This is a genomic window from Pseudoflavonifractor sp. MCC625 (assembly GCF_018784545.1).
GTDB classification, from domain to species: domain Bacteria; phylum Bacillota; class Clostridia; order Oscillospirales; family Oscillospiraceae; genus Pseudoflavonifractor_A; species Pseudoflavonifractor_A gallinarum.
Genome location: NZ_WQOJ01000008.1, coordinates 1 through 45,186, shown reverse-complemented (window position 1 = coordinate 45,186; position 45,186 = coordinate 1). Strand labels below are relative to the sequence as shown.

General features: G+C 57.9%; 49 protein-coding genes, 1 tRNA gene, 1 rRNA gene and 1 other annotated feature. Of the genes, 31 read left to right on the top strand and 20 right to left on the bottom strand.

Annotated features, from left to right (window positions below; genetic code table 11):
* Positions 1-120 precede the first annotated feature (120 nt).
* From rrf to GPK94_RS02220, 8 genes are all read left to right on the top strand, one after another.
* A 5S ribosomal RNA gene (gene rrf, locus GPK94_RS02255) occupies positions 121-236 on the top strand.
* Between the two features lie 69 nt (positions 237-305).
* Positions 306-998 (top strand): DNA/RNA nuclease SfsA, encoded by a 693-nt coding sequence (gene sfsA, locus GPK94_RS02250; RefSeq protein ID WP_215654255.1) that lies wholly within the window; start codon positions 306-308, stop codon positions 996-998.
* A gap of 17 nt (positions 999-1,015) precedes the next feature.
* Positions 1,016-1,747, top strand: a complete 732-nt coding sequence (locus GPK94_RS02245; protein WP_215654253.1) for a M15 family metallopeptidase — start codon at positions 1,016-1,018, stop codon at positions 1,745-1,747.
* Positions 1,748-1,856: 109 nt separating this feature from the next.
* A complete protein-coding gene (locus GPK94_RS02240) occupies positions 1,857-2,180 on the top strand; it encodes a helix-turn-helix transcriptional regulator (protein WP_215654251.1) in 324 nt (107 codons plus the stop codon).
* 59 nt (positions 2,181-2,239) lie between these two features.
* Complete coding sequence (locus tag GPK94_RS02235; protein ID WP_215654249.1) at positions 2,240-3,430, top strand: DUF2812 domain-containing protein; 1,191 nt, start codon at positions 2,240-2,242, stop codon at positions 3,428-3,430.
* A gap of 4 nt (positions 3,431-3,434) precedes the next feature.
* Positions 3,435-4,607: a DUF2812 domain-containing protein gene (locus GPK94_RS02230; protein WP_215654247.1), complete on the top strand. Its 1,173-nt coding sequence runs from the start codon at positions 3,435-3,437 to the stop codon at positions 4,605-4,607.
* A gap of 5 nt (positions 4,608-4,612) precedes the next feature.
* Entirely contained in the window at positions 4,613-5,218 is a 606-nt protein-coding gene (locus GPK94_RS02225) for an NAD(P)H-dependent oxidoreductase (RefSeq protein WP_215654245.1), read from the top strand.
* Positions 5,215-6,222, top strand: a complete 1,008-nt coding sequence (locus tag GPK94_RS02220; protein WP_186964365.1) for an asparaginase — start codon at positions 5,215-5,217, stop codon at positions 6,220-6,222. Before GPK94_RS02225 ends, GPK94_RS02220 begins: the two co-directional genes overlap by 4 nt.
* A gap of 102 nt (positions 6,223-6,324) precedes the next feature.
* Here GPK94_RS02220 and recR read toward each other — a convergent pair whose 3' ends face one another.
* The 3 genes from recR to ilvA form a co-directional block, all read right to left on the bottom strand.
* Positions 6,325-6,927, bottom strand: coding sequence for a recombination mediator RecR (gene recR / locus GPK94_RS02215; RefSeq protein ID WP_101691571.1), 603 nt, complete (start codon positions 6,925-6,927; stop codon positions 6,325-6,327).
* A gap of 27 nt (positions 6,928-6,954) precedes the next feature.
* A complete protein-coding gene (gene rpe / locus GPK94_RS02210) occupies positions 6,955-7,599 on the bottom strand; it encodes a ribulose-phosphate 3-epimerase (RefSeq protein ID WP_101691570.1) in 645 nt (214 codons plus the stop codon).
* Between the two features lie 246 nt (positions 7,600-7,845).
* Positions 7,846-9,057 (bottom strand): threonine ammonia-lyase, encoded by a 1,212-nt coding sequence (gene ilvA, locus GPK94_RS02205; protein ID WP_101691569.1) that lies wholly within the window; start codon positions 9,055-9,057, stop codon positions 7,846-7,848.
* A 282-nt stretch (positions 9,058-9,339) separates the two neighbouring features.
* Here ilvA and GPK94_RS02200 point away from each other — a divergent pair, with 282 nt between their 5' ends.
* The 6 genes from GPK94_RS02200 (at position 9,340) to GPK94_RS02175 (ending at position 15,791) form a co-directional block, all read left to right on the top strand.
* Positions 9,340-10,029 (top strand): 5-bromo-4-chloroindolyl phosphate hydrolysis family protein, encoded by a 690-nt coding sequence (locus GPK94_RS02200; RefSeq protein WP_215654243.1) that lies wholly within the window; start codon positions 9,340-9,342, stop codon positions 10,027-10,029.
* 44 nt (positions 10,030-10,073) lie between these two features.
* On the top strand, positions 10,074-11,270 hold the full coding sequence (locus tag GPK94_RS02195; RefSeq protein WP_101691567.1) for a toxic anion resistance protein: 1,197 nt from the start codon (positions 10,074-10,076) through the stop codon (positions 11,268-11,270).
* Positions 11,271-11,273: 3 nt separating this feature from the next.
* Positions 11,274-12,479 carry a TPM domain-containing protein gene (locus GPK94_RS02190; RefSeq protein ID WP_215654241.1) on the top strand — a complete coding sequence of 402 codons (1,206 nt, stop codon included), beginning with the start codon at positions 11,274-11,276 and terminating at the stop codon, positions 12,477-12,479.
* A 117-nt stretch (positions 12,480-12,596) separates the two neighbouring features.
* Positions 12,597-13,268: a response regulator transcription factor gene (locus tag GPK94_RS02185; protein WP_215654239.1), complete on the top strand. Its 672-nt coding sequence runs from the start codon at positions 12,597-12,599 to the stop codon at positions 13,266-13,268.
* Between the two features lie 2 nt (positions 13,269-13,270).
* Positions 13,271-14,899 carry a HAMP domain-containing sensor histidine kinase gene (locus GPK94_RS02180; RefSeq protein WP_215654237.1) on the top strand — a complete coding sequence of 543 codons (1,629 nt, stop codon included), beginning with the start codon at positions 13,271-13,273 and terminating at the stop codon, positions 14,897-14,899.
* A 55-nt stretch (positions 14,900-14,954) separates the two neighbouring features.
* Positions 14,955-15,791: a DUF975 family protein gene (locus GPK94_RS02175; RefSeq protein ID WP_193538171.1), complete on the top strand. Its 837-nt coding sequence runs from the start codon at positions 14,955-14,957 to the stop codon at positions 15,789-15,791.
* 46 nt (positions 15,792-15,837) lie between these two features.
* Here GPK94_RS02175 and GPK94_RS02170 read toward each other — a convergent pair whose 3' ends face one another.
* From GPK94_RS02170 to ilvD, 3 genes are all read right to left on the bottom strand, one after another.
* Positions 15,838-16,215, bottom strand: coding sequence for a DUF2752 domain-containing protein (locus GPK94_RS02170; RefSeq protein WP_215654235.1), 378 nt, complete (start codon positions 16,213-16,215; stop codon positions 15,838-15,840).
* On the bottom strand, positions 16,215-16,556 hold the full coding sequence (locus tag GPK94_RS02165; protein WP_101691561.1) for a DUF4234 domain-containing protein: 342 nt from the start codon (positions 16,554-16,556) through the stop codon (positions 16,215-16,217). The genes GPK94_RS02170 and GPK94_RS02165 overlap by 1 nt, the downstream gene beginning before the upstream one ends.
* A 98-nt stretch (positions 16,557-16,654) precedes the next feature.
* A complete protein-coding gene (gene ilvD / locus GPK94_RS02160) occupies positions 16,655-18,316 on the bottom strand; it encodes a dihydroxy-acid dehydratase (RefSeq protein ID WP_215654229.1) in 1,662 nt (553 codons plus the stop codon).
* Positions 18,317-18,429: 113 nt separating this feature from the next.
* Here ilvD and GPK94_RS02155 point away from each other — a divergent pair, with 113 nt between their 5' ends.
* The gene (locus GPK94_RS02155; protein WP_101691559.1) at positions 18,430-19,110 is read left to right on the top strand and encodes an FCD domain-containing protein; all 681 of its coding nucleotides are present in this window, start codon (positions 18,430-18,432) and stop codon (positions 19,108-19,110) included.
* Positions 19,111-19,153: 43 nt separating this feature from the next.
* On the opposite strand, the gene GPK94_RS02150 is transcribed toward GPK94_RS02155, so the two are convergent.
* Positions 19,154-20,416, bottom strand: coding sequence for a GGDEF domain-containing protein (locus GPK94_RS02150; RefSeq protein WP_215654227.1), 1,263 nt, complete (start codon positions 20,414-20,416; stop codon positions 19,154-19,156).
* 306 nt (positions 20,417-20,722) lie between these two features.
* On the opposite strand from GPK94_RS02150, the gene GPK94_RS02145 reads away from it, so the two are divergent.
* Together GPK94_RS02145 and GPK94_RS02140 are read left to right on the top strand one after the other, a co-directional pair.
* Positions 20,723-21,010: a helix-turn-helix transcriptional regulator gene (locus GPK94_RS02145; RefSeq protein ID WP_346727974.1), complete on the top strand. Its 288-nt coding sequence runs from the start codon at positions 20,723-20,725 to the stop codon at positions 21,008-21,010.
* Positions 21,011-21,103: 93 nt separating this feature from the next.
* Positions 21,104-21,868, top strand: a complete 765-nt coding sequence (locus tag GPK94_RS02140; RefSeq protein WP_215654225.1) for a helix-turn-helix transcriptional regulator — start codon at positions 21,104-21,106, stop codon at positions 21,866-21,868.
* Positions 21,869-22,362: 494 nt separating this feature from the next.
* Here GPK94_RS02140 and ilvC read toward each other — a convergent pair whose 3' ends face one another.
* The 3 genes from ilvC to ilvB form a co-directional block, all read right to left on the bottom strand.
* On the bottom strand, positions 22,363-23,382 hold the full coding sequence (gene ilvC, locus GPK94_RS02135; RefSeq protein ID WP_186963913.1) for a ketol-acid reductoisomerase: 1,020 nt from the start codon (positions 23,380-23,382) through the stop codon (positions 22,363-22,365).
* A gap of 112 nt (positions 23,383-23,494) precedes the next feature.
* Positions 23,495-24,058, bottom strand: a complete 564-nt coding sequence (gene ilvN, locus GPK94_RS02130; protein ID WP_101691554.1) for an acetolactate synthase small subunit — start codon at positions 24,056-24,058, stop codon at positions 23,495-23,497.
* A 15-nt stretch (positions 24,059-24,073) separates the two neighbouring features.
* The gene (gene ilvB, locus GPK94_RS02125; protein ID WP_195279458.1) at positions 24,074-25,783 is read right to left on the bottom strand and encodes a biosynthetic-type acetolactate synthase large subunit; all 1,710 of its coding nucleotides are present in this window, start codon (positions 25,781-25,783) and stop codon (positions 24,074-24,076) included.
* Between the two features lie 51 nt (positions 25,784-25,834).
* Positions 25,835-26,074, bottom strand: a binding site (T-box leader).
* A 414-nt stretch (positions 26,075-26,488) separates the two neighbouring features.
* On the opposite strand from ilvB, the gene rsxC reads away from it, so the two are divergent.
* The 7 genes from rsxC to GPK94_RS02090 all read left to right on the top strand — a co-directional run bounded on the left by rsxC (position 26,489) and on the right by GPK94_RS02090 (position 32,746).
* On the top strand, positions 26,489-27,835 hold the full coding sequence (rsxC, locus tag GPK94_RS02120) for an electron transport complex subunit RsxC (RefSeq protein WP_101691552.1): 1,347 nt from the start codon (positions 26,489-26,491) through the stop codon (positions 27,833-27,835).
* Positions 27,832-28,881 carry an RnfABCDGE type electron transport complex subunit D gene (locus GPK94_RS02115; RefSeq protein WP_101691551.1) on the top strand — a complete coding sequence of 350 codons (1,050 nt, stop codon included), beginning with the start codon at positions 27,832-27,834 and terminating at the stop codon, positions 28,879-28,881. Before rsxC ends, GPK94_RS02115 begins: the two co-directional genes overlap by 4 nt.
* A complete protein-coding gene (locus tag GPK94_RS02110) occupies positions 28,878-29,438 on the top strand; it encodes an FMN-binding protein (RefSeq protein WP_186963916.1) in 561 nt (186 codons plus the stop codon). The genes GPK94_RS02115 and GPK94_RS02110 overlap by 4 nt, the downstream gene beginning before the upstream one ends.
* 14 nt (positions 29,439-29,452) lie before the next feature.
* Positions 29,453-30,100 (top strand): electron transport complex subunit E, encoded by a 648-nt coding sequence (locus GPK94_RS02105; protein WP_195279459.1) that lies wholly within the window; start codon positions 29,453-29,455, stop codon positions 30,098-30,100.
* Entirely contained in the window at positions 30,100-30,690 is a 591-nt protein-coding gene (gene rsxA, locus GPK94_RS02100) for an electron transport complex subunit RsxA (protein ID WP_207730633.1), read from the top strand. The genes GPK94_RS02105 and rsxA overlap by 1 nt, the downstream gene beginning before the upstream one ends.
* A gap of 15 nt (positions 30,691-30,705) precedes the next feature.
* A complete protein-coding gene (locus tag GPK94_RS02095; protein ID WP_215654222.1) occupies positions 30,706-31,572 on the top strand; it encodes an RnfABCDGE type electron transport complex subunit B in 867 nt (288 codons plus the stop codon).
* 193 nt (positions 31,573-31,765) lie between these two features.
* A complete protein-coding gene (locus GPK94_RS02090) occupies positions 31,766-32,746 on the top strand; it encodes a pyrimidine reductase (protein ID WP_215654220.1) in 981 nt (326 codons plus the stop codon).
* Positions 32,747-32,826: 80 nt separating this feature from the next.
* Here the strand turns inward: GPK94_RS02090 and GPK94_RS02085 are convergent, their stop codons facing one another.
* The 3 genes from GPK94_RS02085 to GPK94_RS02075 all read right to left on the bottom strand — a co-directional run bounded on the left by GPK94_RS02085 (position 32,827) and on the right by GPK94_RS02075 (position 34,406).
* Positions 32,827-33,000, bottom strand: coding sequence for a DUF1540 domain-containing protein (locus GPK94_RS02085; RefSeq protein ID WP_101691546.1), 174 nt, complete (start codon positions 32,998-33,000; stop codon positions 32,827-32,829).
* Between the two features lie 69 nt (positions 33,001-33,069).
* A complete protein-coding gene (locus tag GPK94_RS02080; RefSeq protein ID WP_215654218.1) occupies positions 33,070-33,894 on the bottom strand; it encodes a hypothetical protein in 825 nt (274 codons plus the stop codon).
* Positions 33,891-34,406 (bottom strand): gamma carbonic anhydrase family protein, encoded by a 516-nt coding sequence (locus GPK94_RS02075; RefSeq protein ID WP_215654216.1) that lies wholly within the window; start codon positions 34,404-34,406, stop codon positions 33,891-33,893. Before GPK94_RS02075 ends, GPK94_RS02080 begins: the two co-directional genes overlap by 4 nt.
* Before the next feature lie 204 nt (positions 34,407-34,610).
* Between GPK94_RS02075 and GPK94_RS02070 the strand changes: the two genes are divergently transcribed.
* Complete coding sequence (locus GPK94_RS02070) at positions 34,611-34,823, top strand: hypothetical protein (RefSeq protein ID WP_193538193.1); 213 nt, start codon at positions 34,611-34,613, stop codon at positions 34,821-34,823.
* 51 nt (positions 34,824-34,874) lie between these two features.
* Here the strand turns inward: GPK94_RS02070 and GPK94_RS02065 are convergent, their stop codons facing one another.
* Positions 34,875-35,423: a putative ABC transporter permease gene (locus GPK94_RS02065; RefSeq protein WP_193538195.1), complete on the bottom strand. Its 549-nt coding sequence runs from the start codon at positions 35,421-35,423 to the stop codon at positions 34,875-34,877.
* 172 nt (positions 35,424-35,595) lie between these two features.
* Between GPK94_RS02065 and pyrB the strand changes: the two genes are divergently transcribed.
* Positions 35,596-36,654: an aspartate carbamoyltransferase gene (gene pyrB / locus GPK94_RS02060; RefSeq protein WP_101691541.1), complete on the top strand. Its 1,059-nt coding sequence runs from the start codon at positions 35,596-35,598 to the stop codon at positions 36,652-36,654.
* Between the two features lie 45 nt (positions 36,655-36,699).
* Here pyrB and GPK94_RS02055 read toward each other — a convergent pair whose 3' ends face one another.
* A complete protein-coding gene (locus GPK94_RS02055) occupies positions 36,700-37,059 on the bottom strand; it encodes an arsenate reductase family protein (protein WP_193538197.1) in 360 nt (119 codons plus the stop codon).
* 139 nt (positions 37,060-37,198) lie between these two features.
* Here GPK94_RS02055 and GPK94_RS02050 point away from each other — a divergent pair.
* Positions 37,199-37,275, top strand: a tRNA-Arg gene (locus tag GPK94_RS02050).
* Between the two features lie 236 nt (positions 37,276-37,511).
* Here the strand turns inward: GPK94_RS02050 and GPK94_RS02045 are convergent.
* The 5 genes from GPK94_RS02045 to GPK94_RS02030 form a co-directional block, all read right to left on the bottom strand.
* Positions 37,512-39,254, bottom strand: a complete 1,743-nt coding sequence (locus tag GPK94_RS02045) for a recombinase family protein (protein WP_215654214.1) — start codon at positions 39,252-39,254, stop codon at positions 37,512-37,514.
* A 121-nt stretch (positions 39,255-39,375) separates the two neighbouring features.
* Positions 39,376-39,498, bottom strand: coding sequence for a hypothetical protein (locus tag GPK94_RS16250; protein ID WP_256447269.1), 123 nt, complete (start codon positions 39,496-39,498; stop codon positions 39,376-39,378).
* Positions 39,491-39,862 (bottom strand): hypothetical protein, encoded by a 372-nt coding sequence (locus GPK94_RS02040; RefSeq protein ID WP_215654212.1) that lies wholly within the window; start codon positions 39,860-39,862, stop codon positions 39,491-39,493. The genes GPK94_RS16250 and GPK94_RS02040 overlap by 8 nt, the downstream gene beginning before the upstream one ends.
* Positions 39,859-40,086: a hypothetical protein gene (locus GPK94_RS02035; protein WP_215654210.1), complete on the bottom strand. Its 228-nt coding sequence runs from the start codon at positions 40,084-40,086 to the stop codon at positions 39,859-39,861. Before GPK94_RS02035 ends, GPK94_RS02040 begins: the two co-directional genes overlap by 4 nt.
* 188 nt (positions 40,087-40,274) lie before the next feature.
* Positions 40,275-40,784 (bottom strand): helix-turn-helix domain-containing protein, encoded by a 510-nt coding sequence (locus GPK94_RS02030; protein ID WP_215654208.1) that lies wholly within the window; start codon positions 40,782-40,784, stop codon positions 40,275-40,277.
* A 444-nt stretch (positions 40,785-41,228) separates the two neighbouring features.
* Between GPK94_RS02030 and GPK94_RS02025 the strand changes: the two genes are divergently transcribed.
* From GPK94_RS02025 to GPK94_RS02010, 4 genes are all read left to right on the top strand, one after another.
* Positions 41,229-42,410, top strand: a complete 1,182-nt coding sequence (locus GPK94_RS02025) for an ABC-three component system protein (protein WP_215654207.1) — start codon at positions 41,229-41,231, stop codon at positions 42,408-42,410.
* 200 nt (positions 42,411-42,610) lie between these two features.
* On the top strand, positions 42,611-44,263 hold the full coding sequence (locus tag GPK94_RS02020) for a DUF2326 domain-containing protein (RefSeq protein WP_215654206.1): 1,653 nt from the start codon (positions 42,611-42,613) through the stop codon (positions 44,261-44,263).
* A 28-nt stretch (positions 44,264-44,291) separates the two neighbouring features.
* Entirely contained in the window at positions 44,292-44,510 is a 219-nt protein-coding gene (locus GPK94_RS02015; protein ID WP_119972290.1) for a helix-turn-helix transcriptional regulator, read from the top strand.
* 408 nt (positions 44,511-44,918) lie between these two features.
* A complete protein-coding gene (locus GPK94_RS02010) occupies positions 44,919-45,152 on the top strand; it encodes a UvrD-helicase domain-containing protein (RefSeq protein ID WP_215654205.1) in 234 nt (77 codons plus the stop codon).
* Positions 45,153-45,186 lie beyond the last annotated feature (34 nt).

Below are 45,186 nucleotides of genomic sequence, written 5' to 3'. Positions count from 1 at the left end.
CCGAACACGGAAGTTAAGCTCACCTGCGCCGAAAATACTTGTCTGGAGACGGACCGGGAAGATAGGTAATGCCGACACAGAACTGGACAGTCGTAAGATTGTCCAGTTCTTTTCACCAGAGTTGGTGTTGATTGCGATGAGGGTCCACCCGTTCCCATTCCGAACACGGAAGTTAAGCTCATCTGCGCCGAAGATACTTGTCTGGAGACGGACCGGGAAAATAGGTAATGCCAACACATCAGGAGCGGACAGTCCATGCGACTGTCCGTTTTTTGTTTATCCTCATTTCGATAGGGGGCATCCACATGCGCTACAAACAGGTGAAGAGAGGGATCTTTCTGGCCCGCCCGAACCGCTTCATAGCCCACGTGGAAGTGGACGGCAGCATGGAGGTCGTCCATGTAAAGAACACCGGCCGCTGCCGGGAACTGCTGGTGCCCGGGGCGGTGGTCTACCTGGAGAAGGCGGACCAGCCCAAGCGTAAGACACAGTTTGATCTCATTGCGGTGGAAAAAGGTTCCCTCTTGATCAATATGGATGCCCAGGCGCCAAACCAGGTTTTCGGGGAGTGGGCCAAGGCAGGAGAATGGGTTCCGGGCTTGACGCTCCTGAAACCGGAGACAAAATTTGGCCATTCTCGCTTTGATTTTTACTGGGAGGTAGAGGACTTTTCCACCAAACGGCGCGGCTTTGTGGAAGTAAAGGGAGTTACGCTGGAAGAAAACGGCGTGGTACTCTTTCCGGATGCCCCCACGGAACGCGGTGTCAAGCATATTGAGGAGTTGATTGCCTGCCATGCGGCGGGATACGAGGCAGCTCTTTGCTTTGTGGTACAGATGGAGGGAATGAGTTGTTTCCGCCCCAATGACCGGACCCACCCGGCCTTTGGGGAAGCACTGCGGCGTGCCCGGGAAGCGGGGGTACAGATTTTTGCCCGGGAATGCCGGGTTTCTCCGGATAGTTTGACGTTGATAGGAAATATCCCGGTAGAGCTCTGAACGAGGGGGGGAGAGAGATGGAACTGGACATGGAACGGGTATGGAGGGACCAGCAGAGGCCCATTCCCTGGGAAGAGGACCCGGACCTGAGCAGTGTACCCGCCCCACAGGACTGCGGGGAAGCCCTTCTGGATGTGACAGACCTCCATCCCCGAATTCGATTTGACCGCGCTTACCAGAAGCGGGGACTTCGCGGGGCCATGGACCGGTGTCTTATGCGGGAGGGGGTCTGGAAGAGGCTGTGTCAGGTGGTGGAGGGGCTTCCAGCGTGCTATTCGCTGCTGATCTATGACTGTCTGCGGCCTTTGACCCTCCAGAAGGCCATCTATGAGGAGTTTGAGGATATTGTGCGGGCGCGTACCCCGGGCCTCCAGCCGGAAGAGGTGGAGCGGATCCTGAGTGATTTTGTGGCCAAGCCGGTCAAACGGCTCCATGCGCCCGCCCCCCATACCACGGGCGGTGCGGTGGATCTCACCCTGTGCAGAGACGGCGTCCCGCTGGACATGGGGACCGGCTTTGATGATCTGACCCCGGCAGCCCACACGCACTGGGTGGAGGAGCATCCGGAAAACCAAGCGGCTTTGGAGAACCGGCGCCTGCTCTTTCACCGGATGGCCGGGGCAGGATTTATCAACTACTGCACCGAGTGGTGGCACTTTGCCTATGGAGAGCGGATGTGGGCCCACGCCCACGGGACGGCCCCGAAATATGGATTTTGTCCGGAATGTGATTTTCCGGACGAGAGATAAAAAATCGGACTGCAAATTTGCAGTCCGATTTTTTCATGGATTGACACCTACGCTATCCTATCGTATGATAACTATAACGATATTCGATATAGTCAGGGGAGGGAAAATCGTGGCGCGAAAAAAGCTGGATACGTTGACCGAGCCCATGTACTATGTCCTGCTGTCCCTGCGGCAGGAGCGCCACGGCTACGGCATTATGCAGAACATCTCCGCGCTGACCGGAGGGCGGGTGAATGTGGGGGCAGGCACCCTATACGCTCTCTTGGAGCGCTTTGAGAAGGATGCCCTGATCTACCGTACCCGGGTGGAGGAAAACCGGAAATACTACCGCCTGACGGAAGAGGGAGATCGTGTGCTCCGGGTGGAGTATGAGCGCATCCGCCGTCAGGCTGCTGATATGGAACGCGTTCTGCGAGAGGAAGAGCAGAAGTGAAGCGGGAGCGGTACCTGGACCGGATGGAAGTCATTCTGGACAGCTGAGGAGGCGTGTGAATGAGACGAAAATTGGGCCTTTTTTTCTATGAGGAGATGGACTATAAGGCGGCTGAGGACTGGCTCAACCGCCGGGCGGCGGCGGGCTGGGAGCTGGACCGGATCTGGCTCAATGTGCTGGCCTGGTTCCGGCCCAGCGGGCGGACCGATCTGCGCTACTGTGTGGACCTGCACCGAAAGCCGGATGAATACGCCCTGGATATGGAGGACTACTACCAGCTCTGCGCCGACGCCGGATGGGAGTATGTGGCCCAGAGCGGCGGCATGGCCATCTTTGCCTCCAGCCCTGTGGCCCGGCCGGTGCCCCTTCAGACCGACCGGAAGATGGAGGAGCGTACCTACTGGAAGCGTGCCATCCGTCCGGCCATCCTGGGACACCTGCTGTTGCTGGGCCTTCTGGCGGCTCTGGCGGCCCTGTGGGGCTGGCTCCAGTGGCGCGGCGTGGGAAGAGCGGTGAAGCCCAGTGAGATCCTGTGTAGCACCGCCTGCCTTTTGGGGGCGCTTGGTGTTCTCTGCTGTGTGATCGGACTGCTCTGGAGTATTCCGGCCGGACTGCTCCACTGGAGGCGCTGGAAACGGGCGGTGGAGCGGGAGGAGCCGGTGGCCAGCTCCCCCTTCTGGTCCCGCTTCCGGGGCGGCGTGGGGTGGCTGGGCTGGCTGCTCATGGAGCTGTGCGTGATCTTTCAGCTGGTGGAGCTGTTCATCCCCTTCCTGGGATACAGCGGCTACGATGTGGCCGCCCACCGCCCGGAGCTGCGGGAGCGCCCTCTGGCTATGGCCGAGGAGATGGGGGTGGACCCCAATGAGGTGACGTACATCCGGGAGGAGCCGGTCTGGTCCCTGCTGGTACAGGGGATCCGGTATCACGAGGACGCCCGGGAGGAAGAGGGATACCAGTTCCTCTCCTGCGACCGCTATACCTGTGTGAGCGATGGATACGCCTCCCTTCTGGTGCGGGCCATCCGATGGGAGAGTGGGCGCAGCGGGTACGAGACATACGGACTTCTGGACTTTGTACCGGTGGAGCTGGGCCTGGATGAGAGCTGGAGTGCCCGGGACGGTTCCTTCCTCCTGCTGCGGGAGGGCCGCACGGTTGCCCTGGTGGGGGCGCATATTCTGGACGGAGGAGCGCCCGACCTGACCGGGGAGCATATGTGGAATGCCGTCTTGGAGCGGCTGGATCTGGAGTGAAACGATGAAAAAACGGTATGCATTTTATGGCTTTCGGGATGAGGATTACCGGGCGGCCGAGACCTGGCTGGAGGGCTGGAAAGCCCGTGGCTGGGAGCTGGAGCGGGTGCTGGCCGGCTGCATCGCCGTCTTTGTGCCCTTGAGCTGCCCGGAGGTGCGCTACACAGTGGACCTGGTTCCCGCGCGCAGGCGGGAGGAGTCGCAGGAGGGCTGGGTGGAGCGACAGGCGGAATACCGTCAGCTCTGCGCCGATGCAGGCTGGGAGCAGGTGGGGGAGAGCGGGGCACAGCGGATCTACAAATCCATCCGCGGACAGAACCCTGTCCCTCTTCAGACCGACCCGGAACTGGAGCAGGCGCGCTTCCAGCGGCAGGTGGTGCGCCCGGCGGTGGAGTCCACGGCCAGTGTCCTCGTTACGGTGGTGCTCTCCACGGTACTCTTTTTTTACGCGGAGCGGAGGGCGGTCTACTGGTTTGAGCTCCTGCTCCATCCGGGGGAGCTTCTGGCCCTGGGAATGATCGGGCTGGGGCTCCTGTGGCAGCTCTACAAGCTGTTCCATGTGTGCCGGTATGGCTGGAAGCTGCGGCGGGCCCAGGGGGAGGTCCTTCCGAGGCCCTCTCTCCGGGGAGCTCGGGTGCGGGCCTGGGGAGATGCCCTCTGGCTGCCTGTTCTGGTAGCGGCGCTGCTGAGTACCCTCTGGACGGGCAACCTGCGCACCGAGATGCCGCTGGATCCCGCACAGCTGGTAGAAGAGGGCCGGCCGGTGGTCACAGCGGCCGATCTGGGTGGAATCACCCGAACCGACGACATCATGTGGCAGGAGGGGAGCGGGCTGCTCTCCACAGTGAGTTTTGTCCAGAGCAGGGGGCTGGGAGGCATCCTCTACGTGGAGCGCTATGACGCGGCCACTTCCGCTCTGGCCGGGCGGGTGTTCCGGGAGCTAGAGCAAAAAGCGGACCAGGATGAGACCAAGGTCATACTCTGCGGCCGGGGCGAGGGGACAGCCATCCCGGTGGAGACCTCTGGTACGGAGGAGAGCGTTCTGTATCAATATGAGCGGGGCGAATATCTCATCCTCCGCAGCGGGCGGACGGTGGTCCGTCTTATGGCAGATTTGGACTTTACGGACCCGGCCCTTCTTGCTACAATAGTATCACAAACGAAATTAGGAGCGTGATACCGATGGCAAAGGTACTTTTCGTCAACGCCTGTGTCCGGGAGGAGAAGTCCCGCACTCTGAAGCTGGCCCGCGCCTTTCTGGCGGAGTACGCAGCCCTCCATCCGGAGGACGAGATCACCGAGCGCAACCTGATGCAGGAGCGCCTGGAGCCCCTCTATCCCGACACGCTGGAGCTTCAGGAGTCTCTGCTGGCGGCCAAGCAGACCAATCATCCCATGTTTGAGGTCTCCCACCAGTTTACCTCGGCCGACCGCATCGTCATCGCGGCCCCCTTCTGGGAGCAGTCCTTTCCCGCCCTGCTGCGGATCTATCTGGAGCGGATCTCCGGGGTTAATCTGACCTTCTACTATGATGAGGACGGGGTGGAGCACGGCCTCTGCAAGGCGAAAAAGCTCCTCTTCATCACCACCCGGGGCGGAGATTTTTCCGCGCCGGAGGTCCAGTGGCTGGAACTGGGAGCCAGTCAGCTCAAGGTGATCTGCCATATGTTTGGCATTCCCGAGTTCCGCTGTATCGCGGCGGACGGATTGGATATCATTACAAATGACGCAGAGCAGATCATGGCTCAGGCTCTGGAGCGCTGCGTGGAAGAGGCGAAAACATTTTGAACAAACCCAAGCTCCTGCTGCTGGCTACCGGCGGCACCATTGCGTCCCAGCCCACGGAGGAGGGACTGGCCCCCGGATTGGACGGAGAGGCCTTGACCGATATGCTGCCCTCTGCGGTGCTGAAGCGGTATGAGATTACGGTGCGGGATATCCTGCGCATGGACAGCTCCAACATCCAGCCGGAGGAGTGGCAGATCATTGGACGGCATGTCTTTGCCTCCAGCCGGGAGTATGACGGTATCGTCATTACCCACGGGACCGACACCATGGCCTATACGGCCTCCATTTTGTCCTTCATGCTCCAGGGGATCTCCATCCCGGTGGTGCTCACCGGGTCCCAGCTGCCCATTGAGCATCCCCTCTCGGACGGACAGGAGAACCTGCGCCTGGCGCTGGCCATGGCGGAGAGCGGGATCGGCGGCGTATTTGTGGCCTTTAACCGTAAGATCATCCTGGGCACCCGGGCGGTCAAGACCCGCACCACCGGATTTGACGCTTTTGAGAGCGTGAACTGGCCCTATGTGGCCCAGGCCTCCGGAGGCGGACTGGACTGTACTCCGGCCGCCCTTCCCCCGCTGCGGGATGAGGGATGTGTGCTTCGGGACGCCCTCTCCCCCCGGGTATTTTTGATGAAGCTCACCCCGGGAGTGGAGCCTGAGATCTTTGACATGCTCCTCCAGATGCACTACCGGGGCATCGTGATCGAGGCCTTCGGAGCGGGCGGCCTGCACTTTGTGCGGCGGGATCTGGTGGCCAAGCTCCAGGCGGCCGCGGCCGCGGGCGTGTCGGTGGTGGTGTGCAGCCAGTGCCTCTATGAGCCCAGTAATTTTGCAGTCTATGAGGTGGGACGCCGGGCGCTGGAGCAGGGCGTCATCCAGGGGCGGGACATGACCACCGAGGCGGCGGTCACCAAGCTCATGTGGGCCCTGGGGCAGACGCAGGACCCGGAGCAGGTCCGCCGTTACTTTGAGACCAGCCTGGCCGGCGAGGTGACCCTGGAGTAATTCGCCGGGACCATGTGATTCCAAAATGGAATACAGAGGAAAAATAAAACAGCCTGTGGAGGATTCCACAGGCTGTTTTGCAGTTGTATGGGAGAGTGTCTCTCAGATCTCCCGCCGTCCCTCCAGGGCGCGCATGAGGGTGGCGTCGTCGGTATACTCCAGGTGGCTGCCCACCGGGATGCCGTAGGCCAGACGGGTCACCTTCACCTGGAAGGGCTTGAGGAGCCGGGAGAGGTACATGGCTGTGGCCTCTCCCTCGGTGTCGGGGTTGGTGGCCATAATGACCTCCCGCACGCCACCGGCGGCCACCCGCTCCACCAGCTCCTTGATGTGCAGGTCGTCGGGGCCCACGTGGTTCATGGGGGAGATGACCCCGTGGAGCACATGGTAGAGTCCATCGTACTCCCGAGCACGCTCGATGGCCACCACATCCTTGGGACTGGCCACCACACAGATGACACCCCGATCCCGCTTATCACTGGAACAAAGGGCACAGGGGCCCTCGCCCTCGGTCAGGTTTTGGCAGACCGGGCACAGGGAGATGGAGTGCTTGGCGCCTAAGAGGGCGTCTGCAAAGGCCTGCACGTCCTCGGCACTCTGGGAGAGGACGAAAAAGGCCAGGCGCTGGGCGCTCTTATGGCCGATGCCCGGCAGACGGGCGAACTGCTCCGTAAGGGTTTCCAGAGCAGGGGGAAAATACTGCATGGATGGACCTCCGATGATGGTTGAGAGTTAGCCCCGCAGAGCCGCGATGGCCATGGCGGGATCAGCCGCGCCGTAGACGGCGGAACCGGCCACCAGGGTGTCGGCCCCGGCGGCGATGACCCGGCGGGCGGTCTCGGGATTGATGCCGCCGTCCACCTGCAGGCGGCAGGCGGGATTATACTGGCGGATCAGGGAGCGGACCTGGCTGATGGTGTCCAGCTGGTCGGCCATGAAGGACTGGCCCCCGAAGCCGGGTTCCACCGTCATGACCAGCACCATGTCCAGGTTTTCCAGGTAGGGCAGGATGGCCTTGGGAGAGGTGATGGGGCGCAGGGCCACCGCCTTCTTCACCCCGCAGTCCTCCATGACCCGCAGGGCCTGGGCAATGCCGGTGGGGCCGTCGGCCTCCAGATGGACCGAGAGGAGATCGGCGCCGGCCTTGGCAAAGTCCTCGATGTAACGCACCGGCTTATCGATCATCAGGTGCACATCCAGGAACATGTCGGTGCATTTGCGAATGGATTTGACCACCGGGATACCAATGGTCAGATTGGGCACAAAGTGGCCGTCCATGACGTCCACGTGGAGCCAGTCGGCGGTGGAGACCCGCTTGATGTCCCGCTCCAGGTTTACAAAGTCCGCGGAGAGAATAGAAGGGGCAATTTTAATCATACTTTCATCCTCCGTTCATACCATGGAAAAGCTGTGGGGTATATACTCGTGGGAGGGCGGGCGCACCGCCCGTTCCCATTGCGCATAGGATAGTGCACGCGGCAGGGACGGCACGGCCGTCTGCACACAGAGACCGGCCGGAAGCTCTCCCCGGCCCCACGGGCCCGGAACCGGCAGGGAGCACTGTGTGCGCCGCTGGGTATAGTTGGCCGCCGGTGGGCTTCGCCGGCGGCCAACAAAGAGCGTTTACAGGACGGTATTGACCACACGGGCGTCGTAGCCCGCGGCCTTGAAGGCGTCCAGGATGGCATTTTTGTGCGCGTGGCCGAAGGCCTCGGTGGTGACCCGGAGCTCCACGCCCGCCTGACGATTGATGTTGACGAACTGGTTGTGCTCCAGCTTGATGATATTGCCGTTCTCCTGGGCGACGATGTTGGCCACCCGCACCAGCTCGCCGGGGCGGTCGGGCAGCTGCACCGAGAAGGTAAAGACCCGGCCGCGGTTGATGAGGCCGTGCTGGACCAGGGAGGAGATGGTGATCACGTCCATGTTGCCGCCGGAGAGGACAGGCACCACATTTTTCCCCTTGCAGTTGAGGTGATGGAGGGCGGCGATGGTGAGCAGGCCGGCGTTTTCCACCACCATCTTGTGGCGCTCCATCATATCCAGGAAGGCATCCACCAGCTCACTGTCGTGGATGGTGATGATGTCGTCCAGATTCTTCTGGATGTAGGGGAAGATCTGGTCGCCGGGAGTCTTGACGGCCACGCCGTCGGCAATGGTGTCGATGGTGGGGAGGGTGACGATGTGTCCGGCCTCCAGGCTGGCCTTCATGCTGGCGGCACCCACAGGCTCCACGCCGATGACGGTGACATTGGGATTGAGGAGCTTGGCCAGGGTGGACACGCCGGTGGCCAGTCCGCCGCCGCCGATAGGCACCAGGATGATGTCCACATCGGGCAGGTCCTGGAAGATCTCATAGGAGATGGTACCCTGGCCGGTGGCGATGGCGGGGTCGTTGAAGGGGTGTACATAGGTGAGGCCCCGCTCCTCCGCCAGCTGGGCGCACAGGGCGGCGGCATCGTCAAAGGTCTCGCCGTGCAGGATGACCTCCGCGCCGTAGTCCTTGGTGTTATTGACCTTGACCAGCGGCGTGGTGGTGGGCATGACGATGGTGGCCTTGACACCGGCGGCCTGGGCGGCATAGGCCACGCCCTGGGCGTGGTTGCCTGCGGAGGCAGTGATGAGGCCCCGGGCCTTCTCCTCCTCCGAGAGGGTGCTGATCTTATAGTATGCGCCGCGGATCTTGTAGGCGCCGGTGACCTGCATGTTCTCCGGCTTGATATAGACATGGTTGCCCGTGCTCTTGGAAAGGGCGGGGCTGTAAATCAGGTTGGTGTTCAGGATGACGCCGGACAATACATTGCGGGCGGCCTTGAACTCGTTGAGCGTAAGCATGAGAGACGTCCCCTTTCATTGACACAGCGGATGGGAGCCGCCTCACACAAAGGAGCGACCATGACCGTTGCGTGTATCTCCGGACCCGGAAGGCCCTGGAGCCCCAAAATAGAAGTACCGCCGCTGGGGCGGATGCACTGCATATATCATAATAATTTTTCACGCTAAAGTCAACGAGAGAAAGTGCCATTCCCGCTGGAAGCGGATGTTTCTTGACACCCCAACTGCGGAAAGGTACAATAAAACCAGCTCAAATAAGCCCCTGTTTTGGAGGATATGCAAATGGCGAAAGAAAGACGACCTTCTGTGGCCCCCATCTATGCCGTGGGCGTCACCTGGCTGATCTGGTCCCTGGTATTGCCCCTCTATCAGCCCCTGCACTGGTTTGGGGCGGCGGCGGCCTCCCTGGCGGTCTATGTGCTGGGGCGCTGCCTGATCTGGAAAGACCGGGTCCTGATCGTGCCCGACGAGCCGGAGCAGAAGAAACCGGAGGAAAAGGCAGAGACCAAGGAGGAGACGAGCGAAGATCCGGAGATCGCAGCCCTCAAGAAGGAACGGGAGCGGGCGCTGAGCGAGATGCGCCGCCTCAACGACAACATTGAGGATGCCACCATCTCGGCCCAGATCGACCACCTGGAAGAGGTGACCGGAAAGATCCTGGACTATGTGGCGCAGCACCCGGAGAAGCGCTCTCAGATCCGAAAGTTCCTCAACTACTATCTGCCCACCACCCTCAAGCTGCTCAACGCCTATGACCGGATGGGAAGTGCTGGTGTGTCGGGCACCAACATTGACGGGACCATGGGCAAGATCGAGACCATGATGGAGACCATTGTCGCCGCCTTTGACCGGCAGCTGGACGCCCTCTTTGGAGATGAGGCACTGGACATTGCCACCGACATCACCGTACTGGAGCAGATGCTGGCGGGAGAGGGTCTGAGCGGATCGGATTTTGAAACCAAACCGGAATAAAGGAAAGAAATATTACGAATTGAAATAGGAAAGGACGAATCACTATGTCGGATAAATTGGATACGATGCCGGAACTGACTCTGACGCCCACCCTGGACACCGCTGCGGCCGCCGCGCCCCAGGCTCCTGAGCTGACGCTGACGCCCCAGACGGAGGAGCAGAGCGCGGCCATGACCCAGGCCGAGCGGGACGCCAACGCGGTCAAGTTGGATGAGAGCCGTCTCACCGAGGCCGAGCGGAAGATGGTGGACGAGTTTGCCCAGAAGATCGACATCACCGACGCCAACATGGTCCTCCAGTACGGCGCGGCGGCCCAGAAGAATATCGCCGGTTTCTCGGAGAATGCCCTCAACTCGGTGCGGACCAAGGACCTGGGCGAGGTGGGCCAGGCCCTCTCCTCCCTGGTAGTGGAGCTCAAGCATGTGGGCACCCCGGAGGAGAAGAAGGGGGGCATCTTTGGCTTTTTCCAGAAAAAGAAGGATGAGCTGGAGGAGATGAAGATCGCCTACTCCAAGGCGGAGACCAATGTGGACAAGATCGTCTCCATTCTGGAGCAGCACCAGGTCACCCTGATGAAGGATGTGGCCATGCTGGACCAGATGTATGAGCTCAATATGAAATACTATAAGGAGCTCACCATGTATATCCTGGCCGGGAAAAAGCGCCTCCAGCAGGTCCGGGCGGAGGACCTGGAGGCCCTCAAGCGCAAGGCCGGGGAGACCGGCGCCCAGGAGGACGCCCAGGCCTACAACGATCTGGCCAATATGTGCAGCCGCTTTGAGAAGAAGCTCCACGATCTGGAGCTGACCCGTATGATCTCGGTGCAGATGGGTCCCCAGACCCGGCTGATCCAGAACAACGACGCCCTGATGCTGGAGAAGATCCAGTCCTCGCTGGTCAACACCATCCCCCTGTGGAAGAGCCAGATGGTCCTGGCTTTGGGGCTGGAGCACTCCCGCCAGGCCACCGCGGCCCAGAGCGCCGTCACCAATATGACCAATGAACTCCTGCGGCAGAATGCGGACATGCTCAAGATGGGCACCATCGAGACCGCACGGGAGGCCGAGCGGAGTGTGGTGGATATCCAGACCCTCCAGCACACGAATCAGCAGCTGATCTCCACCCTGGACGAGGTGATGAAGATCCAGCAGGACGGCGCTCAGAAGCGCCGGGAGGCCGAAGTGGAACTGGGACGGATCGAGGGCGAGCTCAAGCAGAAACTGCTGGAGCTGCGGGGTTAAGCCTTGGGCGCCCTGAAAAAGCGCGGCACGGCGCTGCTGCTGGCAGCGCTGATGATCCTGGCCGCCATCGGGATCGGACAGCTGCGCAAGGAACAGTATCTGCTGCCCCAGGACACCGGAGTGCCGCTGGATAACTCCTTGGACACCGGCGCGGTGAGCCGCTTTCTGGACGACCAGGCCGGGCTCCTCTCCGAAGGGGCGGAGCAGACGGTGCGGCTCTATAATGCCAACTGGGATGCCCGTTACCACAGTGTGGTGGCGCTGGTGACGGTGGAGCATACGACCTCTGGTTCTCTGGAGGAGGCGGCACAGGCGGCCGGTCTGGACATGGGACTGGGCGAGGGGGATGCGATCCTCTATATCGACGCGTCCCAGGGGAGTTATTACCTCTTCCCCGGAACCGAGTTCTCCACCCTGCTCACCACCCAGGCGATGGAGGATCTGGACAGCCGGGTCCTCTCGGGCAGCGCCTGGGAGGATGGCGTCCTCAGCTTCTATCAGGGGATGGATGAGCTCTACCAGAACGCCTTCGGTACCGGGGATATGGGCACCGCGGGCTATACCACGTCGTCCAAAGTGTCGGTGGACTGGGTCTCCATGACCGTCGTTGCGGTGGTGTTGATCTTTGTTTTGGCCAGTGTGGCCGATGAGTACCGGTATAATGAGTACCGCCGTCGCTATTATGGCGTGCCCAATCCCCCGGTGCTCTTCCGGCCCATTCTCTTCTGGCACGGACCCCGGTACGGCTGGTACCGGCGGCGGTGGAATGCCCCGCCCCCACCCCCGCCGGGCGGACGTGGCCCCGGTGGATTTGGAGGTGCGGGGAACCACGGACCCAGAGGAGGCGGAACCTTCGGCGGACGGCCCTCGGGCGGCAGCCATGGTGGCTTCGGCGGCTCCCGGAACGAACGAGGCAGCAGCTTCGGCGGAGGCAGCGGTTTCGGCGGCTCCCGGGGTGGACGAGACAACAAGTCTGACAACTCGAAAAGAACAGGTGGGACCTTCGGCGGACGGCCTTCGGGCGGCAGTCGGGGTGGCAGCTTTGGCGGCGGCTTCGGCGGTTCCCGGAGCGGACGGGGCGGCAGCTTCGGCGGAGGCGGCAGCTTCGGCGGTTCCCGGGGCGGACGAGGCGGTGGCTTCGGCGGCAGCCGAGGCGGCGGCTTTGGAGGTTCCAGAGGAGGCGGGGGCTTTGGCGGCGGACGCCGCTGAGACCTGCGCAGTAGGAACAGGAAACGGGAGTGCTCCGGCACTCCCGTTTTTTCTGGGCGGCCACATAACTTGGACACAAGTGGATGGTATGATAGGGACGAAAGGGGGGAGAGAAATATGGAGACAGCCATTCTGCTGGCGGAGGATGAGGAGCGGCTGCGCACGGTGGTGCGGGACTACTTTGTCGCCCACGGTGTGGCGTGCCGCACGGCGGCGGACGGAGCAGAGGCGCTGGAGGCCCTGCGGGAACGGGACTATGACGCGGTGCTGCTGGATGTGATGATGCCGGGACCGGACGGCTTTGCCGTGTGTCGGGCCGTGCGGGAGCGTAGCGGGGTCCCCATCCTCTTCCTCACCGCGCTGGGAGACGAGGCCCACGCCCTGCGGGGCTATGAACTGGGGGCGGACGACTATGTGGGAAAGCCCTTTTCCCTGGCCCTTCTCTATGCCCGTACCATGGCCCTGATCCGCCGGAGCCGGGGCGGGACCCTGGGGACGACCCTGCACTGCGGGGCCATCGGGCTGGATACCGGCACACGGACCTGTACGGTGAACGATTTGGAGGTTCCGCTCTCGCCCCGGGGGTACGAGCTGCTGCTCTGTTTGATGCGCAACCGGGGGGTGGTCCTCAGCCGGGCGCAGCTGCTGGACAAGGTGTGGGGCCTGGACTTTGAAGGAGACGAGCGGGCGGTGGACGTACAGATCAAGAACCTGCGCGCCGCCCTGGGAAGTGCCGGGCGGCAGATTCGGACCGTGTTCAAGGCGGGGTATCAGCTCAGGGAGGGATGACCATGAAGGACCGGGTATTTTGGCGCATCTTCCGCAGTGTCTTTTTGAGCTTCTTTGCCCTATGGCTCCTCCTGGTGGGGGTCCTTACCTTTCAGAATCTGGACGCCAAGCGAGACCAGGTAGAACACGCCATGGGGTCGTACGAAGAGTCTACTCTGAAAAACTGCCAGCTGGTGCTGGAGGGGATGGCGGAGGAATGGGAGAAGCCGGCCATCCTGACGAACCGGATGACAAGCTACGACACGGCGGGGGCCATGGGGGTGTTCCGCCTCTACGACCAGGAGGGGACCGAGCTGGCCCGCACCCCCCTGACCTGGGGAAGCTTCTGTCTGCCGGGTACAGGGGTCTATGACCACTACCTCTGCTTTGACGCGGTGCTCAGCGAGGAGGAGCACGTGGCGCTGGCAAAACGGATACGGGCCAATCCGATTTATACCCACTTCTATGGCACGGAGGGCGGACTGTACGAGGCGAGTGACAACGAGCGGGTGGGCCTGCGGGGGGAAGTCATCGGAGTGCAGGAGGGAAATGTGGTCTACCCCCAGAAGCTGGTGTACTACTATGAGGAGGGGCCTGTGGTCCTGCTGGACACGGACAGTTCCTTCTTTCAGGACAAGACGCTCACCACCTTTCCCTTTGATGCGGCCCAGGTGAGCTCCCCCCTGGTATGGAGCAAGGACAGTCCGGAGCAGGCCCTGGCCCTCTTCCGGGCGGCCGAGGGGCGCATCGACAGTCTGTTGGACGGGAGAAAGCCGGGAAGCGATTGGACCGGCGGCGGAGGCGGCGGCCAGGGCTATGCCCGCTGCGGTCCGTCGGCAGACCAACCGGAGCTGATTTCGGCCTACGGCGTGGCCTACCATACCTGGCGGCTGGGGAGCAGCGGACTGGAATTCACCTATGGGGCCACCTTCCTCTTTCTTCTGCTGCTGGCCCTCCGGGTCAGTAAACGGCAGGCCGACACCCTGCGGCGGGAGCGCTCTCTCACCCGGGCGGCCGCCCATGAGCTCAAGACCCCGGCGGCGGTGGTGCGCTCCTACGCCGAGGCCCTGCGGGAGGACATCGCCCCGGAAAAGCGGGAGGAATACCTCTCCGTGCTGATGGACGAGGCCGACCGGATGGGGGTGCTGGTATGCGACCTGCTGGAGCTCTCCCGGATGGAGGGAGAGGAGAAGCGGCTCCTTCCGGAGGACGTGGATTTGACCGCGCTGGTAGAGGGGGCGGCCCAGCGCCTGGGCCGGTCGGCGGAAGAGCAGTCCATCCGCGTTGCTCTGGATCTGGAGCCGGTCCGGATCGCGGGAGACCGGATGCGCCTGGAGCAGGTGGTGGACAATCTCCTCTCCAACGCCCTGCGGCACACACCGCCCGGCGGAGCGATCCGCCTCACCCTGGTCCGGTGGGACCGGATCGTACGCCTCGCCGTGGAGAACGACGGAGAGCCCATCCCGCCTGAGGACCTGGGGCAGCTCTTTGAGACCTTCTGGCGAGGTGAGAAGGAGCGGGCCCGGGCTGGAGGCTCCGGGCTGGGGCTGGCGCTGGTACGGGAGGCAGTGCGCCTCCACCGTGGATTCTGCGGTGCGGAGAACATCCCCGGCGGGGTGCGCTTCTGGGTAGAGCTGCCCGGGGGTGAGTGATGCTTGCCAAGTGGGGCGGTCTATGGTATCCTGAGGACAGAAAGGAGGGGATACCATGAACTTTGACCGAATTCGTATCAAAGCGGAGGCCCGCGCTTGTTTGAGCGGAGCCAATCCCCATCCCATGCTGGTGACACTGATCTACCTGCTGCTGACCAGCGGCGTGAGCATGGGAGGAAACTATGTGATCTTCCTGCTGGCCACCGGATCGCCCCTGCGGGCCATTGAGGGCCTGCTTTTGGGAGGACAGTATCTCTCGGAGGAGCTGCTGACCGGGGCATTCCTTCTGCCGTTCCTCTTTTTCACCATTGTGATGGCGCTTTTTTCCGCTGTGCTGAGCGCAGGGTATATGGCCTACGCCATGCACCTGGCCCGGGGCCAGGAGGGAGGATTTCAGAGCCTCTTCAATATCTTCTCCATGGCTGGAAAAGTACTGCTGACCGACATCTGGCAGACGCTGTGCATGTTGCCCTGGCTGCTGCTGGGCACGGGAATCTACTGGGTGCTGGGGCTGGTCCTGATGGGAATGGGCAGTTTTGGGATTTTCCTCTTCCTGGTCCCCGGCATGATCGGTTTTCTGGTCTACTGCTTCTGGGTCATGCTGCGCTACAGCCTGACCTACTTCTTCCTGCTGGATGAGCCGGAGAGCGGTGCCCGGGAGGCTGTGCGCAACAGCGTGACCTATATGAAGGGCTGGAAGTGGGAGCTGTTCAAGCTGGAGCTTTCCTTCCTGGGGTGGCAGCTGCTCTCGGTCCTGACCCTGGGGATTCTGGGACTGTGGGTGACGCCCTACTACATGGCGTCCATGGCGAATTTCTATGACTTTGTCACCGGACGTTTCCCCCGCCCGCCCAAGCAGGAGGCCCTGGACCCGCCGCTGACCTTTGAGTAATGAAAAAAACCGCCTGTGCCAACTGGCACAGGCGGTTTTCTTTGGATCAGATCCCCCACAGGTTGCGGAGCAGGCCATAGAACAGAAGGTAGGCCACACCGCACCAGATCAACTTCTGTTCCCCGGGGCTTGGCAGCCCCCGTCCGGTGCGGATATAGCGCACGGCCAGGGAGAGCAGAAGGACGGCCAAAAAGGGAAGCAGGAGCATGAGACCGGGATTGGCCTGCCAAGCTCCGGCCAGGTCCAGCCGCAGCAGGGCAAGACACATCCGCGTGACCCCACAGCCGGGGCAATTCCACCCGGTGAGGAGATGGAAGGGGCAGGGGATGGACCACCCGGTCACCAGGCAGAAGGCGGCATAGGCCAGTCCGGCGGCCAACAGGAGCCCCAGACCTCGCATCAGGCGAAGGGTGCGGGCACGCATCAGGCGATCTCGTATTTATTGAGCTCGTTCTGGATCAGAGCCATCGTCACAATGGAGAGACCGAACAGGTTGAGGATCAGGAAAATGATGGGCAGAGAGCCGGCAGGCTCGCCGTGCTGAGCCCGGGCGTCGTCCATGGCCTCGCCCATCTTGTAGCCCCAGTAGATCCCATAGATTCCACAGGTAATGAGGTTAAACAGGAACGCCATACCGCCGGAAGTCTGATAGCGGTCCGATACGATACGGCTCTCATCGGTCAGGCAGATGAACCAGTAGATACTGTAAATACCGCAGGTAATGATGGAATAGATCACACACAGGGGGATGCTTCTCTGTTTCATATCAAACACTCCTCTTGCTTCAGTCTTGCCCGTATTATACCGAAAAGATACCAATATGACAAGTAGGGGAGCGGTTTTTAACCGCTCCCCTAGTAAAATTATTCCAGTACAGCGCCCCGTGCGGCAGAGGTGACCAGCTTGGCATACCGGGCCAGGTAGCCGGTTTTGACCTTGGGCTCGGGGCAAACCCACTTGGCACGGCGTTCTGCCAGGGTGGCCTCGTCCACTTCCAGCTGGATCTTGCAGGCGGGGATATCAATGGAGATGATGTCCCCCTCCTCCACAAAGGCGATGGGGCCGCCCAGCGCGGCTTCGGGAGAGACATGGCCGATGGAGGCGCCGCGGGTAGCGCCCGAGAAGCGGCCGTCGGTAATGAGGGCCACGCTTTCGCCCAGGCCCATACCACAGATGGCGGAGGTGGGATTGAGCATTTCGCGCATGCCGGGACCGCCCTTGGGGCCCTCATAGCGGATGACCACCACGTCGCCGGAGACGATTTTGCCCTCATAGATGGCAGTGATGGCCTCCTCCTCGCTGTTGAACACCCGGGCGGGGCCGGTGTGGCGCATCATCTCGGGGGCGACGGCGGAACGCTTGACCACACAGCCCTCGGGTGCCAGGTTGCCCTTGAGGACGGCGATGCCGCCGTCGGGGGAGTAGGGGTTCTCGATGGGACGGATGAGCTCGGGATTCCGATTCTCCACACCCTCCAGGTTCTCCTCCATGGTTTTGCCGGTGCAGGTCATGACGCTGGTGTCCAGGAGGCCGCGCTTGGTCAGCTCCTTCATCACCGCGTAGACGCCGCCGGCACCCTCCAGATCCTCCATATAGGTGTCGCCGGCAGGGGCCAGGTGACAGAGGTTGGGAGTCTTGGAGGAGATCTCGTTGGACATGTCCAGATCCAGCTCGATGCCGCACTCGTGGGCGATGGCGGGCAGATGGAGCATGGTATTGGTGGAACATCCCAGTGCCATGTCCACCGTCTCGGCGTTATGGAAGGCGGCGGGGGTCATGATATCCCGGGGGCGGATGTTTTTCTCCACCAGCTCCATGATCTGCATGCCCGCGTGCTTGGCCAGGCGGAGACGGGCCGACCAGACCGCGGGAATGGTGCCGTTGCCCCGCAGGCCCATGCCGATGGCCTCGGTGAGGCAGTTCATAGAGTTTGCGGTATACATGCCGGAGCAGGAGCCGCAGGTGGGACAGGCGTTGTTCTCATAGTCCTCCACGCCGGCCTCATCCAGCTTGCCCGCCTTATAGGCGCCCACCGCCTCAAACATATGGGACAGGCAGGAGCGGCGGCCGTCGTTGAGCCGGCCGGCCAGCATGGGGCCGCCGGAACAGAAGATGGTGGGGATGTTTACCCGGGCGGCCGCCATGAGCAGGCCGGGCACGTTCTTGTCGCAGTTGGGGATCATGACCAGACCGTCAAACTGGTGAGCCATGGCCATGGCCTCAGTGGAGTCGGCAATGAGATCCCGGGTGACCAGGGAGTACTTCATGCCGATATGGCCCATGGCGATGCCGTCGCACACCGCAATGGCGGGGAACTCCACCGGCGTGCCGCCGGCGGCGCGGATGCCGGCCTTGACGGCCTCGGCGATCTTGTCCAGATTCATATGGCCGGGAACGATCTCGTTATAGGAGCAAACCACGCCGATGAGAGGACGCTCCAGCTCCTCCTTGGTGTAGCCCAGAGCATAGAAGAGGGAGCGGTTGGGGGCGCGCTCCACACCTTTTGTCACATGATCACTGCGCATGGAAAAGACCTCCTCAAAATCGCAAACAAAGTTGTATGATGACGCTTGCGTTGTATGATAACTTATTATAAAATAAGAGCAAGAAAGATGTCAAGCAGGAGAGGGAGGCTTTTATGGAGAAAAAAAACCTGGCACAGCAGACGGCGGAGCGGCTGTATGCGCGGATCGTCCTGGAAAAACAGATCGCCCCGGGCGAGAAACTGCCCAACGAGCTGGAGCTGGCGCAGGCCCTGGGCGTGAGCCGGGCCACCCTGCGGGAGGCGGTGCGCACGCTCACGGCCCAGGGGGTGCTGGAGGTGCGCCGCGGAAAGGGCACCTTTGTCTCCCGGGAGGTGGAGGGCATTGAGGACTTTGGCTTTGGCGGTCTGAGCCGGGTGAAGGGTCAGCTGCGGGACCTTTTTGAACTGCGCAGTATCTTTGAGCCGGCCGCCGCCCGGCTGGCCTGCTGCCGGGCCACCGAGGGAGAACTGGCCGACATTCTGGAGCGGGGGGCCGCAGTGGAGCGGTGCATCCGGGCGGGAAAGGACCGCACCGCCGCCGACGGGGCCTTCCATGCGTCCATCGTCCGGGCCACCCACAATGAATTCCTCACCCGTTTGCTGCCCCTCATCGACCGGGCGGTCATGACCGCAGTGGAGGCGGGAGAGCATGGAGAACAGCTGGCGGAGGACACCCTGCGGGACCACGCACTGCTCCTGGAGTTTTTTGCCCGCCGGGACGGAACCGGAGCCGAGCACGCCATGGCCATCCACATGCGCCACAGTATGGACGTGATGGGACTGGAAGGGGAATAAAAGACAGGCCGGCGATTTCCGCCGGCCTGTCTTTTATGGAATATCAAATTGGAATACCGCATTCCGAGGCGCTCTTTTGGGAGCCGGAAGAGCGGAAGGGGCAGGCCACCGCCCGGTTTCGGCCGGTGCGTTTGGCCTCATAGAGGGCGGTATCCGCCCGGGCGATCAGTTCTTCCAGGGTCCCATCTGATGGGATGGGGATCTCGGCACAGACTCCGGCGCTGAGAGTGACCCGGCGGCCCTCATTGTCCCAGTGGGGAAGCTGTTTCCGGGCCAGCGAGTCTACCACCCGGCGGGCGATCTCCAGTGCCTGAGCAGAGACGGGACCATAGAGAAAGAGGGCAAATTCCTCCCCGCCGTAGCGGATGATGTCCGCCTCTTTCAGCGCATCGTGATGGAGCAGGAACTGCGCCATCTGTTGGAGGAGACGGTCTCCCTGGGGATGACCGTAGCGGTCGTTGTAGCGCTTGAAGTGGTCGATATCCAGCATGATACAGGCGGCGCTCTCCCCATCCTCCCGACAGCGGCGGAACCGCTCCGCCACCGTGCGATGCAGATAGCGGCGGTTGTGGAGTCCAGTCAGAGTATCCGACATGACCTCCTGCCGGAGAATTTGGTGGGAGCGCTGAATTTCCTCATACTGGCGCTCAATGAGCAGCTCGTCCGCCTTGAGGCGAATCTGACTCCGATAGGTATAGATGGAGAGCGCTAGAGCCAGCAGGGAGAGAAAGAGGCTGTTGATGCCGTTGCTGAAGCGCTGGTCCAGTCCGTTGGGGCAGGGGAAAAAGGGGAGCATCAGGTTGAGCAGGATAAAATCCGACAGATAGAGCAGGGCACTTTTCCAGGGGGACATCATGGAGAAAAAGGCGGTGCTCAGGACAATACAGGTGTAGACGATCAGACTGTTTCCGCCCAGCTGATCATTGAGGGTGATCCCCACACTCCAGAGATTGAGAAAGACCACATAGAGATGGTATACGCCAAAATACCGGCGGATCATCTGGGGCATCTGCCGTCCCAGCTGCCTGGTATAGAGCAGCACAAAAATCGTCGCAGCCAGCAGGGAGAGGTAGAGCAGGATATAGGTCAGCCGTCGGAGATGGAGAAAGGGACCGCCCGGGCGGGTGGCCATCAACACCAGCATCACACATTCATAGAAGATGATCAGGCCCAGCAGCATGCTATGAAACCGATGGCTCTGTTGGTAGATGCGGAAAAAAATAGCGTCCTGATCGTCCAGGCTGTCGGGCAATCCCAGATAAGACCGCAGCAGGTCGGCGCGGGAAATATCATGATAAGGCTTCAATCGGCTCACCTCTGGCAGGAACATGTGGTGACAAAAATGGTAGAGGCATTATACAGGAATCCGGGAATTCCGTCAACCGCAGACAGCAAGACAGAACGCTTGTCTGCCAACCGGGTGGATGTTATATGGAGGGCGCAACCTGTGGTTGCGCCCCGGTTGGTGGACGCAACCGTACTCTATGGAGTAGAATAGAGGAATCCTGAACGAAAGAGGTGCAAAACATATATGATGACGATGGGGATACTGATTCCGTTTTTATTTCTCCTGTGGATCGTAGTTGTTGCAGTAGTGGTTGTGGTACTCCTGGTGGCTCGAAAGAGACGGGGCGGGAAAGGAGAGGAACAGGCGCGGCAGAGCGACACAAGTGACACGCTGGGAGAGGTGCTCAAAGCCCACCGGAAGCGCTGCGGGATGACCCAGGAGTTTGTGGCGGAAGCGGTGGGGGTGAGCCGTCAGGCGGTGAGCAAGTGGGAGAGCGGACTCTCCTGCCCCAGCACCGCCAATCTGCTGACGCTGGCCAAACTGTACGGCGTATCCATGGAAGAATTGCTTCGCCAGGCGGAGGCGGAAAGACGGGACACCCAGGCGGAATAAAATAGGGAAGCCTTGTGCCCCAAGGACTCTACTGCTGGTCGATTGACGTGGGCGATCCCTCCGGATAGGATGGGGAGAGAAGGAGGGAAGCCGATGTACGAAATTGAAAAAGAGCGCTTTGGGACCTTTTTGCATCAGCTGCGCCGGGAGCGGGGCATGACGCAGAAGGAGCTGGCACAGCAGCTCTATGTATCCGACAAGGCGGTGAGCAAGTGGGAGCGTGGGTTGAGCCTGCCCGATGTGACGCTCCTTCTGCCGCTGGCCGACTGCCTGGGGGTGAGCGTCACCGAGCTGCTCCGGGGGGAACGGAACCAGACAAGGGAGCTTCCGGTGGAGGAGGTGGAGGCGCTGGTGAACGCCTCCCTGCGTCTGAGTGAGGGGGAACAGAGAGCGCGTGCGCAGCGCCGGAGGAGATGGCAGTTGGCCTTTGTCCTCTGCGCGCTGGCCGGACTGGTGCAGACCGTGCTCCTGCTGACAAGGGGTGGGTATGGCTGGACCGATCTGGAGGACACGGTGATACTGGTGGAACTGCTCTCCCTTCTCTTTGGAGCCTATCTGTGTTTTGGCGCGAAGGAGCAGCTGCCTGCCTACTATGATCAGAACCGCATCAGCAGTTACAGCGACGGGCCTTTCCGGATGAATCTGCCCGGAGTACGCTTTCATAACAGCAACTGGCCCCATATTCTGAACGCCATGCGGGGGTGGCTGCTGGGGGCGCTGACTCTTTTTCCGGCACTGTGGTGGGGGCTCCGTCATCTGTGGCCCGGATTGGCCGGACAGGGGGAGCGTTTTCTGGCCCTGGCGGCCATGCTGGGCATGCTCCTGGCAGCGACCATCGTGGGCAAACGATACGAATAAAAATTACCATTGGAGTGACGGAAAGCCCAGAAGGCCTCTCCAAAGGGTAATTGACAAGAAATAGTACTTAAATTAAAATAAAAATATCCAGAGAACCTAAATTTGAGTCAAAACAGAAGCGGCTGGCAGGGGAGAGGACAAGTCATATCCGGAGGGAGGATTGCTATGCTCACGGTATGGAATCGCTGTGAATTGACCTCTTGCTGTACCATGGAAGAATGTCGGGACATTACCTCCCGTTTGCGGGAGAATCAGATCGATTGCACCGTGAAAACGATCAACAGAAGTTCTCCGTCAGTCCTCAACAGAGGAACAAGGACGTCCTGCGGCACCCTGTTTGAGGACAACAGCTACCGCTATCGGATTTATGTGAAGCGTGCAGATCGAGAGGCGGCAAAAGAAGTGCTTGGGATCTCAGACATTCGATAAGGAGCCGTATACAAAAAGAAGCCCGGAAGGCCATTGGCCTTCCGGGCTTGTTGTTATGATGGGATTTAGTTGGAGGCAGTGTCCAGATCCTGGTCGCCGCCCCAGATCATGTTCTTGCGCAGCTCCTCGCCCACGACCTCCATCTGATGCTTCTTGAGGAGGGCACGCTTGGAGTTGAAGAAGGTCCGGCCGTTCTTGTTCTCAGCGATCCACTTGCCGGCGAAGGTGCCGTCCTGGATGTCGGAGAGAACCGCGCGCATGCGGGCCTTGGTCTCCTCGTGGGGGATGACACGGGGACCGGAGACATACTCGCCGTACTCGGCGGTGTCGGAGATGGAGTAGTTCATCATGCCCACGCCGCCCTTGTTGATGAGGTCGATGATGAGCTTCATCTCGTGGATGCACTCGAAGTAGGCGTTCTCGGGCTCGTAGCCGGCCTCCACCAGCACCTCGAAGCCGCAGCGCATCAGGTCCACCACGCCGCCGCACAGGACGGTCTGCTCACCGAAGAGGTCGGTCTCAGTCTCGTCGTGGAAGGTGGTCTCCATCACGCCGGCACGGGCACCGCCGATGCCCGCGATGTAGGCCAGAGCCAGCTTCAGAGCGTTGCCGGTGGCATTCTGCTCCACGGCCACCAGGCAGGGCACGCCCTTGCCGGCCACATACTGGGAGCGGACGGTGTGGCCGGGGCCCTTGGGGGCAGCCATGAAGACGTCCACACCGGCGGGAGGCACGATCTGGCCATAGCGGATGTTGAAGCCGTGGGCGAACGCCAGGGCCTTGCCCTCGGTCATGTGGGGGGCGATCTCGCTCTTGTAGACATCGGCCTGGACCTCGTCGTTGATGAGGATCATCACGATGTCGCCCCACTGAGCGGCCTCGGCGATGGTCTTAACGGTGAGACCGGCCTTCTCCGCCTCGGCCCAGCGCTTGGAGCCTGCGCGCAGGCCCACGCACACGTCGCAGCCGGAATCCTTCAGGTTGAGGGCGTGGGCGTGTCCCTGAGAGCCGTAACCGATGATCGCGATCTTCTTACCGTCCAGGTAGCTGAGCTCGCAATCCTTCTCGTAATACATCTTAGCCATGATCATACACTCCTTTTGGTTTGAGGTGGATTATTATTGTTCCTATGATACCATGAAGGGGGAAAAAAGAATGATAACTAGGTTACAATCTGAAGAAAAAATCGGATGACGTTTACAGGAAATTCTTGCCCAGGTTGAACTCGGCCTTTTCCTTGTTGTCGTCGCTGATGGTGTAGGCACCGCGCTCCAGCGCCACCATGCCGGTACGGACCAGCTCCAGAATGCCGAAAGCCTCCAGCAGGCCCTGCATGGCCTCTGCCTTGTTCTCATCACCGATGAGGGCGAGGGTCAGGGATTTGAGGGAGACGTCGATGATGGACGCCCGGAAGATGTTGGCGATCTGGATGATCTCGTTGCGGATGTCGGGGGTCTCGGCCTTGACCTTGAACATGACCAGTTCCCGGCGGATGGAGCGCTCGGGCAGCAGCTCCTGCACCGAGTAGACGCAGAAGAGCTTGCTGAGCTGGTTCATGACCTGCTCAATGGTCTTGGCGTCCCCCATGACCTCAATGGTGATACGGGAGACTGCCGGGTCGTCGGTGGTGCCCACCGCCAGGGATTCGATGTTGTAGCCCTTGCGGGAGAAGAGCCGGGAGACCTGGGAGAGAACGCCGGCGGAGTTCTCCACCAGGACCGACAGGGTGTGGCGGGTGATCGTGATCGGATTGGATTTCATGGCGTTCCCCTCCTTTTAATCCAGCAGAAATTCGGTTGCGGGTGCGCCGCCGGGCACCATGGGATGGACCATGGCGTCCTTGTCGATGGCGCAGTCGATGACCCAGGCCTCACCGCTGTCCACGGCGGTGCGCAGGGCGGCCTCAAATTCTGCCTGGGTCTTGGCCCGGGCGCCGCGGAGGCCATAGGCCTCTGCCAGCTTGACAAAGTCGGGGCCGCGGTCCAGGTCGGTCTGGGAGTAGCGCTCCCCGTAGATGAGGTGCTGCCACTGGCGGACCATGCCCAGCGTGCCGTTGTCGAAGATGACAATGATGACCGGGATATGATAGTGCTCCACGGTAGCCAGCTCGTGGCAGTTCATGCGGAAGCAGCCGTCGCCGGTGCAGAGCACCACGGTCTGGTCGGGATTTCCCACCTTGGCGCCCATGGCGGCCCCCAGGCCAAAGCCCATGGTGCCGAAGCCGCCCGAGGTAACCAGCTGGCCGGGACGGGAGAAGTGATAGTACTGGGCCGACCACATCTGATGCTGGCCCACGTCGGTGGCGATGATGGCCTGGCCATCGGTGACGTCGGAGATGGTCTCCAGGATCTCGTGGGGGTGGAGGATACCGTCCTGGACAAAGGGGACCTCCTTGTGGGAGAAGACGAACTCCTTCCACTCGGGATAGTCGTGGGCGGGGAGTTTTTCATTGAGCAGCTCCAGCACACGTCTTGCGTCGCCGATGATGTGGTGGTCGGTCTGGACGTTCTTGTCGATCTCGGCCCGGTCGATGTCGATATGTACGATCTTGGCCTGGCTGGCAAAGGTGGCCGGATCGGTGGCCACCCGGTCGGAGAACCGGCAGCCGATGGCGATGAGCAGGTCGCACTGGCTGGAGGCGATGTTGGACGCATGGGAGCCATGCATACCGATCATGCCGGTAAAGAGGGGATGGTTGCCGGGACAGGCGCCGCCGCCCATGATGGTGGAGGCCACCGGCGCACCCAGACGCTCAAAGAATCTGCGGAACTCGGGCACCGCGCCCTTGGAACGGATGACGCCGCCGCCCACCAGAATGAGGGGACGCTTGGCCTCCTCGATCATGGAGAGGAGCTTTTCAATGTCTCCATAGTCGGGCTCAGGTGTCTTGAGGTCGTGGCTGGAGCGGCGCAGCATGGCGCCCAGGCGGCCGTGGCGGCCGTGCTCCGAGACGGGGAGAGGCTCATAGTCGGCCTCCGAGGCGGTGACATTTTTGGCAATGTCGATGAGCACGGGGCCGGGACGGCCCGAACGGGCGATGGCAAAGGCCTCCCGCACCACGTCGGCCAGCTGGTCCGGGTCCTTGACCAGGTAGTTGCACTTGGTGATGGGCATGGAGATGCCGGTAATGTCCACCTCCTGGAAGGAGTCCTTGCCGATGAGGCTTTCCACCACGTTACAGGTGATAAAGACCACCGGAGAGGAGTCGTAGTAGGCGGTGGCAATGCCGGTGGTCAGGTTGGTGGCGCCCGGTCCGGAGGTGGCAAAGCACACGCCCACCTTGCCGGTGGAGCGGGCATATCCGTCGGCGGCGTGGGAGGCGCCCTGCTCATGGGCAGTCAGAATATGGCGGATCTTGTTCTTGTATCCGTGCAGCTCCATCTCATCATAGATGTTTAGGATCGTGCCTCCGGGATAGCCAAATACCGTATCCACGCCCTGCTCCAGCAGACACTCCATCAGAATTTGGGAACATTTCATTCTCATAGGTCTAGGGCCTCCTTCATACTGGTCTATATACGCAAAACGGCCTCGTCCTGAAAGGACGAAGCCGCTATACTCCGTGGTACCACCTTAATTCGCGGAAGCCATGCTCCCGCGCACTTGCTGCCCCGCTAACGGAGGGGAAACCGGCAGAGCCTACTGGCGGGGTACGTCCCCGGGTTCAACCCGCTGCTCCTGGGTGATGTTCGAGGTGCGGCGGTCCCGGGAGCTTACACCATCCGCTCCCTCTCTGCGCATTTCCACCGCTTCTACTTGCCCAGTCATCGCCTTTGACGATTCATAATTTCCGCCCGACGGAAGCCTGGAACGAGGCCTCTGCGGCGGAGAGTGAAATTATGATAAGAATACTCCTGAGACGGACATTTGTCAACTGTGGTTTTTTACAAAGACAGCGCACTAGCGCTTTAAAGTATAGTGAAAATGGAAAGAAAAGCAAGCCAAGATCGACCTCTGGCGGAAAAAAGAGGCGATATTTTGGAACGAAAAAAAGTGATATAAGGATAAACTGAGTGGTTTATAGAAAAAAGCGTAATTTTTTTGCGGAATCACTAGACTTTTTCGGCTGGCTGCGATATGATAGTATCTGTTTGAAAGTGCGGTTTCGCACGGAAAAGAGAGCGGCGGAAACGTGCCACAGTTTCCGTCCGAGACTGGCCCCGGGAGGGGCCTGATTTGTGAGGTGGACCTATGAAATTATCCTTTTATGGCGGCGTGCATCCCAATGAGCACAAGGAGCTGACCTGTACCAAGGCAGTCGAGCCGCTGCGCAAGGCCCCGGCTCAGGTGGCTCTGGCCATGTCCATGCACGTGGGAGCACCCTGCGCACCTGTGGTGAAGGTGGGCGATCAGGTGACCGTCGGTCAGAAGATCGCGGAGGTGACCGGCCTGGGCGCGCCCATCCATGCCAGCGTCTCCGGCAAGGTCGTGGCCATCGAGCCCCGTCCCTACTGCGGCGGCGGCAAGGTGATGGCGGTCGTGATCGAGAACGACTTCCAGAATACCTTTGGCTCCGAGCTGACCCCCCATCCCGACTATGAGAAGCTGACCACCGACGAGATCATCAACATCGTCAAGGAGGCCGGCATCACCGGTATGGGCGGCGCAGGCTTCCCGACCCACGTGAAGATCAGCTCCGGCATCGGCAAGGTGGACACGCTCATCGTCAACGCGGCGGAGTGTGAGCCCTATCTGACTTCCGACCACCGGCTCATGCTGGAGGATGGCGAGCGCATCATCAAGGGCCTGAAGATTCTGATGAAGACCTTCAACCTGAACAAGGCCTATATCGGCATCGAGGACAACAAGCCCGACGCCATTGAGAAGATGAAGAGCCTGGCGGACGGCGGCATCGAGATCGTGGTGTGCCGCACCCGTTACCCCCAGGGCGCAGAAAAGCAGCTCATCCAGCGCATCACCGGCCGCGAGGTGCCCCCCGGCGGACTGCCCGCCCACGTGGGCTGCGCCGTGTTCAACGCCAGCACCACCGCTGCGGTGTATGACGCCGTGGTGGAGGGCAAGCCCCTCACCCAGCGCATCGTCACCCTCACCGGCGGCGCTCTGGCTGAGCCCCGCAACGTGCTGGTGCCCTTCGGCACCCCCATTGAGCACCTGGTGGAAGAGGCCGGCGGCTTCAAGGAGACCCCCGACCGGGTCCTGCTGGGCGGCCCCATGATGGGCATTGCTGCCTATGACCTGTCCGCCTGCACCATCAAGGGCAACAACGGCGTGCTGTGCATGACCAAGGCCGAGGCGGCCGAGCATGTGGAGAATCCCACCTGCATCCGCTGCGGACGCTGCGTCAACGTCTGCCCCATGCACCTGACCCCTGTGTACATGCACCTGTATGCTGAGAAGCGCCGCTGGGATGAGGCCGAGGGCCTGCACCTGATGGACTGCATCGAGTGCGGTTCCTGTAACTACATCTGCCCTGCCCGTGTGCCCCTGGTCCAGTCCTTCCGGATGGCCAAGTTCGAGATCCGTACCCTGGCCATGAAGCGTAAGGCCGAGGCAGAGAAGGAGGCTAAGAAAGCATGATTGACACCAAGAATCTGAAGCTCTCCGTGGCTTCCTCCCCCCATGTCTGTTCCCCGGTGAACACCAGCCGGCTGATGCTGGATGTGCTCATCGCTCTGGTTCCCGCCCTGTGTATGGCGGTGTATGTCTTTGGTCCCCGCGCCCTGACCATGACCGTGGTGTCGGTGCTGGGCTGTGAATTCTTCGAGTGGGGCTACCGCAAGCTCCTGAAAAAGCCCTCGGCCAACGGAGATTTCTCCGCCGCCGTTACCGGCGTGCTGCTGGCCTTTGTCTGCCCCGTGACGCTGCCCTACTGGACCCTCCTGATCGGCGACTTCTTCGCCATCGTGGTGGTCAAGCAGCTCTTCGGCGGCCTGGGCCAGAATTTTATGAACCCCGCGCTGGGTGGCCGTGCCTTCCTGATGATGTGCTACCCCATCGCCATGACCACCTGGGTGCTGCCCGGTGTGAAGAACTGGGCGGGCGTCTTTTCCGCCGCTGACGCGGTGACCGGCGCCACCCCCATGGCCTCTCTGCACGCCCATCTGGATGTGGCCACCGGCACCAATGTGCACACCCTGCCTGCCGACGGCCTGGCCAACCTCTTTGTGGGCAACGTGGGCGGCTGCCTGGGTGAGGTCTCCGCACTGCTCCTGCTGCTGGGCGGCATCTACCTCATCTGGCGCGGCGTCATCCGCGCCCGCATCCCCGTGGCCTATCTCGCCACCGTGGCGGTGCTCTGCTTCCTCTTCCCCCAGGGCGGCATTGCCCGGGTGGACTGGATGCTCTACAACCTGTGCGGCGGCGGCCTGATGCTGGGCGCCTTCTTCATGGCGACCGACTATGTGACCAGCCCCGTGACCAAGATGGGCGAGATCTACTTCGGCATTGGCTGCGGCCTGCTGACCATCTTCATCCGCTACTTCGGCGGCTATCCCGAGGGTGTCAGCTACGCCATCCTGCTGATGAACATCTGCGTGTGGCTGCTGGATAAGGCCGGAAAGCCCGGCCGCTTCGGCGTCACCAAGGAAATGAAGGCCAAGGCAAAGGAGGGCGCGGCGAAATGAGCGAGATCGTGATGAACAAAAAGAAAGAGCCGAGCCTGGCCATGCTGGTTGTGGTTCTGACCGCTATCAGCCTGATCACCGCCCTGCTGCTGGGTGCGGTCAATATGGTCACCGCGCCTCAGATTAAGCTGAACACCGAGAAAAAGACCGCGGAGGCCATGCAGGCTGTGCTCCCCACGGAGGACGGCGTCTACACCCCCGTGGAGTACACCGGAGAGGATTCCACCGTGCAGGCCGTGTACCAGGCCGGCGACGCCGGCTATGTGGTCCAGGTCAAGCCCGCCACCTCCTTCAGCGGTACGCTGAGCGTGATGGTTGGTGTTGGGACCGACGGCACCTGCACCGGCATCTCCATCGTTGAGACCGGTGAGACCTCCGGTCTGGGCTCCAATGCCGGCAAGCCGGATTGGCAGGCCCAGTTCGTGGGTAAGAGCGGTAAGGTCTCCGTCACCAAGGACGGCGGCGAGATCAACGCCCTCACCGGCGCCACCATCACCTCCCGCGGCGTGTGCGAGAGCGTCACCAGTGCGCTGGCGGCCGCCGCCAGCCTGGGCTAAGGAGGGCACAGAACATGAATGTGAAAAAGCAATTTCTGGACGGTCTGATCTTCCAGAACCCCGTTACCGTACAGCTGCTTGGTATGTGCTCCGTGATGGCCATTACCACCAGCCTCTTCAACGGTCTGGGTATGGGCGTATCCGTGCTCATCATCCTGACCTGCGCCAATATCGTTATCTCCCTGCTGCGCAAGATCATCCCCAGCAAGGTGCGTATCGCCTGCTACATCGTCGTGATCGCCGGGTTCGTGACCATTGTGGACCTGCTGCTCAAGGCCTATCTCCCCAGCCTGTCCGAGAGCCTGGGCCTCTTCATTCCCCTGATCGTGGTGAACTGTATCATCCTGGGCCGTGCCGAGTCCTTCGCCTCCAAGAACGGCGTGGCGGCCTCCGCCCTGGATGGTATCTTCCAGGGCCTGGGCTACACCGTGATCCTGGTCATCATGTGTGTGATCCGTGAGTTCCTGGGCAACGGCACCTTTGGCGGCGGCATCCTCAACGGCGGCGACGGCATCCGCATCCTGCCCGAGGGGATTCCCGCGCTGGGCATGGTGCTGCCGGTGGGCGGCTTCCTGACCCTGGCCGTGGTGATCGCTACCATGCAGTATTTCCTCAATAAGCCCAAGAAGGGCAGCGACAAGAAAGAGGAGGTGGCCAAGTAATGCTGAGTTTCACCGAACTCTTTGGCATCGCGCTGGGCGCAATTCTGGTCAACAACTTCATTTTCGCCCAGTTCCTGGGCATCTGCCCCTTCATGGGCGTGTCCAAGAAGATCGATACCGCCCTGGGTATGGGCATGGCCGTTATCTTCGTCATGGGCGTGGCCAGCGCCGTGTGCTGGCCCATCAACCACTTCATTCTGGAGAAGTTCAATCTGGTCTTTATGCAGACCGTGACCTATATCCTGGTCATCGCCTCCCTGGTGCAGTTCGTGGAGATGTTCCTCCAGAAGGCTATGCCTTCTCTGTATGAGGCCCTGGGCGTGTACCTGCCCCTCATCACCACCAACTGCGCCGTGCTGGGCGTGGTGCTCCAGAATACCCAGAACAGCTATGGCTTCATCGAGAGCCTGGTCTACGGCGTCACTGGCGGCGTGGGCTTCCTGCTGGCCATCGTGCTCTTTGCCAGCGTGCGGGAGCGGCTGGAGTTTGCCGAGTGCCCCAAGGCCTTTGAGGGCTTCCCCATCGCGCTGGTGACCGCCGGCCTGTTGGCCCTGGCCTTCCTGGGCTTCTCCGGCCTGAAGGTATTTTAAGGGAGGCTGGAAAGAATGAACACTGTTATTGCTGCTGTTGTCGTGCTCGGCGTGCTGGGCGCGATCTTCGGTCTGATCCTGGCCTATGCCTCCAAGGCCTTTGCCGTGGAGAAGGACCCCCGTGAAGAGGCCATTTCTGCCTGCCTGCCCGGCGCCAACTGCGGCGGCTGCGGCTATCCCGGCTGCGGCGGCTATGCCGCTGCCGTGGTGGCTGGTAAGGCTGCCACCAACTGCTGTGCTGCCGGCGGCGACGCCGTGGCGGCCCAGATCGCCGAGATCATGGGCGTGAAGGCTGAGGCCTCCGCCAAGATGATCGCCCAGGTACAGTGCACCGGCGGCTGCCGTGGCCACGAGCAGTACGAGTATGTGGGTATCCACGACTGTGCTGCTGCCGCCCGCCTGCCCGGCGGCGGCCCTGCCGGCTGCTCCTTCGGCTGCCTGGGCTTCGGCACCTGTGAGGCCGTGTGTCCCTTTGACGCCATCCACGTGGTGGACGGCGTGGCCAAGGTGGACGAGGAGAAGTGTAAGGCCTGTAAGAAGTGCGTGGACGCCTGTCCCCGCCACATCATCCTGCTGGCTCCCTACAAGACCAAGCGCCACGTGGCCATCACCTGTTCCTCCAAGGACAAGGGTGCTGACGTGCGCAAGGTGTGCGACAACGGCTGTATCGGCTGTGGTCTGTGCGCCAAGGCCTGCCCCAAGGAAGCCATCACCGTGGACAAGAATCTGGCTGTCATTGACTATGACAAGTGCGTGGGCTGCGGCCTGTGCGCCCAGAAGTGTCCCCGCAAGCTCATCACTGTGGACGGAAAGGTCCCCGAGGTGAAGCCCGCCGCCCCCAAGGCGGCCCCCGCTGCTGCCAAGCCTGAGGCAGCGGAGTAAAATCTGCAATTTGTACGACCAGCCCCGGACGATTGTCCGGGGCTGGTCGTATTTATTTGCCTGTTTTAATTGGAAAAATTTTCATTAGTACTACTAATGCGTTGACAACTTGAATTTTATGCTATAAAATCAAAATATAACCGCAAAAATAGAATGATTTGCGGAATTTAAGCGCGGAAGGATGAAACGGTAGATGGAGAAGTTTGTAACGATGGATTTCCCGGTAGAGCAGATCCGGCTGACACCCTTGATGCGTGATGAAGAGGCATTGGCGGCCATTCGGGCCATTTCCCCCGACGCACCCACGCCGGAGAAAATTCGCCAGGTGTATGGCGATGTGTATTTTCCCCCGGCGCCCGCAGACCGGCCCTATCTGTTTGCCTCGATTGTAGAGTCGGTGGACGGAAAGATTTCCTTTACCGACGACCGGCATGGCGAAAAGATTGCGGGAAATAATTTCCGGGATCCAGATGGGGCGCTGGCCGACTTTTGGGTACTGAATATGCTGCGCTTCTATGCGGATGGCGTGATCATCGGGGCGCGGACACTGCACACCAACGAGGTGATGTGGGCCAACTGCTTTGATGAGGAGCTTGCCAGCCTGCGCACCACGCAGATGGGGAAGAAGCACTACTGTCCGGCCCATATCGTGGTGTCTTTTGACGGCACGGATCTTCTCTTTGACCATATGCTCTTTGATGTGGACGCCCCTGTGGTGGTGGCGACTTCTCCGGATGGATTGGAGTATGTCCGGGCCCATTGTCCCTGGAGCTTCCGGGCACTGGGGCCCTACACCAGCGCGGAAGAGGTGGACGTGGACGCGGTACAGGCGGCCGCCGCATCCGGAGAGCGAATCGTTTTGGCCACGGGAACGGGAGCGGTTACCGACGGGCTTGCCATGCTGAAGGTACTCAAGTACCTGGGGATGGAGCGGGTGATGGTGGAGTCCCCCTCCTATATGACCTATCTCATGAGCATTGAGGCTATGGATGAGATGTTTATGAACTATTCCACCGTGTTTGCCGCAGGACAGGTGGGGTTTGGCGCGTTTTTACATTTTGGTGCGGAGGAGCATCCCCACTCGGACTTCCTCTCCATTGCGCTGCATGAAAAGAACTTTATCTGCACCCGGCAGAAGATGATCTACGGGCTGCACCGCGGCGCGGAAAAATAAGTAGAAACGTCCCCGGTTCCTACACAATGGGAACCGGGGACGTTTGTGTCAGACCGGAGCAGCCTCCGGACTCAGCGGCCTCAGCCTCTGCTGCGCAGCTGGAACGAGGCGCACTCGGTGGAGTCGCAGCTCTTGGGAGCGGCGGCGCCGCAGCAGCCCACCTTGATCTCGTTGAGGGTGCAGCAGTTCTGCTCGCAGTGATGCGCACAGCTGGAGACGGAGCACTTGATGTTGTGATTGACCTGGTTGTTCATAACGCATTTCCTCCTTTGCGGTGATGATCTTAGTATATCCGCACAGGAGAGAAGCATACGTACCGGGCATTATTTTTTCGGTTCGGAACTGGGGGTTTCCGGAAGCACCTGGGGGATGAAGCGCCGGGCGAAGCGTCCCTTGCCCCGGGACTTTACGTAGAAGTAGCCGATGAAGGAAAAGACCACTGCGCCGATAAAATTCACGAACAGGTCCTTCATGGTATCCAGAATGCCGATATCCAGATAACCTCCCAGGCCCAGCGGGATCTCGCTTCCGTCCGCGGTGACCACAATGACGTCGGTGATGCCGCGGATGGCCGTGGGGACATTGCCGCCGTTGGGGTCCAGCATGACCGAGGAGATGGTGTTTACGACGGTATCCTTCTGCATATCCAAATGGAAAAACACGTCCATGGTGCACTCAAAGAACTCCCACAGCACGCCGATGGTCATGGAGAAGCAGAAGGCCATTATGGCCAGATACAGGGGCGAGAGGGAGAAGGAGAGCCGCTCATGCCGGTTGAGGATATCCAGCAGGGAGAAGCCAATGGCGGCGCAGAGAAAGCCGTTGAGGGTGTGGAGCATAGTATCCCAGTAGGGGATGGAGATGTAGTAGGCACGGATTTCACCCAAAATTTCCGCGGCAAAAATAAAGAGGAGAATGATGACTTCCAGCGTGTCGGGCAGATCGATCTGGATCTTCCGCTCAATAAAGCTGGGAACCAGAAACAGGATCAGGGTCAGGATACACAGGAAGACATTTTCAAAGTTCCCGTTGAAAAACTGGGCGATCATGACCCAAATTACCAGAAACCGGAGAATTTGATAAAGACGGGCCACCATGGGGGAACTTTTCACCTGGGCGCGGAACGAGGAATCACGCCAACGTTTCATCGGGAGCCCTCTGCCGGAAGCTGGAGGGAGAGATGCTCATATTCCCGGGCAGACTCCAGGTTGCCCGCCTTTTCCTCCTCCGTGAGCGCACGGCGGACTTTGGCGGGAGAGCCCATGACCAGACTGCCCGCCGGAATCACCGTGTTCTGGGTCACCAGGGCCCCGGCAGCCACGAGAGAGTCCTCGCCAATCACACAGCCGTTGAGGAGGGTCGCGCCCATGCCGATGACACAGCGATCGCCCACCGTACAGCCGTGCAGGATCGCCCCGTGGCCCACGGTCACGTCCTGACCGACCTGAACGGGGAATCCCTCGTCTCCATGCACCATGCAGCCATCCTGAAGGTTGGAGCCGGCCCCGACATGGATGGTGGTGGTATCGGCGCGGAGGACCGCACCATACCAGACACTGGAGCGCGCCTCCAGGGTGACCTGTCCCACCAGGGTGGCATTTTCCGCGACCCGGGCATCGGGATGGAGCTGGGGTGTATGTCCTTCAAAGGATTTGATCATATGTGAATTCCTCCGTTCTTGGATTGCGGCATGTGGACAAGGCCGGACAGGGCCGTTGAGCCGCCAGACCGTCACTTTTATTATAATGCGTATGCGAGAAAGCCGCAAGCCTGGGAAAAAGAGGACGAGTCCGCAGGGGCGCGTGTAAAATTTGATTTGGGTCGTGCATAGAGTGAGGTATCACCACAACAGGAGGAATGTACCATGGACTTAAAGCACAATCAGATCACGGTGGGGCAGCTGCTGGCAGATCCCCGGAGCCGGAGCGTCCTGCAAAAAAAGCTGCCCGCCGTCCTCAAGCATCCCCTTACCGGAGCGGCCAATACCGTGACCTTGGAGCAGCTGCTGGCCTTTGCGGGAGCCTATCTGCCGCAGAAGAAGATCGATGAGGTAATGGAAGCGCTGCAGAAAGCCTGAGCAAAGACGTTTGATATGGGGAGGGGCGGAGCTTCCGTCCCTCTCTCTGCATCAGGAGTCGCGCAAAGGCAGTCTGGAAACACGGCGATACCAGCATAGAATGTCGGTGCTGTGGGTGCGCCGCAGGAGGACCAGCGTAAGGGCTCCGTCCAGCAGAAGCAGACATGCCGCAAGGGGCCATAAAAAAGACGGAATGAGCGCGGTAAACTGAGCGACCAGCGGGTGAAGAACACGGACCGCACCCACACCGAGCATGCCCCAAAAGATAGAAAAGAGCAGGCATACCCTGCCGTGGAGCTGGAAGGGGAGATGCCGGTAATCCCAGAAATGTACTCCGGTCAGCCGTTCATAGAAGAGGGACATGAGATACTCTGCTCCGGTTGCGGCCAAAGCGGAGCCAAAAAACAGGAGAAGATTACTCTGGCGGACAGGGGCGGGGAGCGCCAGAATCCACAGTGCACCCAGACCATAGACCGGGCAGAGGGGCAGGAGAAAAAAGCACTTTCGATCCCGCTTGGACTGGTGTGTTGCCCGCGCAAAAAGCACTTCCAGACAGAAGCCCAGGAAACTATAAATCCCAAAATACCAAAACCATTCCACGTCGAATTCCTCCTCCGGCCCGTTTTGTCTAGCATGACCGGGGGAAAGAAAAAAATACAGGCGAGATTTTGGCAAAATGGCAAGAAAGAAAATGGCTCGAGATTCTTGTCGAGTTCCTTAAAATGTGGTAAGATAATACGAAAAAAATACGACAAGGAATGGAGAAGATGGTATGCGACATCTGATCGATTTTGGGGATCTGTCTCGGGCGGAGTGGGAAGCGCTGTACAAGAGCACCAGTGCTATTATTGACCACCCCGCCGATTTTATGGATGTGTGTCGGGGTCGTGTGGCCTCCACACTTTTTTTTGAGCCTTCTACCCGGACCAACTTTTCCTTCCAGACCGCCATGCTGCGGGTGGGCGGAACGGTGTTTGGCTTTGCCGATCCCAAATCCTCCTCGGTGGCAAAGGGCGAGTGCCTGAAGGACACCATCAAGATGGTGTCCGGCTATGCCGACGTGGTTATCATGCGTAACCCCCGGGAGGGCGCGGCCAAAGCCGCTTCCCTGTATTCCGATGTGCCTGTGATCAATGCAGGCGACGGCGGACACATGCACCCCACCCAGACCACGACCGATCTGACCACCATTACCCGGATGCTGGGCGGTGTGGATGGCATCTCCATCGGTCTGTGCGGTGACCTGAAGAACGGCCGTACGGTCCACTCCCTCATCAAGGCGCTGGCCAAGTTCGACAATGTGAAGTTCTACCTCATCTCTCCCCGCGAGCTGGCCATCCCGGAGTATATCCGTGCCTTCATGAAGGAGAAGAACCTGTGGAGCGTGGAGGTTACCGGTCTGGAGAACGTCATTCCCCAGCTGGATGTCCTCTATATGACCCGTATCCAGCGGGAGCGTTTTGTGGACCCCCTGGAGTACGAGCGCAACAAGGGTATCTATGTCCTGACCAAGCGCAAGCTGGAGCGGGCCCGCAAGAACATGCTGGTCATGCATCCCCTGCCCCGTGTGGATGAGATCGCCCTGGACGTGGACGACGATCCCCGTGCAGCCTATTTTGAGCAGGCCCGGTACGGCATGTTCTCCCGTATGGCTCTGCTGGCGGACCTGGCCAACCAGCCCCGCATCAAGCCGGAGGCGGTGGAGATCGGTACGACTCCGGTCTGCTCCAATCCCCGCTGCATTACCCAGACCGACCCCTATCTGCCCCCCCTGGTCAAGCAGAACGGCGGTGTGGATTGCTGTGCCTACTGCGACGCAGCCCTGCATTAATTGAGAAAAACCGGCGCGCGGAATGTTTTCCGTGCGCCGGTTTTGTTATTCCTGTATTCCAAGCCGGTCAGCCCAGTCGGGCGCCTTGAAGCCCACCAGAACAAAGTCTTCCGCGATGAGCATGGGGCGTTTGACCAGCATTCCGTCCGAGGCAAGCAGAGCGTATTGCTCTTCTTCCGGCATGGAAGGAAGGCGGTCCTTGAGTTCCAGGGCCCGGTACTGAAGGCCGCTGGTGTTGAAAAAGCGCTTGAGGGGCAAACCACTGCGGCTGTGCCAGTCTTTCAACTCGCTGAGGGAGGGATTGTCCAGCTTAATATCCCGCAGGGTGTAGGAAACGCCATGGGCATCCAGCCAGGCCTTGGCCTTTTGGCAGGTGGTACACTTGGGGTAGCAGAGAAAGATCATGTTGTTTCACTCCTTTTTCTCTACTTTAACGGAGAATCCCAAAACTTGCAAGAGGAAGCTGGAAAGAAATCCGCAAAGAGCCCTTTACAAAATGAGGAAAGCCTGCTATAATAATCGGGTACTTGGGAAAAGTTCATATGCGTCCGTAGCGCAATTGGATAGCGCATCAGATTCCGGTTCTGAGGGTTGGGGGTTCGAGTCCCTTCGGGCGTGCCAGAGTGAGAGCCTGTAACTGCATTGGTTACAGGTTCTTTTTTGTATTTATATTTAGCTGGGCCGGAGAAAGATTCACTGACCAGCAGCATGGAAAAAGGAGTGACGCTGCTGATGCAGCGCCACTCCGATTACTATCTTATATTGTGCGATTACCGCGGATTTTTGATAGCAGCCTGCGCCGTACATACCTTGTGTATATAACGATGTACATTTTGAATTAGAGCTGTCCGGGCAGCTCACCGACGCAGGCTGCCCGGAAAAGGGATGGTGTGCCCCTCCTCATCAGCAAAAGGACCAAAGTGTAATTTACTATCCATAGAGCAGGTCGTGTACTTCCTCTGCCCGGCTAAATTCAGAAAGGCAACTGTGGGCTGTGGAGAAAAGTCCAAGCACCAGGCAAAGCGGGAATCAGACAGTGGTGTAACCTTTGAAACAAAGAGATCAATGAAATCCTCGCTTACCAGACCGTCATGCATTTCAACTGCTTCGCACAACGCTGCCTCAATGGCTTCCATATCCAGGCGTCCGGGATTGTAGTCCTCTGAAGCAATTTGAGCTTTGCTCTGACGAAGGGCCTCCATCTGCTGCTGAATTTCTATGGTCCGCTGGAGGAACTTATCCTGCTCAATCTCTCCACGAGCACGGACCACAACCAAGTCATCCAGCTGTTGTTGGAGCAACTGAATAGAATCATCTTTCGCTTTCATCAAATCTGCTCGACCATCTGCGTCTGGCTTGTAGCAAGCATCCAGCATTTTGCAGGTCTGGAGGACGATTTCTCTTTGGTCTCCCCATACCCTCTCAAATATTTTGGAGGCCATCAGTTCCAGCTTGCTTTGTCCAACCGGCTTGATCTCACAGATAGGTGTTGGATTGCCTTGTTCATTCTGAAGGCGGATGCGGGGCGTATCATGGTGTCGTTTGCATTCATATCCATAGATAGGCTTTCCTGCATTATTGGTTCTCCAACGATGTCGAAGCATGGGAGAACCGCAACGACACCTCATTTTTCTGCCCCATACATTCTGAGCCTGCTGAACACCAAAACTCCGCGTGCGGCCTTTTTCATCCGTCAGCCGTTTGGTCCTGCTGCGACGAATGGCGTTACACCGCTCGTACTGCTCCTCTGAAATGATCTGAGGAAAACCGCCTTTTACATAGACGAACTCACTCTCGTCGCGCTTGATCCGTTTTTGCTCCAAATAGTTATTGGAATAGGACTGACAGTAAACTGTGTACCCCAAATAGTTTTTACGCTTGATGATTTTTGATACCTTCCCAGCATCCCATTTGACCTTACCCACCCCGTTTTTGCGTCCAAGGCGGGTCAGCTCTTTTGCTACCAAGGTTTCACCCATACCGGAATCATAGAGGTCAAAAATCATTTTTACAGTTTCCGCCTGATCGGGATCAATTTCAAACTGCTTGGTGAGTTTGTTCCTGGTATATCCAAAAATGTTCCCGTTTCCATAGAGGACGCCTTTTTCGCGGCTGACCCGTTGTCCCGCAAGAGAGCGTTCACTGATTTTGCGGCTTTCTTCTTGTGCCATAGTAGCCATGATGGTCAACCTCAGCTCACCATCACCGTCAAGAGTCCAAATGTTATCATTCACAAAATAGACTTCAATTCCCATAGCGGCAAGCTGACGGACGCAGACCAGAGCATCCACCGTGTTTCTGGCGAAGCGGCAGACCTCGCGAGTGACGATCAAATCAAATTTATGCTGTTTGGCATCCTCCATCATCTGCATAAAAGCATCCCGCTTATAGACCTGGGTTCCGGTAATGCCTTGGTCAATGTAGCGGCTGATGACATTCCACTGGGGATGAAAACGAGCAACATCATCATACCATTGCATCTGATTCTGAAGGGCTTTGACCTGGGCCTCGTGTTCTGTTGAGGCACGGCCATATATAACTGCCCGGCAGGGTTTGTCCCGGAAAGAACGGGACAATGAGTACGGAGACATATTGTACATAGCATCTTCCTCCTTTATGGCTTCTGATTTGTTCTGACAAGGCGAGAATACCCGAAAACAACAGAATCAGCAATGATACGGACGCTGGCCTGATATCCTTGACAACTTGCCGGAAAAGTGTTCACTTTTGCGGATAGGTTTGCTTGACATTCAGATAGGTTGCCTCGTTGACAAGGCCCTTCTTGTAGAGCATATCAATCAGCTTTAAGCACACATAGGTGCGGTCAATAATCGATTCATTCATGGATCATATCCTCCGGTAATTGACATTGCTGTGGTAACGCCGCAAGCCGGATTTTTTGGAGTGTTAACGCTGTAAGGCTGGACAATGTATAATATTCGACCGGATTAAGAGTAGATGTTCCACCTTCAGCGGCTCGCACTGCCAAAGCATCAATACTGCGCCGAAGGGATGATAGCTCGTCCAGCAGGGATAAATAGTCTGCTGGAGGAAGCTCAACGGGGCGAATTTGTTTGACCAGATTGCGAATATATGCGCCTCTTGACGGTGCGCCAACCCTCCGGACCTGACGATCCAGATCCGCCAAATCATCTTCCGTGAAGCGCACATAAGCCACTTTTGTTGCACAGACATCCTTTTTGTTCATAGCGTCGCCTCATTACCTGAATGGCGCTGCGGAACTTTGCGGGGAGCGACGATATAGTCATATCCACTGCGAATTCCACAATAGGTACAGGTATCTTTCACGAATTGGTAGCGATCTGCGCGCTTGACTCTTATGGTGGGAACATTATAAAAAGCACTGGCACAGGCTGCGCACAGGCAAATCAGCTGCGGCTCCTGCTGCTTGGGTTCGGTTTTGTAATCCATGGCCGTTTCTCTCCTATGATTATGTGTATTCAAAGTCTGAGCGGCCTTGGTACCCTTCCCTGGCACTTGTACCTCTCACTTGTAGGCCACGGCAGAGGGCGTTTGTTGCGCAGTTTGCAGAACTTATTCAAAAATAGCAAAAGTCCGGTCAAAAGGCCGGGCTTTTGCTAGCGCAAGGTGCTGTATATTTATGGATTATAGCGAGTTAGAGCATCCTGAAGCTTCTTGATCTTTCGGCAGATGGTGGATCGGTTGACTCCCTGCTGACGAGCTATATCTGCCGCAGAAAATCCAGCGTATAGAAGACGGGCGATTACTTCTAAATCTCTTGGCAGAGCAGAAAGAAATTCGTCCACTTCGAGACTAAGCTGCACACGCTGCATATTGTCGCCCTCGTAATATCCACCCATTCCTTCTGGGTCTTGGGCCTCCAGAGAGCAATGGCGGCGGGTCTGAGTGTGGTTGTTATTGTATTCTTGGCGATCAAGTTCCTGCAACTCAGAAAGCCAAGAACTATTAATGCCAGAAATGCCGTCAGAGTTGAAAACCAAGGTGGTGCTCGATCCGTCTGCAAAATTATAAACATAAGTACAAGGATCAGTGGTCAGAGGGGCAGCACTGTGCTGCCCGCCTCCAATTTCTTGGTGGCAGGTGTGGAAATGGGATTTGGAATCTCCCTGCTTTCTTTTGATGATCATAAAAAGTCCTCCGTTTTTCGATTTCTCGAAACGGAGGACCCTAGGCGCTGCTAAAGAGAGAAAGGAAACTAACCGCAGTCCTAACGGAGTTCTCCGTTTCGGATTGCAGCTAACCCGCTCAAAAGGCAGCTACGGTATTAAATTGTCTGCCGTGGTTGGTTGAGCCATCGGGGATCAAGCGATGCCAGTCACAACAGTTCTACAATGGTATCCCAATCAGGGAACTCGAAAGCATATCTCTTGCATCGCCGTTTTTAAGTTTGCTATCGTGAAGATATTGTTTTCTTCACGTAAGCGTGATACACTAAATCGTATAGTGCATGATGCAATCGGCATTCTCGTTCTCTGCTTGTGCCTTTATTTTAGCAAAACAAAAATCCGCCCAGCGGACTAAACCGGACTTGGGCGGACTAGGTGACCAGCTATATCGGAAGGAGGACAAAAATGACATTGAGTGAGTTTCTAAAAATATTGCACTCGTATATTGGTGTGGAGTGTACGAATCAAGATTATATTCCATTCATTGTCACACTTATTATGCGTGCACCTGCTTCTGATGCAGAGGTGCAGGCAGACGAGCAGAACAAATATTACCCTTATAACGGCTTGGAGTCTGAGAAAGATTATCTGGGCCGCATTTACAATGGAAAAGCATTGCCCAAAATAAAAGCACGCATGATAAAAAAGTACTATGACACATCTGCATTTTTGGATGCATTTGATGATGTTGATGAATCTGCACGCAAAAAGATGATTGGCGAACTATCTGCTTATGGCATAAAGTGTTCTGTTGAAACTTTGCCAAATGTATGCGAAGAGCTAATTGGCCTCCTGATAGATGCCGCAGCAATGGGAATTGAGACTGTAGATGCTTCTTTGGTAGGCGATGGAAAAGAACTGACATTGCCAGTGTACGATGATACTGACCTTAAAAATGCGTATGGTGTTCACCTGTTGGCAGAAACAAAGCAGCGGTGCCCTAATGATGGATGTTTCAAACCATTGTATCAAGATGCTGATGGTAAAAGTGCTTTTGACTATACTGTTGTCCAGATTAATCCAAAATTGCCAAGGAACACGGTTGACAATCTAATTGCACTATGCCCGGAATGTGCTAGGAGGTATATGTTTGATATCAATACTGAGAAAATACATCGTTTGGAGGACATTAAACTTAGAATTACTATATTAAAGGAAGCTTTGGATGAAATGAGCGACGAAAAATTAGTTGCTGGTGTAGAAAGTGTTTTGCGCAAAATTTCACAGATTCCGGTCACACAGGTAATGGAGTTGAATTATAGTCCAACAGAAGTTGTGAAAAAGATGGATGGTACAGACGCATCTTTATTCTTTAAAATACATAACTTTGTAAACAAATATTATCCTGATGTAGAAACTACTTTTAAACAATTAGAAATGGAAGGCACTGTGGATTATGAGCGTTTCTGTTCCCAGATGAAATACGAATATAAAGACTTAGCACAACAGGGCCTAACTCAAAGTCAAATATTCGACAAGCTGGTTACATGGCTTGCTGGCTTGACAAATGAAGAAACCGGCCCTTGTGAGGTAGTTGTTTCGTTTTTTGTTCAGAAGTGTGAGGTATTTGATGCTATTTCCAAATAAATTATTTACTTATAGAGAAAGCGTAATTTCAAAGTTTCCGATAGCGTTGCAATTGTTACAAGAAGGTCCAATGACTGTTGGGGATTTATATAAAGCACTGCATACGCATTTAAGTGGTGTCAGTGAATTTATGGATTTAATGGACTGCTTGTATGCTCTTAACAAGATTAGGTTCGATGAAGAAGAGGGGGTGCTGTGTTATGCTAAAGGAAATTCTTTGTGATGCATTTAAATCAAACGGTGAGCCTCGTGGCCCTATTAGATTCCACAAGGGATTAAATACGGTTCTCGGCGGTCATGCCGCCGAAAATTCTATCGGTAAATCCACGTTTCTTCTGATCGTTGACTTTTGCTTCGGTGGCGACACCTATGGAAAAACTGATGTGAAGAATTACGTTGGCGACCACACCATCTGTTTTACGTTTGAGTTTGCTGATGGATTACATTACTATAGCAGGTCGGTTTCTGATCCTAATCATGTAACCATCTGCAATGAAGAATATAAGCCCCAAGAGATTATCAGTGTGAAGAAATTTCGCGAGCAGTTGATGGCAGGATATAAGATTGATCTGCCTGGCGTCACATTTAGAGATATTGTTAGTCGCTTTTTTAGGGTAGCGGGCAAAAATAACGATACAGTGACAAATCCATTGAACAATGGTTCACAAACCGCAAGTGATGCCATCACTTCTTTAGAGAAGCTGTTTAATTTGTATCGTTTTGTTGATGAATTGAAAGCAAAGTTGAAGACGGCAAAAGAAAAGAAAACGACCTATTCGAGTGCCCGTCGATTGGAGTTAGTACCGAGCGCCATTAGAACTCAAACACAATACAAAAAAAACGAAGATCGAATCAAAGAGCTTTTAGAAAAGAAGTCTACCTTGACGAGAGACACCGATAGTGCGCTTCTGGAAAAAGAAATGAAGCGCAAGGATGCTGCTGCAGATGTTGCTAGCCAGTTGAAAGCTATAAAGCGCGAGTATGGCCAGCTGACTACCCAATACCGCATAGTTACAAAAAATAAGGACGAGCAATTCATTACAACGGAAGATGATTTGCAACATCTTTTATCTTTCTTTCCGACTGCCAATATTAAGAAAATCGAGGAAATTGAGTCGTTTCACCGGAGCTTGTCTTGCATTCTCGATTCCGAGCTACTCGAAGAGGCCGCGAGCTTGCAACTGTTGATAAAGGATGTCACTGCAGAAATCCAGCGCTTGGAGCAACAACTTGCTGAGCTTGGTATTCCTTCGGAAATTCCAAAAGAATTTCTTGATGAGTATTCGGAGATCGAACGACAGATTTCTGGCTTACGTTCACAGAACGAGGCGTTCCTAAGGACGCAGGAACTCAAGGATGCTGCCACTGAAATTGAAGAGCAGCTAGACGACGCAGAAATGCAGGTGCTACATGAAATTGAATCAACATTAAACGCTCAGATGGTACGCTATAATGATAGCCTTTATGATATAAAGCGCGAGGCACCCACAATTCGCTTCGAGTCCAAGAGCAAATATGTCTTCACTACACCAAGAGACGGTGGAACAGGCACTGCTTACAAGAGTCTGATCGTTCTGGATATGAGTGTGCTAAAGTTGACTCCACTCCCCGTAATCGCTCACGATTCTTCCATCTTTAAAAATATAGGAGATGATCCGGTAGATAAGATTATGGAATTATATCTTCAAAGCGACAAGCAGATATTTATCGCTTTTGACAAAGAACAAGCATATACCGATAGAACGGCTGAAATTGTGAATAACACTGCGGTACTGCGCTTGAACCCAGGTGGAGAAGAATTGTTTGGGTGGTGCTGGGCAATTAAGAATGCTGGTACTGAAGAGAAGTACTAATTGATAATTTTGGCGCCGGAGGTAAGATATGCATATTAGTTATAATAAACTTTGGAAGCTGCTGATTGATAAGAACATGAATAAACAAGCGTTGAGAGAGATCAGCGGCATAAGCTCGGCATCCATTGCCAAACTGGGCAAAGGCGATAACATTACTACAGAGGTGTTGCTGCGCATTTGTACAGCACTCGATTGCGATATTTCTGATATCATGGAGGTCGTGAAGGACAATCCACAAGAGAAGTAAAGACGGCTATTGTAAAGGTAGATGCGTAGCACATTTCGATAAAAGTGATTTGGGTATAAATATTGGGCAGAATCAAAAAGTCAGCTATCCTTTTTCACGAATAACAGTAATGTGTATGAGATTCACCTTGGTGTAAACATATTGTAGCAAGCAATGCCCCTGGATAGCCATTCGGCTTCCGGCGCTGCTTGTTGAGGGTATCCCCCAAGCCCCCATAAACGCAGGATTTCATCCTGCGGCTACGCGTTCTTTGAACGCTATTTCGATTCCGGACTTTCTTACTGTGCATGACAAACCAAGAAGATCTTCCTACATTTCTGTGTGACCGTTAGTCATGGTGCGGAAGTTCTACGAGATAAACCATCTATGCAAAATGTGACGCTATGAGGAAGGGCGTGAAATATTCTTATGTTTGATTTTGGAAATGCAAACGACGGCCAGCGAAAGGCTATCTCCGCTGCGGAAGGGCCTGTCCTTATTACAGCCGGTCCTGGAACTGGAAAAACATATACGCTTGTTCAACGCACAATCTATCTCATAGAAGAATGCAATGTAAAACCGGAAAGCATCTTCGTCGCCACATTTACGGAGAAAGCGAGACCGCAGAAAATTCTGTGTAATCGACGTTCCTCGACAGTATGAAAATCTTCGACTGAGTCAAGAATGAGATCAAACA

What these genes read in the sequence shown, in the direction of transcription:
- sfsA (WP_215654255.1), top strand. Translation starts at nt 306, where the DNA reads ATGCGCTACAAACAGGTGAAGAGAGGGATCTTTCTGGCCCGCCCGAAC.
- GPK94_RS02245 (WP_215654253.1), top strand. Translation starts at nt 1,016, where the DNA reads ATGGAACTGGACATGGAACGGGTATGGAGGGACCAGCAGAGGCCCATT.
- GPK94_RS02235 (WP_215654249.1), top strand. Translation starts at nt 2,240, where the DNA reads ATGAGACGAAAATTGGGCCTTTTTTTCTATGAGGAGATGGACTATAAG.
- GPK94_RS02230 (WP_215654247.1), top strand. Translation starts at nt 3,435, where the DNA reads ATGAAAAAACGGTATGCATTTTATGGCTTTCGGGATGAGGATTACCGG.
- GPK94_RS02225 (WP_215654245.1), top strand. Translation starts at nt 4,613, where the DNA reads ATGGCAAAGGTACTTTTCGTCAACGCCTGTGTCCGGGAGGAGAAGTCC.
- recR (WP_101691571.1), bottom strand. Translation starts at nt 6,927, where the DNA reads ATGCAGTATTTTCCCCCTGCTCTGGAAACCCTTACGGAGCAGTTCGCC.
- rpe (WP_101691570.1), bottom strand. Translation starts at nt 7,599, where the DNA reads ATGATTAAAATTGCCCCTTCTATTCTCTCCGCGGACTTTGTAAACCTG.
- ilvA (WP_101691569.1), bottom strand. Translation starts at nt 9,057, where the DNA reads ATGCTTACGCTCAACGAGTTCAAGGCCGCCCGCAATGTATTGTCCGGC.
- GPK94_RS02200 (WP_215654243.1), top strand. Translation starts at nt 9,340, where the DNA reads ATGGCGAAAGAAAGACGACCTTCTGTGGCCCCCATCTATGCCGTGGGC.
- GPK94_RS02195 (WP_101691567.1), top strand. Translation starts at nt 10,074, where the DNA reads ATGTCGGATAAATTGGATACGATGCCGGAACTGACTCTGACGCCCACC.
- GPK94_RS02185 (WP_215654239.1), top strand. Translation starts at nt 12,597, where the DNA reads ATGGAGACAGCCATTCTGCTGGCGGAGGATGAGGAGCGGCTGCGCACG.
- GPK94_RS02180 (WP_215654237.1), top strand. Translation starts at nt 13,271, where the DNA reads ATGAAGGACCGGGTATTTTGGCGCATCTTCCGCAGTGTCTTTTTGAGC.
- GPK94_RS02175 (WP_193538171.1), top strand. Translation starts at nt 14,955, where the DNA reads ATGAACTTTGACCGAATTCGTATCAAAGCGGAGGCCCGCGCTTGTTTG.
- GPK94_RS02170 (WP_215654235.1), bottom strand. Translation starts at nt 16,215, where the DNA reads ATGCGTGCCCGCACCCTTCGCCTGATGCGAGGTCTGGGGCTCCTGTTG.
- GPK94_RS02165 (WP_101691561.1), bottom strand. Translation starts at nt 16,556, where the DNA reads ATGAAACAGAGAAGCATCCCCCTGTGTGTGATCTATTCCATCATTACC.
- ilvD (WP_215654229.1), bottom strand. Translation starts at nt 18,316, where the DNA reads ATGCGCAGTGATCATGTGACAAAAGGTGTGGAGCGCGCCCCCAACCGC.
- GPK94_RS02155 (WP_101691559.1), top strand. Translation starts at nt 18,430, where the DNA reads ATGGAGAAAAAAAACCTGGCACAGCAGACGGCGGAGCGGCTGTATGCG.
- GPK94_RS02140 (WP_215654225.1), top strand. Translation starts at nt 21,104, where the DNA reads ATGTACGAAATTGAAAAAGAGCGCTTTGGGACCTTTTTGCATCAGCTG.
- ilvC (WP_186963913.1), bottom strand. Translation starts at nt 23,382, where the DNA reads ATGGCTAAGATGTATTACGAGAAGGATTGCGAGCTCAGCTACCTGGAC.
- ilvN (WP_101691554.1), bottom strand. Translation starts at nt 24,058, where the DNA reads ATGAAATCCAATCCGATCACGATCACCCGCCACACCCTGTCGGTCCTG.
- ilvB (WP_195279458.1), bottom strand. Translation starts at nt 25,783, where the DNA reads ATGAGAATGAAATGTTCCCAAATTCTGATGGAGTGTCTGCTGGAGCAG.
- rsxC (WP_101691552.1), top strand. Translation starts at nt 26,489, where the DNA reads ATGAAATTATCCTTTTATGGCGGCGTGCATCCCAATGAGCACAAGGAG.
- GPK94_RS02115 (WP_101691551.1), top strand. Translation starts at nt 27,832, where the DNA reads ATGATTGACACCAAGAATCTGAAGCTCTCCGTGGCTTCCTCCCCCCAT.
- GPK94_RS02110 (WP_186963916.1), top strand. Translation starts at nt 28,878, where the DNA reads ATGAGCGAGATCGTGATGAACAAAAAGAAAGAGCCGAGCCTGGCCATG.
- GPK94_RS02105 (WP_195279459.1), top strand. Translation starts at nt 29,453, where the DNA reads ATGAATGTGAAAAAGCAATTTCTGGACGGTCTGATCTTCCAGAACCCC.
- rsxA (WP_207730633.1), top strand. Translation starts at nt 30,100, where the DNA reads ATGCTGAGTTTCACCGAACTCTTTGGCATCGCGCTGGGCGCAATTCTG.
- GPK94_RS02095 (WP_215654222.1), top strand. Translation starts at nt 30,706, where the DNA reads ATGAACACTGTTATTGCTGCTGTTGTCGTGCTCGGCGTGCTGGGCGCG.
- GPK94_RS02090 (WP_215654220.1), top strand. Translation starts at nt 31,766, where the DNA reads ATGGAGAAGTTTGTAACGATGGATTTCCCGGTAGAGCAGATCCGGCTG.
- GPK94_RS02085 (WP_101691546.1), bottom strand. Translation starts at nt 33,000, where the DNA reads ATGAACAACCAGGTCAATCACAACATCAAGTGCTCCGTCTCCAGCTGT.
- GPK94_RS02080 (WP_215654218.1), bottom strand. Translation starts at nt 33,894, where the DNA reads ATGAAACGTTGGCGTGATTCCTCGTTCCGCGCCCAGGTGAAAAGTTCC.
- GPK94_RS02075 (WP_215654216.1), bottom strand. Translation starts at nt 34,406, where the DNA reads ATGATCAAATCCTTTGAAGGACATACACCCCAGCTCCATCCCGATGCC.
- GPK94_RS02070 (WP_193538193.1), top strand. Translation starts at nt 34,611, where the DNA reads ATGGACTTAAAGCACAATCAGATCACGGTGGGGCAGCTGCTGGCAGAT.
- pyrB (WP_101691541.1), top strand. Translation starts at nt 35,596, where the DNA reads ATGCGACATCTGATCGATTTTGGGGATCTGTCTCGGGCGGAGTGGGAA.
- GPK94_RS02055 (WP_193538197.1), bottom strand. Translation starts at nt 37,059, where the DNA reads ATGATCTTTCTCTGCTACCCCAAGTGTACCACCTGCCAAAAGGCCAAG.
- GPK94_RS02045 (WP_215654214.1), bottom strand. Translation starts at nt 39,254, where the DNA reads ATGTACAATATGTCTCCGTACTCATTGTCCCGTTCTTTCCGGGACAAA.
- GPK94_RS16250 (WP_256447269.1), bottom strand. Translation starts at nt 39,498, where the DNA reads ATGAATGAATCGATTATTGACCGCACCTATGTGTGCTTAAAGCTGATT.
- GPK94_RS02040 (WP_215654212.1), bottom strand. Translation starts at nt 39,862, where the DNA reads ATGAACAAAAAGGATGTCTGTGCAACAAAAGTGGCTTATGTGCGCTTC.
- GPK94_RS02035 (WP_215654210.1), bottom strand. Translation starts at nt 40,086, where the DNA reads ATGGATTACAAAACCGAACCCAAGCAGCAGGAGCCGCAGCTGATTTGC.
- GPK94_RS02030 (WP_215654208.1), bottom strand. Translation starts at nt 40,784, where the DNA reads ATGATCATCAAAAGAAAGCAGGGAGATTCCAAATCCCATTTCCACACC.
- GPK94_RS02025 (WP_215654207.1), top strand. Translation starts at nt 41,229, where the DNA reads ATGACATTGAGTGAGTTTCTAAAAATATTGCACTCGTATATTGGTGTG.
- GPK94_RS02020 (WP_215654206.1), top strand. Translation starts at nt 42,611, where the DNA reads ATGCTAAAGGAAATTCTTTGTGATGCATTTAAATCAAACGGTGAGCCT.
- GPK94_RS02015 (WP_119972290.1), top strand. Translation starts at nt 44,292, where the DNA reads ATGCATATTAGTTATAATAAACTTTGGAAGCTGCTGATTGATAAGAAC.
- GPK94_RS02010 (WP_215654205.1), top strand. Translation starts at nt 44,919, where the DNA reads ATGTTTGATTTTGGAAATGCAAACGACGGCCAGCGAAAGGCTATCTCC.